Origin of the sequence: Treponema denticola, from assembly GCF_024181405.1 — a bacterium.
Lineage (GTDB): Bacteria > Spirochaetota > Spirochaetia > Treponematales > Treponemataceae > Treponema_B > Treponema_B denticola_D.
Genome location: NZ_CP051302.1, coordinates 2,016,849 through 2,074,519, shown reverse-complemented (window position 1 = coordinate 2,074,519; position 57,671 = coordinate 2,016,849). Strand labels below are relative to the sequence as shown.

Annotated in this window: 46 protein-coding genes (2 of these 46 cut by a window edge); 32 read left to right on the top strand and 14 right to left on the bottom strand. The window is 37.8% G+C overall.

Annotated elements, in window-relative coordinates:
* Positions 1–2,988, bottom strand: partial view of a pyruvate:ferredoxin (flavodoxin) oxidoreductase gene (gene nifJ, locus HGJ18_RS09655; protein ID WP_253696167.1) — the 5' portion only. It extends 573 nt beyond the left edge of the window; the window shows 2,988 of its 3,561 coding nt (coding positions 1–2,988); it begins with the start codon at positions 2,986–2,988; its stop codon lies beyond the left edge, outside the window.
* A gap of 226 nt (positions 2,989–3,214) precedes the next feature.
* Here nifJ and HGJ18_RS09650 point away from each other — a divergent pair, with 226 nt between their 5' ends.
* From HGJ18_RS09650 to HGJ18_RS09640, 3 genes are all read left to right on the top strand, one after another.
* Positions 3,215–4,153, top strand: coding sequence for a tetratricopeptide repeat protein (locus HGJ18_RS09650; protein ID WP_253696166.1), 939 nt, complete (start codon positions 3,215–3,217; stop codon positions 4,151–4,153).
* An 18-nt stretch (positions 4,154–4,171) separates the two neighbouring features.
* On the top strand, positions 4,172–6,877 hold the full coding sequence (gene greA, locus HGJ18_RS09645) for a transcription elongation factor GreA (RefSeq protein WP_253696165.1): 2,706 nt from the start codon (positions 4,172–4,174) through the stop codon (positions 6,875–6,877).
* 70 nt (positions 6,878–6,947) lie between these two features.
* On the top strand, positions 6,948–9,164 hold the full coding sequence (locus HGJ18_RS09640) for a vWA domain-containing protein (RefSeq protein WP_253696164.1): 2,217 nt from the start codon (positions 6,948–6,950) through the stop codon (positions 9,162–9,164).
* Positions 9,165–9,257: 93 nt separating this feature from the next.
* On the opposite strand, the gene HGJ18_RS09635 is transcribed toward HGJ18_RS09640, so the two are convergent.
* Both HGJ18_RS09635 and pyrG read right to left on the bottom strand, forming a co-directional pair.
* Complete coding sequence (locus HGJ18_RS09635) at positions 9,258–12,059, bottom strand: ankyrin repeat domain-containing protein (protein WP_253696163.1); 2,802 nt, start codon at positions 12,057–12,059, stop codon at positions 9,258–9,260.
* A gap of 101 nt (positions 12,060–12,160) precedes the next feature.
* A complete protein-coding gene (pyrG, locus tag HGJ18_RS09630; protein WP_253696162.1) occupies positions 12,161–13,771 on the bottom strand; it encodes a CTP synthase in 1,611 nt (536 codons plus the stop codon).
* A 188-nt stretch (positions 13,772–13,959) separates the two neighbouring features.
* Here pyrG and HGJ18_RS09625 point away from each other — a divergent pair, with 188 nt between their 5' ends.
* The 9 genes from HGJ18_RS09625 to HGJ18_RS09585 all read left to right on the top strand — a co-directional run bounded on the left by HGJ18_RS09625 (position 13,960) and on the right by HGJ18_RS09585 (position 22,645).
* Complete coding sequence (locus tag HGJ18_RS09625; protein WP_253696161.1) at positions 13,960–14,826, top strand: Rpn family recombination-promoting nuclease/putative transposase; 867 nt, start codon at positions 13,960–13,962, stop codon at positions 14,824–14,826.
* Between the two features lie 55 nt (positions 14,827–14,881).
* A complete protein-coding gene (locus HGJ18_RS09620) occupies positions 14,882–15,940 on the top strand; it encodes a pyridoxal phosphate-dependent aminotransferase (RefSeq protein WP_366793037.1) in 1,059 nt (352 codons plus the stop codon).
* Between the two features lie 70 nt (positions 15,941–16,010).
* Entirely contained in the window at positions 16,011–17,351 is a 1,341-nt protein-coding gene (gene flhF, locus HGJ18_RS09615) for a flagellar biosynthesis GTPase FlhF (RefSeq protein ID WP_253696159.1), read from the top strand.
* A 1-nt stretch (position 17,352) separates the two neighbouring features.
* On the top strand, positions 17,353–18,246 hold the full coding sequence (locus tag HGJ18_RS09610; protein WP_253690458.1) for a MinD/ParA family protein: 894 nt from the start codon (positions 17,353–17,355) through the stop codon (positions 18,244–18,246).
* A 41-nt stretch (positions 18,247–18,287) separates the two neighbouring features.
* The gene (locus HGJ18_RS09605; RefSeq protein ID WP_253696158.1) at positions 18,288–18,959 is read left to right on the top strand and encodes a YndM family protein; all 672 of its coding nucleotides are present in this window, start codon (positions 18,288–18,290) and stop codon (positions 18,957–18,959) included.
* Positions 18,960–18,983: 24 nt separating this feature from the next.
* A complete protein-coding gene (gene whiG, locus HGJ18_RS09600; protein WP_002667112.1) occupies positions 18,984–19,772 on the top strand; it encodes an RNA polymerase sigma factor WhiG in 789 nt (262 codons plus the stop codon).
* 8 nt (positions 19,773–19,780) lie between these two features.
* Positions 19,781–21,751 (top strand): FapA family protein, encoded by a 1,971-nt coding sequence (locus HGJ18_RS09595; RefSeq protein WP_010689387.1) that lies wholly within the window; start codon positions 19,781–19,783, stop codon positions 21,749–21,751.
* Positions 21,732–22,070 carry a hypothetical protein gene (locus HGJ18_RS09590; protein WP_253696157.1) on the top strand — a complete coding sequence of 113 codons (339 nt, stop codon included), beginning with the start codon at positions 21,732–21,734 and terminating at the stop codon, positions 22,068–22,070. Before HGJ18_RS09595 ends, HGJ18_RS09590 begins: the two co-directional genes overlap by 20 nt.
* Positions 22,067–22,645, top strand: a complete 579-nt coding sequence (locus tag HGJ18_RS09585) for a hypothetical protein (RefSeq protein WP_253696156.1) — start codon at positions 22,067–22,069, stop codon at positions 22,643–22,645. The genes HGJ18_RS09590 and HGJ18_RS09585 overlap by 4 nt, the downstream gene beginning before the upstream one ends.
* On the opposite strand, the gene HGJ18_RS09580 is transcribed toward HGJ18_RS09585, so the two are convergent.
* The gene (locus HGJ18_RS09580; protein WP_253696155.1) at positions 22,642–23,526 is read right to left on the bottom strand and encodes a DUF4349 domain-containing protein; all 885 of its coding nucleotides are present in this window, start codon (positions 23,524–23,526) and stop codon (positions 22,642–22,644) included. The two genes, HGJ18_RS09585 and HGJ18_RS09580, sit on opposite strands and share 4 nt — an antisense overlap.
* Positions 23,527–23,803: 277 nt before the next feature.
* On the opposite strand from HGJ18_RS09580, the gene HGJ18_RS09575 reads away from it, so the two are divergent.
* Both HGJ18_RS09575 and HGJ18_RS09570 read left to right on the top strand, forming a co-directional pair.
* On the top strand, positions 23,804–24,670 hold the full coding sequence (locus tag HGJ18_RS09575; RefSeq protein WP_253696154.1) for an Rpn family recombination-promoting nuclease/putative transposase: 867 nt from the start codon (positions 23,804–23,806) through the stop codon (positions 24,668–24,670).
* A 115-nt stretch (positions 24,671–24,785) separates the two neighbouring features.
* Complete coding sequence (locus tag HGJ18_RS09570; RefSeq protein ID WP_366793031.1) at positions 24,786–28,391, top strand: alpha-amylase family glycosyl hydrolase; 3,606 nt, start codon at positions 24,786–24,788, stop codon at positions 28,389–28,391.
* On the opposite strand, the gene HGJ18_RS12795 is transcribed toward HGJ18_RS09570, so the two are convergent.
* The 3 genes from HGJ18_RS12795 to HGJ18_RS09560 are packed head-to-tail and all read right to left on the bottom strand — an operon-like array spanning position 28,388 to position 30,752.
* Positions 28,388–28,522 carry a hypothetical protein gene (locus HGJ18_RS12795; RefSeq protein WP_002673521.1) on the bottom strand — a complete coding sequence of 45 codons (135 nt, stop codon included), beginning with the start codon at positions 28,520–28,522 and terminating at the stop codon, positions 28,388–28,390. The genes HGJ18_RS09570 and HGJ18_RS12795 overlap by 4 nt on opposite strands.
* Before the next feature lie 5 nt (positions 28,523–28,527).
* The gene (locus HGJ18_RS09565; protein WP_253696152.1) at positions 28,528–29,841 is read right to left on the bottom strand and encodes a PALP domain-containing protein; all 1,314 of its coding nucleotides are present in this window, start codon (positions 29,839–29,841) and stop codon (positions 28,528–28,530) included.
* A gap of 20 nt (positions 29,842–29,861) precedes the next feature.
* The gene (locus tag HGJ18_RS09560) at positions 29,862–30,752 is read right to left on the bottom strand and encodes a DUF2156 domain-containing protein (protein ID WP_253696151.1); all 891 of its coding nucleotides are present in this window, start codon (positions 30,750–30,752) and stop codon (positions 29,862–29,864) included.
* 144 nt (positions 30,753–30,896) lie between these two features.
* Between HGJ18_RS09560 and HGJ18_RS09555 the strand changes: the two genes are divergently transcribed.
* Both HGJ18_RS09555 and HGJ18_RS09550 read left to right on the top strand, forming a co-directional pair.
* Positions 30,897–31,709, top strand: a complete 813-nt coding sequence (locus tag HGJ18_RS09555; RefSeq protein WP_253696150.1) for a DUF2715 domain-containing protein — start codon at positions 30,897–30,899, stop codon at positions 31,707–31,709.
* An 88-nt stretch (positions 31,710–31,797) separates the two neighbouring features.
* Positions 31,798–32,505 (top strand): DUF2715 domain-containing protein, encoded by a 708-nt coding sequence (locus tag HGJ18_RS09550; RefSeq protein ID WP_253696149.1) that lies wholly within the window; start codon positions 31,798–31,800, stop codon positions 32,503–32,505.
* Between the two features lie 116 nt (positions 32,506–32,621).
* On the opposite strand, the gene HGJ18_RS09545 is transcribed toward HGJ18_RS09550, so the two are convergent.
* Positions 32,622–33,962 carry a tetratricopeptide repeat protein gene (locus tag HGJ18_RS09545; RefSeq protein ID WP_253696148.1) on the bottom strand — a complete coding sequence of 447 codons (1,341 nt, stop codon included), beginning with the start codon at positions 33,960–33,962 and terminating at the stop codon, positions 32,622–32,624.
* Between the two features lie 135 nt (positions 33,963–34,097).
* Between HGJ18_RS09545 and HGJ18_RS09540 the strand changes: the two genes are divergently transcribed.
* The 5 genes from HGJ18_RS09540 (at position 34,098) to HGJ18_RS09520 (ending at position 40,488) form a co-directional block, all read left to right on the top strand.
* Positions 34,098–36,080, top strand: coding sequence for a DUF4139 domain-containing protein (locus HGJ18_RS09540; RefSeq protein WP_253696147.1), 1,983 nt, complete (start codon positions 34,098–34,100; stop codon positions 36,078–36,080).
* A gap of 108 nt (positions 36,081–36,188) precedes the next feature.
* A complete protein-coding gene (locus HGJ18_RS09535) occupies positions 36,189–37,256 on the top strand; it encodes an MraY family glycosyltransferase (protein WP_253696146.1) in 1,068 nt (355 codons plus the stop codon).
* 23 nt (positions 37,257–37,279) lie between these two features.
* Positions 37,280–38,062, top strand: coding sequence for a CDP-alcohol phosphatidyltransferase family protein (locus HGJ18_RS09530; protein WP_253696145.1), 783 nt, complete (start codon positions 37,280–37,282; stop codon positions 38,060–38,062).
* Positions 38,063–38,156: 94 nt separating this feature from the next.
* Complete coding sequence (locus HGJ18_RS09525; RefSeq protein WP_253696144.1) at positions 38,157–39,677, top strand: glycine hydroxymethyltransferase; 1,521 nt, start codon at positions 38,157–38,159, stop codon at positions 39,675–39,677.
* 79 nt (positions 39,678–39,756) lie between these two features.
* Positions 39,757–40,488 carry a carbon-nitrogen hydrolase family protein gene (locus tag HGJ18_RS09520; RefSeq protein ID WP_253696143.1) on the top strand — a complete coding sequence of 244 codons (732 nt, stop codon included), beginning with the start codon at positions 39,757–39,759 and terminating at the stop codon, positions 40,486–40,488.
* Positions 40,489–40,545: 57 nt separating this feature from the next.
* Here the strand turns inward: HGJ18_RS09520 and HGJ18_RS09515 are convergent, their stop codons facing one another.
* Entirely contained in the window at positions 40,546–42,060 is a 1,515-nt protein-coding gene (locus tag HGJ18_RS09515; RefSeq protein ID WP_253696142.1) for an IMP dehydrogenase, read from the bottom strand.
* Positions 42,061–42,208: 148 nt separating this feature from the next.
* Here HGJ18_RS09515 and ileS point away from each other — a divergent pair, with 148 nt between their 5' ends.
* The 4 genes from ileS to HGJ18_RS09495 are packed head-to-tail and all read left to right on the top strand — an operon-like array spanning position 42,209 to position 46,972.
* Positions 42,209–45,511 carry an isoleucine--tRNA ligase gene (ileS, locus tag HGJ18_RS09510; protein ID WP_253696141.1) on the top strand — a complete coding sequence of 1,101 codons (3,303 nt, stop codon included), beginning with the start codon at positions 42,209–42,211 and terminating at the stop codon, positions 45,509–45,511.
* Positions 45,495–46,340, top strand: coding sequence for a TP0453 family lipoprotein (locus tag HGJ18_RS09505; RefSeq protein ID WP_253696140.1), 846 nt, complete (start codon positions 45,495–45,497; stop codon positions 46,338–46,340). The genes ileS and HGJ18_RS09505 overlap by 17 nt, the downstream gene beginning before the upstream one ends.
* Positions 46,341–46,357: 17 nt before the next feature.
* Complete coding sequence (locus tag HGJ18_RS09500; RefSeq protein WP_253696139.1) at positions 46,358–46,606, top strand: FmdB family zinc ribbon protein; 249 nt, start codon at positions 46,358–46,360, stop codon at positions 46,604–46,606.
* A gap of 6 nt (positions 46,607–46,612) precedes the next feature.
* Positions 46,613–46,972: a zinc ribbon domain-containing protein gene (locus HGJ18_RS09495; RefSeq protein WP_253696138.1), complete on the top strand. Its 360-nt coding sequence runs from the start codon at positions 46,613–46,615 to the stop codon at positions 46,970–46,972.
* Positions 46,973–46,975: 3 nt separating this feature from the next.
* On the opposite strand, the gene HGJ18_RS09490 is transcribed toward HGJ18_RS09495, so the two are convergent.
* The 5 genes from HGJ18_RS09490 to HGJ18_RS09470 all read right to left on the bottom strand — a co-directional run bounded on the left by HGJ18_RS09490 (position 46,976) and on the right by HGJ18_RS09470 (position 52,404).
* A complete protein-coding gene (locus tag HGJ18_RS09490) occupies positions 46,976–48,229 on the bottom strand; it encodes an HD domain-containing phosphohydrolase (RefSeq protein WP_253696137.1) in 1,254 nt (417 codons plus the stop codon).
* Between the two features lie 66 nt (positions 48,230–48,295).
* A complete protein-coding gene (locus tag HGJ18_RS09485) occupies positions 48,296–49,585 on the bottom strand; it encodes a cobyrinic acid a,c-diamide synthase CobB (protein ID WP_253696136.1) in 1,290 nt (429 codons plus the stop codon).
* A gap of 3 nt (positions 49,586–49,588) precedes the next feature.
* Positions 49,589–50,257 carry a precorrin-2 C(20)-methyltransferase gene (locus HGJ18_RS09480; RefSeq protein WP_253696135.1) on the bottom strand — a complete coding sequence of 223 codons (669 nt, stop codon included), beginning with the start codon at positions 50,255–50,257 and terminating at the stop codon, positions 49,589–49,591.
* Position 50,258: 1 nt separating this feature from the next.
* The gene (locus HGJ18_RS09475; RefSeq protein WP_366793604.1) at positions 50,259–51,014 is read right to left on the bottom strand and encodes a sirohydrochlorin cobaltochelatase; all 756 of its coding nucleotides are present in this window, start codon (positions 51,012–51,014) and stop codon (positions 50,259–50,261) included.
* Between the two features lie 145 nt (positions 51,015–51,159).
* A complete protein-coding gene (locus HGJ18_RS09470) occupies positions 51,160–52,404 on the bottom strand; it encodes an MFS transporter (RefSeq protein WP_253696133.1) in 1,245 nt (414 codons plus the stop codon).
* Positions 52,405–52,536: 132 nt separating this feature from the next.
* Here HGJ18_RS09470 and HGJ18_RS09465 point away from each other — a divergent pair, with 132 nt between their 5' ends.
* From HGJ18_RS09465 to HGJ18_RS09435, 7 genes are all read left to right on the top strand, one after another.
* The gene (locus HGJ18_RS09465) at positions 52,537–52,902 is read left to right on the top strand and encodes a GntR family transcriptional regulator (RefSeq protein WP_253696132.1); all 366 of its coding nucleotides are present in this window, start codon (positions 52,537–52,539) and stop codon (positions 52,900–52,902) included.
* A 19-nt stretch (positions 52,903–52,921) separates the two neighbouring features.
* The gene (locus HGJ18_RS09460; RefSeq protein ID WP_253696131.1) at positions 52,922–53,791 is read left to right on the top strand and encodes an ABC transporter ATP-binding protein; all 870 of its coding nucleotides are present in this window, start codon (positions 52,922–52,924) and stop codon (positions 53,789–53,791) included.
* Position 53,792: 1 nt separating this feature from the next.
* Positions 53,793–54,488 carry a hypothetical protein gene (locus tag HGJ18_RS09455; protein WP_253696130.1) on the top strand — a complete coding sequence of 232 codons (696 nt, stop codon included), beginning with the start codon at positions 53,793–53,795 and terminating at the stop codon, positions 54,486–54,488.
* Positions 54,489–54,659: 171 nt separating this feature from the next.
* The gene (locus HGJ18_RS09450) at positions 54,660–54,860 is read left to right on the top strand and encodes a hypothetical protein (protein WP_253696129.1); all 201 of its coding nucleotides are present in this window, start codon (positions 54,660–54,662) and stop codon (positions 54,858–54,860) included.
* Between the two features lie 55 nt (positions 54,861–54,915).
* Positions 54,916–55,653: a DUF6895 family protein gene (locus tag HGJ18_RS09445; protein ID WP_253696128.1), complete on the top strand. Its 738-nt coding sequence runs from the start codon at positions 54,916–54,918 to the stop codon at positions 55,651–55,653.
* A 6-nt stretch (positions 55,654–55,659) separates the two neighbouring features.
* Positions 55,660–56,373, top strand: a complete 714-nt coding sequence (locus HGJ18_RS09440; protein WP_253696127.1) for a hypothetical protein — start codon at positions 55,660–55,662, stop codon at positions 56,371–56,373.
* Between the two features lie 62 nt (positions 56,374–56,435).
* Positions 56,436–57,671: the 5' portion of an ABC transporter ATP-binding protein gene (locus HGJ18_RS09435; protein ID WP_253696126.1), read on the top strand. It continues 465 nt past the right edge of the window; 1,236 of the gene's 1,701 nt are visible here — the first part of the coding sequence; the start codon lies at positions 56,436–56,438; its stop codon lies beyond the right edge, outside the window.

Sequence of the window (57,671 nt, the reverse complement as noted above, 5' to 3'; positions counted from 1 at the left end):
AGCAAGGACGTGATCTAATCCGCCGTATCCGATATCGTATGCCCATCCGTCTCCTCCGAGGATCCAAACGGAGCGTTTGATAAAGTGGTCGGTTAAAGAATCCAATTCCTTAGCCAATTCGTCTCTTGAACCTGCTAACTCTTTTTTAAGCTCTGCTACAAAGGCTCTCTGGTCTTCAATAGCTGCATCATCTTCTTGAGCGTTATTGAGAATCTTGTCGATTACGCCGGCTGCAATACCTTTTGCTTTTGCCTTAGCGGCAACTTCGCGGGCATAAACGGCGAGCTTATCGCTTGTCAACCTCATACCGTAACCGAACTCTGCTGCATCCTCAAACAAGGAGTTAGACCAAGCCGGGCCTCTTCCGTCACATCGTTTTGCATAGGGTGTTGTGGGCAGGTTTCCTCCATAAATTGAAGAACAGCCTGTTGCGTTTGCAATAACGGCTCTGTCTCCGAAAAGCTGTGAAAGGAGCTTTACATAAGGCGTTTCACCGCAGCCTGCACATGCACCTGAGAACTCGAAAAGGGGTCTCTTCATACCGATGCCCTTGGGAACGCTCAAATTAAGCTTCTTTACATCAGGCTCAGGAATATCGTTAAAGAAGAAGTTCCAGTTTGCAACTTCCTGCTTTCTGTGTTCAACAAAGTTTTCCATATTGATGGCTTTAATTTCGGGATTTTCCTTGGACTTTGCAGGACACTGCTGAACGCAAAGACCGCAGCCTGTACAATCTTCCGATGAAACTTGAATTGTAAATTTAGCTCCTTCAAATTCCTTGCCCTTATAATCGCAGGATTTAAAGCCCTGGGGTGCCTTTGCCAAAAGTGAGCTGTCATAAGCCTTCATTCGGATACAGGCATGGGGACAAACCATGACACACTGACCGCACTGAATACAGATGTCGCTCTTCCAGATCGGAATATGTTCTGCGATAGCTCTCTTTTCGTATTGAGTGGTAGCGGTCGGGAAGGTGCCGTCTTCAGGCATTTCGCTGACCTTTATATCATCACCTTTTTGGATGGCAACCTTGCCCAAAACATTCTTTACGAATTCGGGAGCATCGCCTGCGATTGCAGGGTGCATCTTGAGCTTGCTTGTTGCTGTCTTGGGATAATCAACCTTTTCAACTCCCTCAAGAGCCATATCTATTGTCGTAATATTCTTTTGAACGATTTCCGGACCTTTTTTTCCGTAGGACTTTTCAATGAATTTTTTGATTAGATCTACGGCTTCGGCTTCAGGCAAGATTCCGAAGATTTTGAAAAAGGCGGTCTGCATAACAACGTTAATTCGGTTGCCCATTCCGGCTTTTTCTGCAATCTTGATAGCATCGATTACATAGAATTTAGCTTCTTTTTCGATAATCTGCTTTTGAACCTCGACGGGCATATTATCCCATATTTCGTTCTTTCCGTAAGGAGCGTTCAAAAGGAAGGTTCCGCCTTTTTTAAGGCTGTGGAGCATATCATAGGTTTCAAGATAGCTGAACTTATGGCATGCAACGAAGTCCGCATTTGTAATTAAGTAGGGCTTTCGGATTGCGTGTTTTCCGAATCTCAAGTGAGAAATCGTAAAACCGCCCGACTTTTTACTGTCATAGGAGAAGTAGGCTTGCGCCTTATTGTCTGTGGCTTCACCGATAATCTTAATAGAGTTTTTATTGGCACCTACGGTACCGTCTGAACCCAAACCGAAGAACATAGCCTGGTGCATGTCCTTATCTTCAAGTTTAAAGTTGGGGTCATATTTGATGCTGGTATGTGTAACATCATCTTCGATACCTACAGAGAAGTTGGTCTTCTTTTCGCCTTCAAGGTTGTCGAATACGCCCTTAACCATGGCCGGTGTAAATTCTTTTGAACCGAGACCGTAGCGTCCGCCGATGATAACGGGATAATGAGTAAAGGGGCATTTTTTTGCAGCCTGCATTTCGCCGATGGCTGTTCTTACATCTTCGTAGAGGGGTTCACCTAAAGAGCCTGCTTCCTTACATCTGTCGAGAACTGCAATTCCTTTTACTGTGGCAGGAATAGCCTTTACAAAGTGCTCGGCGCTGAAGGGCCTGTAAAGCCTTACTTTAATAACACCGTATTTTCCGCCCTTGGAATTAAGTTCGTCTACCGTTTCTTCAACAGTATCCGCACCTGAACCCATGAGGATTATGATTTGCTCGGCATCCTTTGCTCCGTAGTAGTCATAAAGATGATACTGTCTTCCTGTAAGTTTTGCATACTTATCCATTTGTTTTTGAACAATTTCGGGAGTAGCAAGATAGTATTTATTTACGGCTTCTCTGCCTTGGAAGTAAATATCGGGGTTTTGAGCTGTTCCGCGGAGTTCGGGCTTTTCAGGGGTTAAACCGCGTTTTCGGTGAGCTCGAACAAGCTCATCGCTTACCATTTGGCGCATAATGTCATAAGAAACTTCTTCAATTTTTTGAATTTCGTGAGAAGTTCTAAATCCGTCAAAGAAGTGGAGGAAGGGAACTCTTGCTTCCAATGTGGCTGCATGAGAAATAATGGCAAGGTCCATAACTTCCTGAACCGAGTTGGATGCCAACATAGCCCAACCTGTCTGGCGGCAGGCCATTACGTCCTGATGATCTCCGAAGATTGAAAGAGCACTGCAAGCTACGGCTCGGGCAGCAATGTGAAAAACAGTGCTGGTCAACTCGCCGGCTATTTTGTACATGTTCGGAATCATTAAGAGCAAGCCCTGAGATGCGGTAAAAGTTGAAGAGAGAGCTCCTGTGGTCAAGGCTCCGTGTACTGCGCCTGCAGCACCTCCTTCGGATTGAAGCTCAACAACATCGGGGACAGTACCCCAAATATTTTCTCTTCCGCGGGCTGAATATTCATCAGCGACCTCACCCATCGGACTTGACGGTGTGATCGGGTAAATGGCAATTACCTCGCTTAAGGCGTGGGCAACGTGACCGGCAGCAGTATTACCGTCGATCATTACAAGTTTTTTTTCTTGGCTCATAAAAACCGTCCTTATAAAAGTATTAGGGATTATTCAAGTCTATTACAAAAAGAGAATATGATTCTAAAAGCATACTGCGTATAACGGAAATGAACAGTCCCGATAAATAAACTTACCATAAATTTTATATTTTTTCAAGAGAGTAAGCCATATTATAGAAAAATGAGTTCTCACGCTCAATTGACTAAAATCGCTTTTTTATGTACAATAATAAATTGAGGATATTATGAGTGAAAGACCCGTACAGAGTAAATTGAATAATGCATTAAACATCCTCAAGCAGGGAGATCTAAGAGGTTCCTATGCCGAGCTTGAAAGGTTATTGAAGAATGACCTTGAAAATGCAGAAATCGACTATACTCTAAAGGGCGTGCGGTTTTGGGAGGATAAGCTTGAAAAAGCAAAAAAAGCTTCGACTCCATTAGAAAGGGCAGAGATGATGATTTCTCAGTGGAAGCCTTTTTTAGCTTATATTCACCGTCAGGGAGAAGAAAAAGAATCTATCATATACTCCTTAAAATGTGCCGTTTTTACGATTGCTTTGGAATTCTACGCAGATCTATTTAATGAAGAGTCGGAGCTGCCTGATGCAGAGCCTTACCGTAAAATAGGCCTTTGTTATAAGGTTCTCGGAAACTATGAAAGGGCTCTTGATTTTTTAAGGTATGCCGCCGAGATAGACAAGAATTCGGGATCGGTTTTAGCGGATTTGGCCGATTGTTATGCCCTATATGGGGAAATAAAATTTGCAAAAGCTTTTTTTCGGGAAGCCTTTTTTATAGACCCTGAAGGAATTGAGCTTCAATTTCTTGAGTCTGAAATTATTTGCAGGCTTATTAATAGAGTTTATAATCTTGGCTACAGGGTTGAAGATATTGCTGATTGGGTGCCTATTTACGGTGTTATTGACGGCGTTTTTAATGTAAAGCGTGAGCTCAGGGCCTTTGAAGTAGGGCAATTAAAGCAAAATATCTTTTTGATGGAAGGAGAGGTTCAAAATGCCTCTCAAGAACAAAAACATAAGCTTGTTCCGCGTTTAATAAACCATTATTTTTGGCTGATCGACCATTATGTGAGCGTAAATGAAAGCAAGTCAAAAATAGATGACCTGCTTTTGCGGATAAAAGTATTAGATCAAAATATATATAATTGCTATATGAGATAGCATATTTTCGGAGGATTTATGGCTGATATACAAAAACAACTGATAGAGATGCTCAATGAAGAAAAATGGACCAGAGCAGCTATAGGCAACTACACAACAAAGAATTTTGAAGATCTATATAAATTAGTATCTACAGCAAAAAAAGAAAATGTTGTGGACGAAATCAAACAAATATGTGATGAACATTTAACACATACAAAAAACAGTATAATAGCTCTTTATATTTCAAGTATAATTTCTCTTTCAAATCAGCTTTTGGATGATTCAAATGTTGTAAGCCTAATCGGAATATTTACCGACAACCACAGGACACAAATAGTTGAATATCTTTGTAAAAAGGTTCTCGAATACGGAGAATCCAAATTTGCCCTCCGTACATTGGCTGAATGCTATAAGGCTGCGGGAAGTGAAGACCTTTATGATATTTGGGAACGCTTGGTTAAGGTTGATTATGATGAAGCCGAGGTTGCCAAACTTTTAGCCGAAAAATATGAAAAAGACGGAAATAGGGAAAAATCTATAGAATATTATAAAAAAGCCTTGTACCGCTTTATAAACCGCAAGCAAATAAACGGTGTAAAAGAAATATGGTCAAAACTTGTCACCTTAATCCCCGATGAGATTGACTTCTTCTTCCGTATACAGGCTAAGATTACCGGTGTCATGGATAACAGCCGCAATTCCATATTGATGCAGGATGTTTACCAATATTACAGGGGAAATGAAAACTGGAATATTTGTATCGATATTTTAAAGCTTATTCTTTCTTATGATGAAAAAGATAACTGGGCAAGGGAAGAAATTATCGAATGCTTTAAAAATAAGTACAAAGATCACAGCCAGCTTGCAGAATGTATTAAGGTTTCGGACTTGAGCCAGCCTTGGCGCCCCGTATTTGATGCTATTGCCGACTTTGAAAAACATATTTCTTTTGATACGGGTTCCTTTGTCTTCCACCGCACATGGGGTGTAGGTCGCATTGCCTCAATTAAAGATGATGACCTGGTTATAGACTTTGCAAAAAAACGCGGACATAGCATGAGCCTCAAAATGGGTATTACCGCCCTCCAAACATTGGACAGGGAACATATCTGGGTATTAAAATCTACTGTCAGCAAGGAAATTCTTACAAAAAAAATAAAGAGTGATCCCGAATGGGCATTGAAGACTATAATAAAGAGTTTTGACAATAACTGCGACATGAAAAGGATTAAGCAGGAACTTGTTCCGTCACTTTTAACGGCAGGTGAGTGGACCAGCTGGAATACAAAGGCTAGAAAAGTCTTAAAAGAAAATCCAATGTTTGGTATCAATCCGGATAATATAGACTTTTACAGCGTAAGAGAGCGTCCAATTGCCGCCGAAGAAAAGCTTTCAAACGAATTTAAGGCTCAAAAGAACTTTTTTGCCAGAATTGAGCTTCTTAATGCCTATGATGCCTCGGAGGCTTGCGATGACGAATCCGATACCTTCCGCGAAATGCTTGATTATTTTGAAGGCTTCCTAAAAGCCTTCAGCCAGGTAAATGAGCTGGTTATTTGTGCCTATATTCTTGTTAAAGAATTTATTGCAGACAAGCAACAGATCTCGGCCGTAAAGCAATATAATTTTGCAGAGCTTTATAGCCGCATCGAAGATCCGATGGAGGTATATTCTCAAATAAAGGATAAGGTTTCGATAAAGGGTCAAACCCTTCGTCAGAAATTCTTAAAGTACATAAAAAATCTTATTCCCAATTGGGAAAAAGAATATACCAGACTATTCCCCACGGTTTTATCTTCCGAAATCTTGGATGCTCTGATAGAAGCCGGCTCTACCGATGATGTAAAGAATTTGGTAAAGGATTGTTTTGAAAACTACCGCATATACAGAAGTGCCGTTATTTGGTTCTTTAAAAATATTCAGGAAGAAGAATGGTTTAAGGAACTCGGTATCAGCGTAGAACAGCAGCTCATAGTGCTTATTCATATTCTTGATATTACATATCGTGAAATTGCATCGAGAAGAAATACAACCGAAAACCGAAAAATCAATCATCAAGTACATACAATCCTATTCGGTAAGGATGAGCTTTTGCAAAACTTTATAATGGAAAGCGATGTAGATACAATAACCAGGCTTTATACCCTTATCGATGATATAAAAGATCTTGATCCGGTAATTAAGATGAATATTAGAGCTAAAATTGTTGAAAAACATAAGGACTTTAAATTCTTTGATATTGAAGAAAAGAGTGTTACGGTTCACGGCTTGATCGTTACGGCAAAGATGCTCGATCTTAAAAACAAAGAACTTATCGAAATCAGGGATGTCAAAATTCCGCAAAATGCAAAAGACATCGGTTTTGCTCTTTCGCTCGGAGACTTGCGGGAAAATGCCGAATATAAGGCTGCAAAAGAAGAACAAACCCGCTTAGGAAATGCCTTGACCAGATTACAGGATGAACTTGACAGAGCTCAGATTTTTGATCCTACAACTGCCACAGCAAAAAAGGTTTACTTCGGCAGCAAGGTAAAAATTCTAAACAATTTGACAAATCAAGAAGAAGAGTATACAATTTTAGGACCGTGGGAATCGGATCCCGCAAACGGAATAATTTCTTATATGTCTCCCTTAGGAAACGGATTGTTTAACCATAAAAAAGGAGAAGAGGTTGAATTTGAAGTAAATGACGAAAAAAGGAGCTATAAGATTATAGATATTTCTATCGCGGATTTGAAATAATTTGATTGAGACTTGCAAATCTTTATTTGGAGATGCAAGTCTTCTAACTGCATCCCGAAGGAGGAAAAAAATGTTTAAAAGAGTTTCTCTGTGTTTGTTTTTGTTTGTTCTTTTTATACCTGTTTCTGCTCAAAATACTGCCAAGACAAATGCTGAAATTGTAATCTTAATGGATACGTCAGGAACTATCCTTCCATATTATGAAGACATTAATAATCGTGTTTTGTCTGAAATTAACGATAAATTTGTAAGGAAGGGCGATACGGTTCATGTTTTATCCTTTAGTGCAGATGCCCGTTACGAAATGTCGCAAAAAATTAACAGCGAAAAGGATATGTCCCGAGTTGTTTCAAGGTTTTTGCTTTTATACCAGTTGGGAAAAAGCTCGGACTTTTTAACCGGTCTTCAATATGCCCGCCAATACGGTTCGAATTTACCCGATACAAAAGAAAAAATATTGATTATAATTTCGGATGGAATTTTCAACCCGCCCGAATCAAGTCCTTATAAAAATTATACCGATGATCAGATAAAAAATGAAATAGGGCTTCTTGCGGGGAGTATAAGAAAAAAAGGCTGGAAGGTCTATTATGTTAAACTACCTTATCCTGCCGATGCCGTAATACGAGGATTGGACGGCAAAGAATTTTATAATCCCGGTGGCGGATATGCCGGAACAGGCAGCGGTAGTTCGGGCTCTCAAGGGGCCGGCGGCTCAACCGGAGGAAGTTCGACTTCAGGAACTTCCGGTTCTACTTCGAGCGGAGGCGGCTATGCCGGCGGAAGCACAACCTCAGGAACTTCCGGCTCTACTTCGAGCGGGGGCGGCTATGCCGGCGGAGGTTCAACTTCAGGAAATTCCGGCTCCACTTCAAGCGGAGGCGGCTATGCCGGCGGAAGCACAACCTCAGGAACTTCCGGCTCTACTTCGAGCGGGGGCAGCTCAACCTCAGGAAATTCCGGTACCGATCAGGGCGGCTCAGGTAATACCGGAACAGGACAGGGCAGTCTGACCGATGTTTCAAAGGATTTTAAAGAAGCCTCGGGAGCCGCAGGCAGTGAGCTTCCTAAGGATGAGAATGGAAAATTTACAATTACGGACAATACGGAAGACCTGCCTCTAATCAATTTCCCTGACGAGGGACTTGAAGCTCATGGCAATAAACTTTCTTTTTCTTTTGAGGTAACAAATAACTCCGATGAAGATGTAGAGCTTTATTTAACTCATATTGTTATTGATAACGGCGTTAATATCAGCAAAATACCTGTTGATTCACAAAATACAAAGATAAAGGCAAGCGAAAAGGATGTGCCGATCAGAGTTTCGGCCCTTCTTCCTGATGAATATAAAGAAGGTAATTATAATATTATTATGAGGCTTGAATTCGCAGAGGGAAAGAGGGTTTTGCCTCAGGTTATGGAGACTTCCTTAGCCGTTTTCCCGACAAGCTTCCAAAGACTTAAAAACTCTAATGCTCTTTGGTTTATCCTTCTTGGCCTTATCTTGCTTCTTCTCCTTATATTCTTGATTGTCTTCTTTACGAGGAGAAGAGGTTCAAGCTCTTCCTCCAATCAAGTCCGCTATGCGGCTGCAGGCAGTCAGATCAATTATCAGGAAGAGGATAAAAGGTATCCTCGTAAACTCTCGGAGGAAGATGATCATGCAAACCGTTTAAATGACTTTAATTCTGCTTCATCGAATACATCAATCTATTCCGACTATTCTGAAACCAAAAACTTTGCGGGTGACGGAGGTTCTATTTATTCTGCAGATAATTTAGATCGTATTGCCTCACAACGACAGGATGATGAAGTTTTACGCCGGCGTGTCTTAGCTGCTTCTTTTGCCGCAAAGGAGCCCAGAGGGACGTATATGTCTCCCGCCAACTTCTTTGAAACAATAGAAATAAAGCGTAATAAATCCGGCATGACGGAAATTTATGTTTTAAATCAAAATAGAAACATAGGAAGGCGTAATATCCATGTTATGAAACCCGGTACGAGCTTGACTTTGGGCGGAGGTAAAACCGATAACTTTTTAATATTCTTAGTTCCTTTCCCTGCACGTTTGGCTCAAGTCAGATATGACGGGCAAGATTATCATCTGGCTATTCTTAAGCCTAAGTACTTCCCATATGAGAAGTCGAATGTTGTAAATAACTGTATCGGTAAAACCGTTACCATTGTGTCGGATAAGGGATATCATGTTTACTTTACCTTTAGAGAGTATGAAAACCCGACTGAAAAATTGAACAGTATCTTGACGTCGATAAAATACGATAAGTAATGTTTTGATTATAAAAAAAGCCGCGATCTTAAATAAGATTGCGGCTTTTTGTTTAAGTACTTTCTATAATTTTGTTAAGTTTTAGAAAGGTTTTTATTCCGTTTTTAAAAGTTCTGCTATTTCGCTTCTATTCCATCTTAGGGCAACTTGATAAGGTGTTTCTCCTGCCGTATTTTTTACATCAAGCTTTATACCGGGCAGAGCCAAGAGGTCTTTTAAGGTTTGTACATCTGCAAATTTTGCGGCGTAATGCAGCATCCCTTCTCCAAGTGTATCTGTTTGCTTTAATGAGAACTCGGCTGCTATAGGAGTGAAGTCAGGATGATGCGTAAAAATCTCCGTTATAGCGGAAACTCCCTTATTGTTGACTATAAAAGGATCCGCTCCTCCTGCCAAGAGTGCCCGTGCTATTTCTTTTTGACTGTTTTGAATTGCAAGTAAAAGAGCTGTTTCTCCGTTTTTATTTCGTTTATTTACGGGATATTTCTTTTTCATAATTCTTTGGAAATAATCAAGGTTTACTCTTTCCTTTACTGCTATGTGGAGAGGTGTGTCTCCATCAGTGTCAGCTAAAAGACTGTCATTGCCGAGTACCAGATCTACAGTTCTTATATTTTTATTCAGAGCGAGGCTAAAAGGTGTTTTTCCGTAGGCGTCTTTGGCTAAAGGATTGCCTCCTGCATTACGCACAAGAATGATGCTTTCTTCCGAAATTTCTACAGCTTCATGCAGGGCTGTTCTTCCGTACATATCCTGCTGAACGGGAGAGGCTCCATTTTTTAATAAGAGGTCGATAGCTTGAGTTTGATTTGCAAGTACGGCTTCGGATAAGGGGGAGCGGCCTGTTTCATCGGCTGCATTTACGTCAACCTTGGCTTTTAAAAATATATTGATGAATTTTATTTCGCCCTGTTTAGCCGCTTCATGTAAAACCGTCTTTCCTGCAAGATTTTTTGCATTTATAAGCCTTACATATTCTTCCGTGTCCTTACTTAAAATAAAATCGGCGGCTTTATATGCAGACCATCTTACAGCTGCATGTAAAATCGTATTTCCTAAAAAGTCCCTTGCATCCAAATCGGCTTTTTTTGATACGCCTTCACCTAATAAGGCTTTTACGGCCTCAGGGCTGTCGGTTCTGACTGCGTTAAAAATAGGCGTTTCATTATTTGCATTTCTTGCATTTATATCCGCTCCCTTATCGATTAAATAAGGTATCATCGGTAAAATCTGCCATTCTGCAGCAAGATGAAGGGGAGTGTTCCCTGCTCCGTCTCCGGCACCTATTGTGTGGGAGTTTATCATCCAATCTTCTCTGCCTTCGCGTAAGGTAAGGGCAAATTTTAAGGGACTGTCGCCGTTTAGATTGGCATAGAATATATCTGCATTGTTTGCTATCAATATTTCTCCCGCTTCGCGGTAGTTTTTTTCGGCAGCTATATGGAGGGGCGTGTTTCCCAATTTATTACGCGTATTTATTAAACTCTTTTTTTCCACCAGATAATAAATAATATCGGAGCTTGCCCTGTGGCTGACTGCCAAATGAAGAGGGGTAGATCCGTTGGAATCCCTTTCTGTGCTGTTTTTTTCGGTAACAACATGCTCTACCATGGGCAGGCCTGCGTTTATGGAACGGACAAAGGCGGATTCGCCCGACTTGTCTTCAGCATGGATATCGGCTCCGTGATTTATCAAAAAATCCACTTGCTGTGTTTGATTTCTGTCGATAGCCAAAATAAGAGGAGTTTGTCCCTTTTTATTTCTTTCATTTATGTCGGCGCCGGCTTTTAACAGCTGGTCAAGGATATCGTCATTCATTCCGATTCGTGCAGCAACATGAAGAGGTGTTTCTCCGTAGTTATCTTTAAGGTTAGGATTGGCTCCTGCAGTAATAAGCTCGTTAAATAATTTTGAGCGTGAGGCCTCCGGCATAACCAAATGGAGGGCCGTGTTTCCGGATGAGTTACGGCTGTTTGGATCGGCTCCGGCCTGTAATAGCAATATAGCGGCTTCCGTATTTCCGTTATAAACGGCTTCCTGCATTGCCGTTGAGCTTGAGATATCCTTTACATCTATTGGAACCTTGTTTTTAATTAAGAATTTTAAAAATCCGGTATAGCCCTTTCTTGCAAAAATATGAAGCAGAGTTTCTCCGTCTGCAAAACGCATTGAGTAGTTGCGGGCAAGGCTTGCCGTTTCAAATTCAGCAAAATCCTTTCCCATTGGCTGTATGCCTGCAAGTAAAAGAATGGATGCAATTTCGGCTGAATCTTCAGCATTATTGTGTTTGTAGGCTATGGCAAGCGGGCTTAAGTTTTCTTTATTGTACACGGTTTCAGGGGGGGCAATAGCCAGAATTTGCTTGGTAAGCTGTTTATCCATCGCTTTTACTGCAAGATGCAGGACTGTGTCTTGATTTTCATCTTTTTGTTTTATGGTTTGAGCCGTCAAAATTAAATTGGGAACATTATTTTTACAGGCTGTATCGAAAGGCTTTTCGCCCTCATTATCTTTAGCAAATATATTTGCATTGTATTCAACCAGAACCTTAACGGCATCATAAGCCGAATTGTTTAGAGCTGCTGCAAGAGGTGTTGCTCCGGTGTTATTTTTTGCTTCTATATCGGCATCCATGTTTATCAAAAGGCGCACAATTATAGGATCGTTTTTAACGGCGGCAATATGTAAAAGACTGTTTCCCTCTTCATCCTTCATGTTTATGGCAGAGCTGTTAAGTCTTTCTTGTAATTCCTCCGATTTTCCTGCCTTTATAAGATCAATTAAAGTTTCTTCTTTCGCAGGAGCGGTTTTACATGACATAAAGTTTGCCGCGATTAAAATTAAAATAAATGCGAGTCTAAATATTTTTTTTGTTGTGAGAATAATATTCTGCATAAGCGTATAGCCTCCCAGCTTTAATATCGGCTTTAGTTAAAAGCCTCTTTAGAATAGAATCTTTTAGAAAGGCTCCTTTTAAAAGGGGCTTTTTTTTGAGGCTATCGGTTGATTTTGTTGTCGACTGCAGCCTTGATAAAATCCCTAAACAGGGGATGGGGCTTGTTGGGCCTTGAGGCAAATTCCGGATGGAATTGTACGGCGACAAACCAAGGATGGCTTTTTAGCTCAACGATTTCCACTAAGTTGCGTTCAGGGTTTAGCCCCGAAAAAATCATATCAGAATTATCGAATTTTTCTCTGTAAAGGTTGTTGAACTCGTATCTGTGGCGGTGCCTTTCTTGGATCTCGTGAGATTTATAGGCCTTTTCTGCGAGAGAGCCTTCTGCTATCATACATCTGTATAGGCCTAGGCGGAGGGTGCCGCCGATTTTTACATCTTTTTGATCGGGCATTAGGTCTATGACGGGATTTTTAGCATTTTTATCGAATTCGGAAGAATTTGCTTCTTCGATGTGCAGGGCGTTTAAGGCATATTCGATGGCGGAAATCTGCATACCTAAGCAGATGCCGAAATACGGAATTTTATTTTCGCGGGCAAATTGGGCCGTTAAAAGCATTCCGTTGATGCCCCTGTCGCCGAAACCTCCCGGCACTATAATTCCGTCTGCATCCTTTAAAAAGGCAGCCGCATCTTCCTTAGTTTCTATTTTTTTGGAGTCAATCCAAAGAAGTTTGATTGAGGTTTTATGGTAAATACCGGCTGCCGTTAAGGCCTCTGCAACGCTGAGATAGGCATCGGGAAGCTCTACATATTTTCCTACAAGGGCGATGGTTATTTCTTTTTCAGGTTTATAGTAGGTTTGAACCATTTTTTTCCATTCTTCAAGATTAGGCTCTTTATTTTCAATATTGAAAAGCTTACACAAAACCTTTCCAAGGCCTGCTTCTTCCAGCATCAGCGGAACTTCGTAAATAGATTTTGCAGTTAAGTTTTCGATTATTGCATCTTGAGGAATGTTCGAAAAAAGGCTTAGTTTTTCTCGTGCCGATTTTGAAAGGCGTTTTTCGCTTCGGCAAATTAGAATGTCCGGCTGTATACCGAAACTTAAAAGCTCTTTTACGCTGTGCTGCATCGGTTTTGTTTTGATTTCGCCGCATTCTTTTAGATAGGGTAAAAGGCCTAAGTGAACGAACATGCAGTTTTCTTTTCCGACAGTGTAGCGGATTTGGCGGATAGCTTCGATAAAGGGGAGGGCTTCTATATCTCCCACGGTGCCGCCTATTTCGGAAATAACAAAGTCGGCTCCTGTTTGTTCGGCCGTTCCTAGAATTCGGGACTGGATTTCGTCAGTAACATGAGGAACAACTTGTACGGTGCCGCCGTTATATCCTCCGGCTCTTTCTCTGTCTAAAATGGCTAGATAGACTTTTCCGGCTGAGGTACTGTTAAATTTATGCAGGGGAACATCGGTAAATCTTTCGTAGTGGCCCAGATCGAGGTCGGTTTCGCCTCCGTCTTCCGTAACAAAGACTTCACCGTGCTGATAGGGGTTCATAGTACCCGGATCTACGTTTAAATACGGATCGAATTTTTGATTGACTACGGAATATCCGCGGCTTTTTAAAAGCATTCCTATAGAAGCTGCCGTTAGGCCCTTGCCTAAAGATGAAACAACTCCGCCTGTTATAAAGATAAACTTAGATTTCATAATTTTCCCCCGACCAAAAAAAAACGGCTGAGCCGTTTTTAGGCTTCCAACCGTGCTTTAGTATAACTTATTTTTGACTTATCCGCAAGTGGGCGATTTGAATTTTGCTATCCATTGCAAATAATTTCTATAATAATTATGGAAGGGAAAAAATTTTTCTCTTTTAAATAATTTCTATGGAGTTTGATATGAATCAATCATTTACAATCACCCTACGCAACGACTATGCTTTTAAACGAGTCTTCGGAGTGGAAGAAAACAAAGACGTACTACAGGACTTACTGGAATGTATACTGGATATTCCGCCTGAAACAATCGCAGGTTTGGAACTCTTGGATAAAGAGTTTCAGAAAGAGCTTTTAAGTGAAAAATTAGGTATCTTGGATATCAAGTTAAGACTAAACGATGGGACCTTTGTCGACATAGAAATTCAAAACAGTTGGCATTTTGATTTTCCTGAAAGAACCTTGTATTATTGGTATAAAATGTACAATGAAGCCATAAAACAAGGTCAAGACTATACAAATCTCCCAAAATGTATTACAATAAATTTGATAGGAAAAGGCTTTGATAAAAATAAGCGTTTGCACAACAAGTATCTTGTTTTAGAACAAGATACAAAAGAGCCTTTAGCTTCAAAACTTGAGATTCATATATTAAACCTTGAAAAAGCGAGGTTCGTAAAAGAAGGGCAATGTAAAGATAATAAAGCTAAACGCTTATTAAACTGGCTTAAATTTATAGAAACTGATGACATGGAGGTAAGAAAAATGTTAGAACAAGAATCTCCGACGATGAGAAAGGCAAATGAGACTATTACAATAATGGAAATGAATCCTAGAGATAAATGGCTATATGATTCCCGTATGAAATATGAACATGATAGGGCTTCATGTATAAGCGAGGGTTATCGAAAAGGTATTGAACAAGGATTCGCCTACGGTTCTTACCAAACTAAACTTGAAACGGCAAAGAATTTACTCCAGTTGGGACTGTCGATTGAGAATATAGCAGAAGCTACCGGTCTCAGCGAAGAAGAAGTAAAAAGCATTTGAAACCGGCTCCATTTGTGGCGGTTTTGAATAGGCTTTTTTAAAAAGGCGGTAAGGTTTGGAACACGGCGGGGTTTTGTCCTATAAAAAAAAGGACGAAGTTTTAATTGATTTTAGCAGTAATATAAATCCTCTAATGGCACCTAAGGGCTTAAAAAAGGCCTTAAGTGCATCTTTTAATAATCTCTTGGTTTATCCCGATATCCGTTACCGCTCGCTAAAAAAGGTAACTGCCGAATATTTAAAATGCGGACCTGAAAATATTATTTTGGGGAACGGGGCTGTAGAAATAATCGATAATTTTTGTTCAATGTTTAAGAGGGTTGTTTTATGCACGCCTTGTTTTTCGGAATACGGATTTAGGGCTCTTGTTCATAATAAACCGGTTTTAGAGCTTCCTTATCTTCCGGATTTTTTGCCCGATATTGCCGGCCTTGAAAAAAAACTTAAGTCAGGCGACCTTCTCATCTTGGGGAATCCGAATAATCCCACAGGCTTAAGAATAGAAAAAACTGCTCTTTTACAAATTTATTCTCTTGTACAAAAAACAGGTGCTTTTTTGCTTTTAGATGAGGCTTTTTACGAGTTTTGCCCGCCTGACTATGACAGCATCAGCCTTTTTAAGAAAGACGGCTATAAAAATATCTGTATAATAAGGGCTGCAACCAAATTTTTTGCCCTTCCGGGGATACGTCTGGGTTATGCCTGCACTTCAACCGATACGGCCGCCGCTCTTTCTAAAATCGAGATAGCTTGGCACATAAACGCCTTTGCAGAAGCTGCTGCTCCTGCAATCTTTTTTGATGAGGATTTTATAGAAAAAAGCAAGGACTATATTCAAAAAGAAAGAGCTTTTTTACTTGAAAATATCGAAAAATACGGAACAAGAGGGGAGATAAAGTTCCAAGCCTATAAAAGCCAGTGCAATTTTATTCTTCTTAAAGTTTTAAATGCAAAAGATACGGATGCTTTAAAGTTTTTTGAAAAAAAGGGAATCTTAATCAGAACCTGCAGCAGTTTTAAAAGTCTCGGAGATAATCATATCAGAGTTGCCGTCCGTTCTCATAAAGATAATTGTAAATTTATTAATGCAATAAGCTCTAAAAGGTCAAAATAAACATCCCGTATCTGTATTGTAAAATTTATAAAAATGTTTTATAATGGCTTCGGGTGGTATAAAGTTTATTATGGAAACATTTGTCGAGGAAGCTTCAACATACGAAAAGTGTATTCAAAAAATTCAAGAAAAGTATGGGCCTAATATAATGATTACCCGCCGCGAGGTAAAAAGAAATGAAGGCTTCCTTAGTCTTTTTAATAAAGAAACGATAAGGTTGAGTTTCAATATTCAAAATGAAGCCTTCGTTCCCAAATTCTCAAATAATGAAGAAGAAGTTAAATCTAAGTCAGCTGTTGCTCCCATAAAACCATATTCTCCGGCAAATCTTGCAGAAGAGCGTTTAAAAATAATGAAACTGGCTGCGGCTCAATCGGAAGAAATGGCCGCGAAGATGATGCCCTATATCGAAAAGCTTGAAAATCAAAGTTCTTCTCCCATAAAAACCGATATTGAATCTAAGGAATTTAAAAACCTTGCAGAAACCGTTGAAAGGCTGGTAGAAGAAATAAGGCTAAAGAACTCTCCTTCCCAGGAGCATGAAAACATTTCGAAAATTGTAGCTCTTTTGGAAGAAAATGATTTTACCGCTAAATATATCCGCTCCATAAAAGAAAAAATATCTAAAAATTTGAGTTTAGCCGAATTAAACGATTTTGAGCTTGTCCAAAAAAAAGTTCTTGACTGGATAGCTTCTTCCATACAGATAAAACTTGAAGAAACAGAAAATGACGATTCATCTAAAAAGCAAAAACTTATTGCCTTGGTCGGGCCCACAGGTATAGGCAAGACGACAACCCTTGCAAAACTTGCCGCCTACTATATTCTGGCTGTTTCTAAGCTTGAAAAGCGCTCTCTTGATGTGAGGGTAATAACTATCGATCAATACAGAATAGGTGCGGCCTTTCAAATAAAAAAATACTGCGAGCACATGGGGATCCCCCTTATCATAGCAACCGACCCATTAGATTTACACAAATATCTCGATCTATATAAGGATTCTGCCGATATTATATGTATAGATACGACAGGGCGAAGTCCGACCGATCCCGAAAAGATACTTGAGATGCAAAAGTATTTCGATGAGATAGAGCCGGGCCGGATTGAAACCCATCTTGTAGTAAGTGCCGTAACTAAGGCTGCCGACATAATCGAAATAATAAAACAATATTCCGTTTTTAATTTTTCGAGCCTTATAATTACAAAACTTGATGAAACGGCTCATGTGGGCAGTATTATCAGTGTACTGGATGAATACGAGATTCCTGTCGCCTATATAACCGAAGGCCAAACAGTACCCAAGGACATAGCTCGGGCTTCCAAGCTTGTTTTGTTAAGAAAACTTGCAGGGTTCTCTTTGGATTATATCAATGAAAATTTCAATGACGAAATTTCTATAGTATGGAGCTAAGATGACGGATCAGGCAGAAGATTTAAAAACATTAATGAAAAATAAAAACAGCAGTGATAAGGCTGTACTTTCAGACCTTCCTCCTAAAAGGAAGACAAGGATTATTGCCGTAACCAGCGGAAAGGGCGGAGTCGGAAAAACAAATATTTCAACAAATATGGCTATTGCTTATGCCAAGATGGGAAAAAACGTTATTGTAATCGATGCGGATCTTGGCCTTGCAAACGTAAATGTTATGATGAACATAATTCCGAAATTCAATCTTTATCATGTAATGAAAAAACAAAAGAAAATGTCGGACATCATAATCGATACGGAGTACGGAATAAAATTTGTTGCCGGAGCTTCAGGTTTTTCAAAGATTGCAAATATGGAAGAAGCCGAAAGGTCCGATTTTATTAAAGAATTATACACCCTTGCAGAGGCGGATATAATAATAATCGACACCAGTGCAGGTGTTTCCAAAAACGTTCTCAGCTTTGTTGCCGCCGCCGACGAGGTTGTTATTGTTACCACTTCGGAACCTACGGCTATAACCGATGCTTACGGAATTATAAAAATAATCGCAACCGAAGTTGAGAACTATGATTTAAACCTAAAAATGGTTGTAAATCGTGTAAATTCCGCCCTTGAAGGGAAAAAAATAGCCGAACGCATGATACAGATAGTAGCCCAGTTTTTAAACCTAAAAGTCGAGTACTTAGGCTTTATTTACAATGATCCTGCGGTTGAACAGGCTGTTTTAAAGCAAAAGCCCTTCTTTATATCTGCTCCGAAAAGTAAAGCGGCGAGTTGTTTGCGCCACATAGTTGCAAAACTTGAAAAAACGGATTATAATGAATATTCAGGCCTTTCCGGCTTTTTACAAAAACTGTTTGGAAGAAAGTGGGAATAGATTTAAGTTTTTTAATTTAAAATTAGGAGGTTACCGGAGTCGTGGCAAAATTTAGAATTCCCCTTATATGTACAATAGCTGCTTTGGCTCTGTCTTTCCTATTAGGTCTGATAAGCGGGGTACGCTTTTCTACGATACTCTTGCGTTCGCTTATCATCGCTTTGATAAGCGGAAGCTTTGTTTTAGGGGCTCAGATTCTTTTAGAACGTTTTGTTCCTGACCTATTTCAGCCCGTTAATACTGAGGAATCGGCAAAAACAGAAACCGGTAAAAATTTGAATATAAGTATAGATGAACCCGTAGAAATGCCGTTTATAGATGATGAAGAAAGAGCTGCGCCGGAATCTGATATGATAGAGGCTGAACCGGTAGATGAGGATTCGATATCGGATGGTACCACAGAGCCGAGTGACGCTGACTTGATCGATGAAGATTTTGAGAATATAAAGGATGACTCACAAGCTTCTGCATCAAAAAACGGTGTTTCAAGTGGAACCGAAAAAAAACAAGAAAAAAATACTGTAAAAGAATTGGAAGAGCTTCCCGACTTGCAGGATTTTATACCTGAAGATGAACCTGAGCAAGATGATCAGATGGACTTTACTCAAAGAGGAACTTCCGCATTTGATGTATCAACGGATTTAGCGGGTTCAGGGATGGATACGAATACTATGGTAAATGCTATTCGTACTGTGCTTAAAAGGGATTCATAAATTAAAAAATAAAAGGTGTGGGTAATGGCAAATACGGATTATGAAAATATACCTGAAGAAGAACTTTGGGATAAATACAAAAAAACCTCAGATCCTAAAATCAGAGAATATTTTATTTTAAAGTATGCTCCATTGGTAAAATACGTCGCCGGAAAAGTCGGTATAGGAATGCCTACAAATGTAGAATTTGACGACTTAGTCGGTTACGGCGTTTTCGGCCTTTTGGATGCTATAGAAAAATATGATCTCGATAAAAACGTTAAATTTAATACCTACGCCGTTAATAGAATAAGGGGAGCTATCTTTGATGAGTTGAGGTCTATAGACTGGGTTCCCCGATCGGTACGCCAAAAAAGCCGAGAAATTGAAGAAACAATCGCCGACTTGGAAGCTCGTCTAGGCCGCTCCGCCTCAAACGAAGAGATAGCCTATGCAATGGGCTTGGATATTGAAGAGTATAATTCTCTACTGCTTAAAATATCTGCAACAAGCGTTATTTCTTTGACCGATTTAAGGTTTTCTAATGATGACTCGGAAGAGTTTTCGGTAGGAGACATAATTGAAGCTCCTTCCTCTTTGAATCCCGATGTGATTGTAGAGCGTGAAGACATAAAGAGGGTAATAGTTGAAGCTATTAAAGAATTACCTGATAGAGAGAAAAAAGTTTTAATTATGTACTATTATGAGGATATGACTCTCAGGGAAATAGGAGAAGTCCTTCATGTAACCGAGTCCAGAGTTTCTCAGATACACACAAGCGCAAATATAAAATTGAGAGCTAAGCTTTCTAATGTTACAAAGGGCATAAAATAGGGGGGATTATGGTTAGGCTTAATCAAATACAGGAAAAAATGTCTGAAATGCATGAACTGGATTCCGGGCGTTTTTTTGTTGATATAAGCGGAGAAACCCTTGATGAGGCCCTTGCAAACGCAGCTATACAATTAGGGATGCCCGTTTCATCGATAGACTATGAGATTCTGCAAAAAGGTGCTTCAGGTTTTTTTGCCATAGTTCCAAAAGAATGGAAGATAAGAGCCTACGAAACCGTAAAAGTAAAGAAGCCGCAAAATATCGAAGAAGAAAAGGTTGAGACCGAAGATATAATTGAAGATGGAACTGTTATTAATAAAGACGGAATGGGGTATGTTTTCTGTGCAGCCGACGGTATTTACTTTAAGGTAACGGCTCCCTCAGGTACGGGCCATGCTTTCGATATAAAGGCTGCCAGAAACAAGTTTAGGGACAGGGCTCTCCCCATTCCGGAGGACGATATTCTTAATCCCATATTGGAGGAGAAAACCGGAGAGTATGTCAGGGTTGCTCCTTATAAACGAATCCCGGGCAATGATGCTGCAATGGTTGTCAACATAAGCGATGACGAAATGAAGGCTTATCTTTATGTTACACCCCCTACAACCGGAGGCGTCGATCTTTCCGCAGATACCATTATCGCATTCTTAAAGAATAACAGAATAATAGTCGGAATAAATGAAGAGAGGGTCAAACAATTCCAAGATTCTCCCGTTTATCGTGAAGATTATCTGGTAGCGGAAGGCATAGCTCCTCAAAACGGAGCCGATGCAAAGATTATTTATAATTTTGAGGTAGATAATACACGGGTCCGCTTGCAGGAAACCCGTTCCGGGCAAATCAATTTTAAGGAATTAAATCTTATTCAAAATGTTGTTGAAGGACAGCCTGTAGCTCAAAAGGTTCCTGCTCAAAGAGGAAAGGCGGGGAAAACCGTTACAGGAAAATATCTTGAGGCCCTTAACGGAAAAGATGTTGCAATGCCCGTGGGCAAAAATACAAAGATTGCTGCGGATGGTTTAACTATAGTCGCAGAAGTAAACGGACAGGTTCTTTTAGTCAAAAATAAGATTACCGTACAAGAAATCTATGTAGTTGAAGGGGATGTTTCAATCAGAACCGGAAATATTACATTCTTGGGTTCGGTCTTTGTAAACGGAAACGTAGATGACGGCTTTGTTATAAAGGCTTCCGGTAATATAGAAGTTAAGGGCTCGGTCGGCAGGGCAGAGCTTGATACCGAGGGAGACATAGTTGTAAGTCAGGGTATCATGGGCAAAGAAGGCGGCGTAATAAGAGCAGGCAAATCTATCTGGTCTAAATTTATTCAAAACACCGATGTTGTTGAAGCCGGAGACATGGTAATTGTTTCGGACGGTATTATAAAATCGAACGTAATGGCTAACCGTAAAATTATATGCCGCGGAAAGAAGGCTGACATAATAAGCGGCAATTTAAGCGCCTCCGAATCTATTTCGGCAAGGAATTTGGGAAGTGTTTCAGGCGGAAACGATCTTATGTTAAGTGTAGGATTTGACCCGAAAAGCAAGGAGCGCTTAAACTTCTTGCTCCAAAAACAGGAAATGGATCAAAAAAGCTTGGAAGATTTAAAGCTTAATCTAATGAGTCTTGAAGAGCTTAAATCCAAGCGGGGAGAGCTTCCAAAAGATAAAGAAGAAAACTATAACAAGATGAACGAGTATAAATATACTCTTCAAACCGATATTCATGAAGTACAAAAAGAAATTACCCAAATAAAAGAGTATTTAAATACGTTGAAAAATCAAGGCAGGGTTTCCGCTTCCGGACATGTATATCCGGGAGTACGCATAGTTATACGGGATACCACCGAGGATGTAAGAATGGATTGTAAGGCTACTACATTCTATCTTGACAAGGGAATTGTGCGTTACGGAAAGTATCAAGAAGAGAACGAAGAGGATTTTAAGAAGGTTCCAAGTGGCTATTCAACCAATTGATCTGCAAACTCTATATGCTCAAATGGCTAAGGTCGGCAAACAGCAAGGGGCCGAACAGCAGCTTGCTTCTATGGTAAAGGATGCCCAGCAGCAGCAAAATAAAATCGATGCAGAAAAAAGATTGAGTACCGTTCAGCTTGTAGATTCCGACAGTAATAATAATCTTAGAATCAATAAGGACGGCAGGTCTCCCGATGAGGACGATAGGGGAGGAGAACATCCTAAAAAGCAGAACACGGCTCAAACCGAGCAGGAACTAGATAATGAAGAATATATAAAAGACCCTTCTTTGGGACAAAGAGTGGATATTTCGGGATGATGACTGTTATTGCAATTATTTTATTGGTATTAAATATTTTTTTAATCTTCTTTTTTTATTTTAAGTTTAAAAATCAATTTTCGGATAGGGCTTCAATCAATAATATAAAAAATGAAACTCAAAAACTTGTTGCTCAAATTGCTTTTCAAACCGATCAGTCCGTTACAATAATGGAAGACAAGATTAAGGAAGTGAACAGCCTTATCCTTGAGCTGGATAAGCGTATATTGCTTGCGGGAAAAGAAGAAGAAAAACGGAGCGCTGCCGAGAGGGTTTACGAAAGCCTTGCCGAGGCGGCGAAAGCTAATGCCTTTTCAGGACTTGATCCGGATGCTTTTGCAAAAACTAAAAAGCCCGTAATTTCAAAAGAAAATCCTCCTATCGATAACGAACCTATTAAGATATATACAAAACAAATTCTGGCCCCTAAATCGGGAATTGTCCCCGACCAAACTTCTTCAATGAAGGAACAGATAATTGAAATGGCTAAAAAAGGCCTTTCAATAGAGCTGATAGCCGAAAAAGTCCCTCTTCCTACCGGCGAAATAGAGCTGATTATTTCGATGAATACTTAATTATCTAAAGATTTTTCCTTTATTTTATTGCGTCTTTTTTTGATGATAATTACCGCAACAGCTATAATTATAAGTATAAATATCCAAAGATAAAGGATGCCGATAATTATATCGCTAAAAAGACCTATTCCTTCCTTTACGGCATTAAGGGCCTTGGTAAAGAAGGAAGGTCTTGCTATACTGCTATTGATAATTTGGTACATTGAAATATTTAAGGTGCTGTAATTTACGGATTTTTGTAAATAACGTAAACGGCCTTCAATAGCTTCAATATCGGAGCGTAAATCTTGAATTTGGTTTTGCACTTCTAAAATGTCTTTTACCGTTTTTGCTTGGCTTAGAATTTTTAAATAAGTTTGTTCGGTTTCTTTTTTTACCTTTAACCGGGCAAGTCCGTCTACAAATTCTTCCGTAACATCTTCAACCGTAATGTTTTTATTATCAAGTTTTTTAATACCTATAGTAAGCTCATTTAAAAGATTATCAAAATTTTCTTTTGGTATTCTAATACTGATTGTCTGCCTAATATTAGACTGAAAATGTTGTTCATCTTCTTGACTTATATAGGCTTGATATTTTGTTACAAGGTTTTCGATTGTTTCCCTTGTTTTTTTTATATCCTCGGTTTCAAATTCTATAAAACCTGTTTTTATAAGTTTTCTTTCGATATTGCCGTTATCTAAACTTGCAGTAGTTACTGTATCGGATTCTTTTTTATCTTCCTTAAAGGCAGAATCGGATGATGAACTTTTGGATTCGGCTATGTAACTTTCAGCTCGGGCGCTTTTGCCTGTTTCATAAGCTGCTTTTTTTCCTCCACAAGAAAGAAAAAGATTCAGTACCAGACTTAAACATAAAAAAATAAAGGCCTTTTTTTTCATCTTATTTATCCCCCATCGGCAAAAGTTTAACATAATTTATTTTATTTTACAATGGGAGCCGTTCAGGCTTTACGTCAAATGTTGAGCTTCGCAAAGGATAATTAAGGAGTGTCTTAATGATTGGGACTCATCAGAGGTTATAGGGAATGGTAACAACCAACGGTTTTGTATTCGAATTTTTTTTCAAATTTTACTATTTATTACAAACAATTTCTATAATAATTATGAAAGGGGAAAAATGTTTCTTCCTTAAAAAAATTATTAACGAGGCTTAATTATGAACAAACTATTTAAAATCACCCTCCGCAACGACTATGCCTTTAAGCGAGTCTTCGGAGTTGAAGAAAACAAAGATGTCTTACAGGACTTGCTCGAGTGTATCTTAGACATTCCATCTGAGAACATCGCAGGTTTAGAGCTCTTGGATAAGGAGTTTCAAAAAGAGCTTTTAAGTGAAAAGCTAGGTATTTTGGATATTAAATTAAGACTAAAAGACGGAACCTTTGTCGACATTGAAATTCAAAACAGTTGGCATTTTGATTTTCCTGAAAGAACCCTGTATTATTGGTCTAAGATGTACAACGAAAACATAAAACAAGGTCAAGACTATACAAAACTGCCAAAGTGTATTACAATAAACTTGATAGGAAAAGGCTTTAATAAAAATAAGCGTTTGCACAATAAGTATCTTGTTCTTGAACAAGATACAAAAGAGCCTTTAGCTTCAAAACTTGAGATTCATATACTAGACCTTGCAAAAGCAAGACTGTTAGAGGGTTCCCAATTTAGAGATAAGAAAATAAAACGCTTATTAAACTGGCTGAAATTTATCGAAACTGATGACAGGGAGGTACGTAATATGCTGGCACAAGAATCGACGATGATGAAAAAGGCAAATGATACTATTACAATAATGGAAATGAGTCCTAGAGATAAATGGCTTTATGATTCCCGTATGAAATATGAACATGATAGAGCTTCATGTATAAATGAGGGGTATAGACAGGGTATTGAACAAGGCTTTGCCGATGGCTCTTACAAAAAAGCCCTTGAAACGGCAAAACTTATGCGTACTCATAATTACCCTATAACCGAAATTTGTACAATGACCGGTCTCACCAAAGAAGAAGTGGAAAACATTTGAAACCACCGCCTTTCTGATTCAGCACTGAAATGACTTTTGCAAATAGGCGGAGCAGATATCCGCATATTTGCAAAAGAACCTTGCGTTTTAAGCTTGTTAATGCTATACTTAATCTATGAGTATGGACTTTTTTTTTCAAGAAATGGAATTTCATATTAACGGAGATGTCCGCAAAAAGTGTAATTTAAAGTCGGTTCTTTTTTCTTCATGCGGAAATGTCATATTTGAAAATATTTCCGAAGTTCATAATTTTGTTTTTAATTTTAATTCCCTTGTAAAGGAAGGCCTTTTTGGAGAAGGTCAAGCTCATTTAAAAGCAGGCGAATTAAATGCGATGGGAATTTTAGATGAAGTTCTTCATTATGTCTTAAGGCTTTACCGTCAAAATATTGATGCCGATTTTTTTGTTAGAGGATATGAATTTATCGAAGAAGAATTTAAAAATAAAAGTCTTCATAGCCTTGATTTTTTATTAAAAGAGTTTTGTAAAGATTTTCCCCCAAAGGATGTTTACACGGATAAGCTCTCCTTAGATGAGTGGTTTGAATCAAATGACGATTCATCAAATGCACCCAATAAATTGCTTGCCTTTGAAGAGTTTATTTTACTCTGTCTTGCAAATAGAAATCCTGCAAATGCACAGTTTGAAGTTTTATTTAATAATTCAAATTTGAAAACAATAGATTCCTACGGCATTTTTTGGGACACGGTAAAAAGATGGTCAAAAAAAAATAAGCCCATAGGACGCCAATTAGGAAAAGAACAAAGCGGCCTTGATATTCTTTCTTTTTTGGAAGAACCTATGAACCGCTGCCCCGACAGTATTTTAGGCCAGCTTAATTATGTAAAAGAAAACTGGAGCCGCTTTACTCAAAATCTTTTGCTTAAACTTTTGGGTGCCGAGGACTTAATAAGGGAAGAAGAAAAGGCAGGCTGGGCGCCGCCTCAAGGGGGAAGCTTTGATGTTCCGGTCTACACATTTGAAAATCTGTTAAAAGAATACGAGGCTTTTACTCCCGATAAAAATTGGATGCCCAATTTGGTTTTAATAGCAAAAAGCACCTTGGTTTGGCTGGATCAGTTAAGTAAAAAATATTCCGCACCGATTACCCGCCTGGACCAAATCCCCGATGAAGAGCTCAAATTTTTTGCAGATTCGGGAATTACGGGGCTTTGGTTAATCGGCGTTTGGCAGCGTTCCGAGGCCAGCCGCCGTATTAAAGAAATTTGCGGAAATCCTGAAGCTGCTGCAAGTGCATACAGTATCTATGACTATGACATTGCAGAAGAACTAGGCGGCTGGCCGGCTCTGGCTAATTTACGGGAAAGAGCTTGGAAATTCGGAATCAGAATGGCGGCCGACATGGTTCCCAATCATACGGGCCTTGATTCCAAATGGATTATGGAAGAGCCGAATCTATTTTTGCAGACAGGGGAGTCTCCTTTTCCTGCCTATAATTACGATACTGAAAATCTTTCCCGGGACGGAAGAACAAGCGTTTATCTTGAAAACGGTTACTATTCAAAGACGGACTGTGCCGTAGTTTTTAAGCGTGTCGATAAGTCTTCCGGGGATGTACGTTATATTTATCATGGAAATGACGGCACGGGCCTCCCGTGGAACGATACGGCTCAAATAGATTTTTTAAACGGTGAAGCCCGCGAAAAGGTTATTCAAAAAATTCTCCATGTTGCAAGGAATTTCCCCATAATACGCTTTGATGCCGCCATGGTTCTCGCTAAAAAACATATTCGCCGTCTATGGTATCCGGCTCCCGGTTCTGGCGGAGACATTGCAAGCCGTTCCCGCTATGCCCTCTCTATTGAAGAATTTGAAAGGAGAATCCCCGAAGAATTTTGGAGAGAGGTTGTAGACCGCTGTGCAAAAGAAGCACCCGACACCCTCTTGCTTGCCGAAGCCTTTTGGATGATGGAAGGCTATTTTGTCCGCACCCTCGGAATGCACCGCGTATATAATTCCGCCTTTATGAATATGCTCAAAAAAGAAGAAAACGCAAAATACAGGGAAACCATAAAAAATACCCTCGAATTCGATCCTGAGGTATTAAGGCGTTATGTCAATTTTATGAATAACCCCGATGAAGAAACTGCCGTAGCCCAATTCGGGGATGGAGATAAATACTTCGGTGTCTGCACGATGATGTCGGCTATGCCCGGGCTTCCCATGTTCGGGCACGGTCAGCTAGAAGGCTTTACCGAAAAGTACGGCATGGAATATAGAAGGGCTTATAAGGATGAGGCTGTAAACTCCGGTCTGCTTGAAAGACATAAAAAGGAAATTTTCCCTCTTTTAAAAAGACGCTATATTTTTTCCGGTGTTGAAAAATTTAGGCTCTTTGATTTTTGGAATGAAGGAAGCGTAAACGAAAATGTTTTTGTTTGGTCGAATTTTTTTAACGGAGAGCGCTCGTTGATTTTTTACAATAACGCCTATGAAAGAGCTTCGGGCTGGATTAAGCTTTCGGCGGCCTTTGCCTTAAAAAAATCGCAAAATGAAAAAGAATTAAGGCAAGAAAATCTTATGGACTCTCTTAATTTAAATTCGGGAGAGGACTATTTTACGGTGTTTTATGAGCAGCGTTCTTCCTTATTCTTTTTAAGAAAAAATTCCGAGCTTGCCGAAAAAGTTTTTTTTGCAGCTTTGGACGGTTATCAATGCCAAGTATTTTTAAACATCCGTGAGATTAAGGATGATGACGGCTATTATAAGGAGCTATATCAAAAAGCAGAGGGACGGGGTTTTAAAGATATTGAATTTGAAATAAATAAATGTAAGTATGGCGGTCTTTATAATACTATTCAAGATTTATGCGCTAAGGACTTGTTCCATCAAATTTCGGATTATTGTGGTACCTATAAAAAAGAAACAATTGATAATGTATCGGAAGCAATTGAAGATATATCGAAAAAACTTTACCCGAGGTTATTGGATTTTCTTGATGCTTTTGACGAAGTATTTTTTAAGACCTTTTATTCCGATGAAGAAAAAGAAAGCTTAAAAACCATTAAAGAAAAAAACAAGGCCCGTGCTTTGTGCTTTAAAAATTCTATAGATTGTTTTTTATATCTTTGTTCGAATGAGCCTTCTTTGATCGATGAAAATGTTAAGGACGAAAGGCTTAAAACCCAAGACATTCTCTTTATAAATGCTCTCAAGTCTTTGGTTTTTGACACAAAAGAGAATGTGCTTTTGTATACGGCCGGCCTTTTATTATCGGCTCTGTTTAAATTTTTTCCTAAAGAAAAGATTAAACTGTGCCGCCTTGATTCTGCTCTTACCGAGCTGCTTTGCTCTTTCGGCCTTCCGGAATTAAATGCAAAAAGCTCCTTATTTTTGTTGAGCCGTTTATTTTGCTTGCCGGAAACTGAGAAGAATTTTTTTGAAAATTCGGGTTCAAGCAAGGATTGCGTTAAGGACTTTATGGATTTTTGTGTACATGATGAAGTAATAAAAAACTATTTAGGTTTAAACGAGTGGGATGGGGAGCTTTGGTTTAATAAAGAATCTACTGAAAGGCTGATTTTGGTAAATATTTTGTTTAAACTTGTATGGGAAGAAAGGCCTGAAGATAGTCTATTCAAATGCAATATTTTATCTTTAAATTTTTATGCAGGTATCTATTCGGATATGACCAAGATGTTTTCGGCTGCCGAATATAAATTAAAAAATATTATTGATTTTTCAAGGGAAAAGGCCTAGTCTTTTTCGGCGTTTTCTTCTGCATATTTTTTAAATTCTTCCTCACTCATTTTATCCGAATAAATAGGGTAGAGGGCTTCTACCAGTTCTTCAAGTGTGGGAAATTTAGCTCCATCAAGTTTATATGACATAAAAACTACCTCTCCATATATTCTAGCATATTTTCAATTTCTTTTTTAGATGCCTGTATCTTTTTTATATTTTTTATAGGTTTGTCTAAACCATTCATGTATTCCGGTTGATTAGGTTTTTCGCCGCAGGCTTCCTCGATTATATCGGCTTCAAAGGCCGGATGATCTTTTGAAATAAGAACAAGGGTTTCCGGGCCCTTATTTTTTAAAATTTTACTTTTGATGGCGGCTCCATAGGCTGCAGCCGTCGAAGTATCTATCATAATTCCATATCGTTGATAGGCCTTTCTTATGAGCTCCTTATAATCCTTCGGATCTACCTGCTTAGGAAAAATTAAGGCCTTCATAATTGCCGGGCTTATTTCAAAAATCTGTTCCAAGCGTTCAATATTTGAGGGACTTACAGGATCTGCTGCACTTCTTTGGCTCAAAGGAATTTCCATTGTTTTGCAAAAGCAGTCTCCGTCCTTGTTTACCGATAGTTCAGGCGTAGAATCGGTAATAAACCCGTTTAAGGAAAGACCGCTCTTCCATGCAAAAAGCCCCGCTGCAAGGTTTCCGTAATTACCGGAGTGGAGGGCGTAATAGATTTCGCCGAAAATGTGTTTTTTAAAGCGGGTAAAAGCATAAAAATAGAAAAATATTTGGGGTAAAAGTCTGCCTATGTTTACAGTATTTGCTAAAGTCAGACTGTATTTTTCTACAAGATTTCTGTCAAGATATACGGACCTTTTTAAATTTTCGACATCCTTTACATCTCCCTCACATTCGACAGAGTAAATAGAGCCTCCGTTTTCTGCTAAATATTCTTCCGGTATACCGGAGGCATAACCTTTGGGGTGAATTAAAAGAGTTTTTACCCTTTTTTTGTTCCAAAAGGCGGCAGCCATACTTTGACCGTTTTTTTTGGTTCCTGTTCCTAAAACTATGGCTTTTTTATCGGTTATGGTTAAAATATGTTCAAGAACTGAAGCAAACCATAAAAAGCCGAAATCCCTGTGGCAGCCGGTCGGCCCATGAAAAAGGTCCAGCAAAAAGAGTCTTTCATCCAATTGGCGTACTCTTGGACTGTAATTTCCAAAAGCTGAAACGGCAATACGTTCCGAAACGGCAGGGCTGAATTCCTCTCGCAGGATTGCAGAGGTTAAGGCTCCCGTAATAGATGTAAAACTTGAAGTTTCGTTAAGATGATAGGTCCAATCACTTAAGTCCAAGGCTTCTTTGGGTATATAAAGCCCCCCGTCTGCCGGCATACAGTTTGTTACTGCCTCATAAAAGGATACAATCTTATTATTGTTTCGTGTGCTTACTAAATCCATGTTTTCCTATTGTATCATATTTAAGATAAAATTCTATACTTTTTTATAAATTTTATCGGTTTATATGTCATTTTTGCTTGTCTTAAGCCCTCATCGCCTAAATCCTGCTCTCTGTTGATAAATTCTATGTATTCGGGCAGATAACCTGCAAAGGCATAATTAATGTACTGAAAACTTCCCTTATAAGATGCCAAGGCTTTTTCAAATAAAATAACGGCAGTTTTATTGTTTTGTGTTATTTCTGCAAGAGTCCATGCCACAGGTTCATCCCAAACATAGAGAATTATACCCATCATTGAGGTCCTGCTTAAAATTGAAAGGGCTTCTAAGGCTGCTTCATAGTCGGAATTTTCGGGATTTGAGTCCGATTTTGTACTATTCCATTCTTCAAGAACCTTTTTGGCGTCTTCTACATTTTCAAGGGTGAGAGGTTCGATTTTTATTTTGTCATAGGATTTTTCGAATTTGTTTATATGGGTCTTTTTTTTATGAAAATCCTTACCCTTTAATTCGGCCAAATCCTTTCTTAAATAAACATAATCGAAATTATCCCTGTCCTCTTCAATTTTTAGTTCTTTTAAAAAAGGCAGATTGAATACATTTATGTTATTATCCAAAAAAGATTTTGAAAGAATCATCCATTTTTTATATTTTGCCAATAATTCCTTTGTTATTTCGACATCTACGGTACAGCATGGGGTTATAAAAAAGCTTTCGCCCTTATATTCCCCTATTATTATCAATAATTTTTCGGTTTTTGTTACCTGATATTTATAATTATGTCTAAAAAGGTATAAATTCAAAAAAGTAAGCTCCGAGATTCCGTCAGGAAGCCTTTTTAAGTAAAATTCCATTTCGGACTGCATGTCCAACGAAATGGGTGCAAATTCGGGATACTGTGGTATACTCATGCATATATCCTACTATTTTTAAGCAAAAACGGCAATAGATATAAAAAAATTCTTACATATGCTTGAAAATATGTTGATAGTGGGCTATACTTGTATAAAATATACAATCATGCTTTTAAATAAAATTTTATTGTGGAGGAAATTATGAAAAAAAATATTTTGGGTATTGCAATTTTTAGCTGTATGCTTTCCTTGTCAGCCTTTGATTTTACGAATATTTCCGGTGATGTCGGTATAGGTTATATGAATTATACCATAGTGAACAACTATGATACAAGTAAGCTTGCTGATAGTTTAAGTGCTGAACTGAAGGCGCTGATAGGACCTGGTAAATTAAAATTAGGTAGTATAAACTCAAAAGATTCTTATAACACGCTTATGGTCGGTCTTTCTTTGAAGATGAGTTATATTTATGCAAATATAAATGTCGGTTTTCCTTTTAAAGAAATATCTTCCGGTTTTGATCCCCTTGCTCACAAGCTAAAGGATAAGGGAATTAGTGATAAAATAACCGGTTCTGTTATTTTTGACAGCCAAATAGGTGTAGGTATTACTCTAATGAAAAGTTCTCCCCTAAATATCTTTGTCGGGGGCGGATTAGGTATAAACTACATCCGAACTACACGTGATTTACCCGGTAATTTTATTAGCAGTCTTTCTGATGTTACTTCATTAAAAGAAATACGAAGTGTTGGCATAGTCGGTCTAGGTGCAGACATAGGCATAAAGTACTTTTTTATGCCTAATATCGGGATCTGTTTGGACCTAAAGGATACGGTATATTTTTTACCTCTTGCAAATCAGCGTTATTATAGCGGCAAGCTTAAGAATGGAATACCCTTTACATATTCTATAGATTCAGAAACAAGCACGGATTCAGGCGATATTACAAAATTAATAAAATCGACGTGGGCAAATAATTTCGCTGTAAGGCTTGGGGTCGCCTTTAAGCTTTAATAAAATTGTAACAAATTCCGGTTATCCGGAGTTTTGAATATGGTTCTGTTTTATAAACAGAAAAAATGTGTTTTATAGGAGGTTTATTATGAAGCACAAGAAGATAGGTTTAGTTTTGATTATTTTGGCTGCATCTGCTGTTTTTGCATTTGCAGATTTTGCGATTTCGTTCGGCCCTGCCTTTACGAATTATCTTGTTCACACTAAAAATGAGGGCAATTGGGGTACAGTCCATGCTGATATACAAACGGCAGTAAAAAATCTTAAAGATGAACAGAATAATGCTGCAGGAGTTGCTGTGGATCTGAGAGCCGGAATTCTTTATTTTATGGCTCAAATTGCCTTCCCCGGAAAAAACCATACCGATCTCATAAAGGGTACAACTGCTGATAAGGATAAGTTTGTAGCAAAGAATGCTTTTATTCTTGACTCTCAGCTTGGAGTCGGCATAACCTTGTTTAAAAAAACGTCTTTTAACCTCTTTTTGGGAGGCGGTCTAGGGTTAAATGCTATGAAGTCAACTCAGTCTGTTTCTATAGCTAGTCAGGAGGTTACTTACGACAAATTGGATGTCATGTTAGGTGTAGGTGCAAATATTTTAGCAAGTTTTTATTTTACCGATATGATAGGCGTTTATGGAGGTATTGCCGATACTGTTTATTTTGCTCCTTTAAAAGTTGAAAAAACATTTAAAGTTGGAAATCAAGAATATAAGGTTTCCAACACTGACGGCAATATAAAGGATGTTATTGCTAACAGTGTAAACTTAAAGTTAGGTCTTTCTATCAGGCTATAGATTTTAATTTTTTTACACAAAAAGGCAGCCCTTTAAATGGGCTGCCTTTTTTTATTCGTGCGGAGGGTTAATACCCCGACGCTTGCGTCCGGGTTGTTGATTGAGCAAATAAAGTTTTATTTTAAGGAGTTTAAAACGCTTGACAGCCTTGCTTTGTCGTATAAGTCCAAAGGTCTTCCTTCAGAAAACCTGACAGCCTCTTCGGTAAAGGTTCCGGCACTCATACATATTCCTGTTCCGCCCTTGACTTCTTTTAGCCGTGCATGCAGCTCTCTAAGAAGCAGCTCCCCTACCGTTCCCTGCGACCTAAAAAATCTAAAAATAACCGTATCGGAAAAACGGGATGTATCTATTTCGGCTACTATATCGGTATAGGCAGCCAATACGGAAATATCCACTATTTTTACCTTAGCTCTCGGATAGAAACGGGCTACTATTTTACGGCAGAGAGCTACGAATTCGCTTTGTCCCGACATTAGGTATATCTGTAAGTTTTTGTTTTTGTTTAATTCCTGATATCTCATTATTAAGGTTGCAGCATCCTTGTATCCGGGGCTTATGGATTGGATTTCTTTTAAAAGATGAAGGGCTTGACCTATTTCTTGAGTCTTTATATAGGCTTGAGCTAATCTGTATTTTAGCTCATTAGAAATATCCAACGGTATTCCCGTATGTTTTAAGCCTATTTGAAAGTCTTCGATAGCTCTTTCCAACTGATCGGCCTTAGCTCTTATCATACCTGTGTATAATGAAGCTTGAGGCCCGAAAACAGGATCTACTCTGAGATGGTTTAATATCTTTAAGCATCGGTCGGTCGCTTCCGTTTCATAAAAACATTCGCCCATTGCAAACAAAACTTCCTTATCATCGGGTTTAAAATCCAGGGCTTTTTTTAGAGCCGGGAGGGCCTCGGTGTATTTATGCAAATGCTTTAAAGTATATCCAAGATACTTTGTTGCCAAAAAGCTGTTTGGTTCAAGTATCAAGGTTCGTTTGAAAAACTTAACGGCTTTTTCATAGTCTTTTTCGAGATAATAGATATAGCCTAAGTTATAGCTTACATCAAGGTTTTTAGGATTGATTGTTTCTGCAAGAAGAAAGCCTTTTTTTGCCTCAGGGAGCCTGTTTGTTTTTAGGGCACAGATACCGTACCTGATAGCAACATCCAGCTGCTTATTCATTTCGAGCGGCTTCATTCTATCCAGTAAGGCCGAGTATGCCGTATAGGCCTTTTCCCAGTCTTGGTCTTGATAATAAATATCTCCCATTATAAATAAACCTTCAACATCATGAGGGTTTTGAGCTAAGCGGCGAGAGGCTTCTTTCATTAAACCGGCTCTGCCTTTCACTTTCTTTCTTCCTCCTGAAGATGAGGATTTGCTTCGTGTAGCTACAAGGACAAGGATAACAACAGCAATAATAATAATAAAAAAGGAAATAATAATAGTTGATACCATTCTCCTATTATGCGTTTTATTTTAAGATATGTCAATGGAAGGTGAATTGAATTTTTAATAATACTGTAAAATCTACCCTAGTCAGCAGCTCTTGTATGTGATATAATAGGAGAATATTATTTCCTTGGAGGAGGTATGAAAAAATTATTTTTTATGTTAATTTCGTTAATGTGTATGACTACTGTCTTTTCTGATCAGGTAAAAGATTTTAGTGAGGATGACCTTCCATTAAAAAGGGTAACTCTATATTCTTCAGGTGTTGCGCATTATGAGCATGAGGGCAGGGTAAGGGGCAACGGAAAAATAGAGATGTTGTTTTTACCTTCCCAGATAAGTGATGTTTTAAAATCTATTTTTGTAAAAGACCCTGCTGCAAAGAATTTATCGATAAATTATCAATCGGAAGATACCCTTAAAAAAACTATGCAAAGTTTAAAGATAGATTTATCTGAAAATAACTCTATTTTTAAGATACTTAACTCGCAGAAGGGTGCCGAGATCGAAGTTTACACGCCAAGTAAGATTACGGGTAAAATTTTAAGTGTGGATAAAATTGAAGACTCTAAACCTGATATGATTTTGTCGATTGCTGCGGCAGACGGCGTTAAGATAATATCCTTAATAGATGTGCAATCTTTTAAATTTACGGAGCCCCAAAGGAATGAGGACTTACAAAAGGCTTTAAGTCTTATTTTAGAAGCCTCTGCAAAAGAAAGAAAGCTTATTTCGATTGATATAGAAGCTGCCGGAGAACGTAATATAGGGCTGTCTTATGTTATGGAAGCTCCTATTTGGAAGCCTTCGTATAGGCTTGACATGGGCAATACGAGTGCAGCTTTTCAGGCTTGGGCTATAATCGATAACTCTACCGATCTCGATTGGAAGGATGTAAAACTTACCCTGACAAGCGGCCGGCCCATAGGCTTTAGACAAAATCTATATGAACCCTACTACACTGACCGAGAAACTATTCCGATTCTTGCAGGTCAGACGGCTGCCATTGAAACCTTTGATTCCGCTTATGATGATGTGGCTTATGAAGAAGCTATGGCTGCACCGATGATGGAAAGAAGGGCCTATGCAAAGGCAGCTGCGCCCTCCATGGCCGAAGCCAAGAAATCTTCTTATTTTGAAAATCAGACCATTGCAAAGAGTAGTGCGGGGGAAATGTTTGCCTTCAGCCCTGTAAAGCCTGTTAATTTACCGAGACAAAAGAGTACAATGATTCCGCTTAGCCTTGCATCGCTTCCTGCACAAAAATACTCGGTTTTTTCGAGTATACCCTATGGTTCCGATGTACATCCTAAGTTATGTATCAGTATTGAAAATAATTCCGGCCTAAAGTTTCCTGCGGGACCCATTACGGTTTTTGAAAATGGAGAGTATTCAGGTGACGCTATTTTGGAGTTTTTACCGGAAAATGAAAAACGGCTCATAGCCTTCGGAGATGATATAGATGTGAGAGGAACTAAAACCGAGGACTTTGACGAGCATATTCATAGCCTTAAAATCGTAAAAGGAGTTTTAACAAAAAGATATAAGTCATCTAAAAACTCTGTCTATACCATAAAGAATTCTGCATCAAAAGAACGCTCGATTATAGTTGAACATTTTATAAGCTCAGGCTTTAATCTTACTGATGAAAAAAAATTGTTGGAAAAGACGTCAAATAAGTACAGGTTTAATATCAAGGTTAAGGCTAATTCCCAAGAAAAGCTTGATGTAGTTGAAGAAAGATTTTTTGAAGAAATTGTACAAGTTAATATGATGGATAATAATTCCATGATAGCTATTTATTCCAACGCTAAGATGCCTGAAAAGATAAAAAAAGCCTTCAAAGACGTTTTAAATGAAAAGGTAAAAGTTGATAAGGCCCAAATTGCCTTGACTAATTTACAAAATGAGCAAAAAAATCTTAATGCAGAACAGGATAGGATCCGCAAAAATATTCAAGCTGTAGGTTCTGAGACCCAACAGGGAAAAATGTTTTTAGATAAGCTTCTGGAGATAGAAAATTCTTTGGAGAACTTAAAGAAAAAAATCGGCCAAAGTGAAAAGGAGTATTCTGATCTGAGGTCTGCTTTTTTAGATTATGTTGAAAAAATTAATATAGAATAATTATTTTTTTCTAACCAAATAAGATTCTCAGCTGTTTGTGTAAAGGCTTGATAATTTAGCTTTATTGATGTATAATGTCGCCGTGTGATTTTAAGGAGTGTATGAAATTTGACAGCAATTCAGTTTATTTTGTATATAATAGCTATACCTTGTGCGCTATCTGCTTTTTTTGTATATCTGGCCATTCTATTTTCAAAGAAACATAATCTATATGACAAAACAGGCGGGCGAAAGATACATTCCGGTAATATTCCGAGGATAGGAGGAGTAGGGTTCGGCTTTGCTTATATAATTTCAAGCCTCATCTTACATTTCCGCTTTCCTGAGTTTAGACTATTGCACTTAAATTTCTTTTATATCGCCTTGGGCGGCTTCCTTATTTTTATAATGGGATTATGGGATGATATAAAAAATTGGAGAGCTATTTTTAAGCTATTGGTTCAATCTTGTGCCGCTATAATAGTCTTATATGGAGGATATACATTTAAAAAAATAAGTTTTGGACCCATAGGCTTTTTTTGGTATATGGGGCCAGAAACATATGTAATAACTTTCTTGTGGATAATAGGAATAACCAATGCAATAAATCTTGTTGACGGAATTGACGGACAAGCAGGATGCTTAGGCGTTTCCGTTCTCTTAACCTATGCTGCAATTTATTATTCGATTGGGATAAGTCCTATAATCATATTCCGTGTGCTTATACTTGCATTCTCAGTCGTAGGCTTTTTATTTTTTAATTTATCACGGCCCAGTGCAAAGATTTTTATGGGAGACTGCGGCTCACAAATTTTGGGCTTTGTGTTGGCAATTTTACCTCTTATTCCGTCGCCCGAAGGATATGAGGCTGCAGGTATACAATTTGCATCCGTGATATTAATGCTGCCCATATTTGATACGGTTGCGGCGATATGGCGAAGATTAAGGGAAAAACGTCCTATAGGTGAGGGAGATAGATTTCATCTTCATCATAAACTTATGCTTATAGGTTTTAGCCCTAGAGGGGCATTGGGTGTTTTTATGATATTACAGATTATAATAAACCTTTTTGCCGGAATGGCTATAATCTTGCAAGGGGTTCATGCTCTGGTTGTTTTGATAGGGCTCATACTTGTAGGATTATTATTTTTTACGTTGATTCATTATGAAAAAGAAAAAATAATAAATAAAAGATAGAATGCGGAGTTGTTTCTTTAATTATGGAAAAAAAAATCGGCAGATTGGTTTTATTTTTTTGGCTGTTCCAGTGCTCGGCTGTTTTTGCAATTTATAAGATATTTAATACGGATACCGAGATTTTTAGTGCATTTTTAATACATATAACTCTCTGGCATTCGTTACTTTTGTTTTTTTTGATTCTATACAAAGGAGACTTTATAAATGTTGGGACTAATCTTATGCTTGAGAAAGTTAATCTTGCAAATGGGATTACCCTGCTGCGAATAAGCTCTGTCCCTTTAATAGCCTTTCTTTTAAAGCAGAATTCGATAGAACATATAAAAATAATCTTGGCTGTTGTTTTAATCTTGGTTTTTTTGACGGACTTTTTTGACGGCTTTATAGCCCGTAAATTTAATCAAGAAACAAGGATCGGGCGTATGCTGGATTCCATGAGTGATTATTCCCTGCTTGCTCTTGTTTCAATTGTATACTATCAACTGGGGCTATTGCCTAATTGGTTTTTCTATTTGATTTTTGTAAGATTAATGTTTCAAGCTTTGGGAATGCTTTTTTTTATGTTATTAAAATTTCCGGTTGAAATAAAATCTACAAGGGGCGGCAAAATAACAATAGCGGCAACTATGATTCTTTACAGCCTCAAGATGCTTCAATTTTTTGTTCCTTTCTTTTATAACTTTAAACAATTATTTTTAATAGGAGAATATTCCTGCGGCTTTATTATTTTTGTATTTTTGTTTGAAAAGATATTTATTTTCTATGAGCATTATAAAAAATACCGCAAAAGAGACATAGAAACTTAGATATCAATACTAAAAAAGACTAGAATATAATTTTATAAATTGTTATAATATCGAAGTTATAGTATACAAACACAGTTTTGATAGGAGTTATAAAATGAAAGAAGGTTTAAAGAAATACCTTGAGAAAGAAGGCTCAAATGCAAAGTTAGCTATGGTTGCATATTTGGCCAATTTGGATCAGGTTGCCTCCGTGTACCCTGAAGTTGCATCAAGCATTGTAAAAGAAATAGAAAATCAGCGAAGTCACTTAAAACTTATCGCCAGCGAAAACTATTCTTCATTGGCAGTTCAAGCTGCTATGGGGAACCTGCTTACCGATAAGTATGCAGAAGGTTTTCCTGAGCATAGATATTACGGCGGCTGCGAAAACGTCGATGCCGTTGAAATGGCTGCTTGCGAAGAAGCATGTAAAATATTTGGAGCCGAACATGCCTATGTTCAGCCTCACTCCGGAGCAGATGCAAATATCGTAGCTTATTGGGCTATCTTAAATGCCAAGGTTGAAGAGCCCTTCTTAAAGAAATTTGAGACGGTTGTAGACGGAAAGGTTAAAAAGATGAACCTTGAAGGTTTGAGCCATGAGGAGTGGGAAGAATTACGCCATGCTCTTGGAAATCAAAAACTTATGGGCTTGGATTACTATTCGGGCGGACACCTTACCCACGGCTATGTTCAAAACGTTTCTTCAAAAATGTTTAGAACATGCTCATATACGGTAAACAAAGAGACAGGTGAGCTTGATTATGCCGAAATCGAAAAAAGAGCAATGGAAGAAAAGCCCTTGATTCTTTTGGCCGGATACAGTGCCTATCCCCGAAAGATTAACTTTAAGAAATTTAGAGAGATTGCGGATAAATGCGGAGCCGTCTTAATGGTTGATATGGCACACTTTGCAGGCTTAGTTGCAGGAAAGGTTTTTGAAGGCGAATACAACCCCGTTCTTTGGGCTGATGTGGTAACAACTACAACCCACAAAACTCTCCGAGGCCCCCGCGGTGCTATGATTCTTTGTAAAAAAGAATTTGCAGAATTCGTTGATAAGGGCTGCCCCCTTGTAATCGGCGGACCTCTTCCTCATGTTATGGCTGCAAAGGCTGTTGCCTTCCGCGAGGCAAGCAGCAAGGAATATCAAGACTATGCTCACAATGTAAGAGACAATGCTGTCGCCCTCGCTGAAGAATGTATGAAGCTCGGTATGAAGCTCCAGACAAACGGAACAGACAATCACTTAATGCTGATTAATGTAACAAAATACGGCTTAAACGGCCGCCAAGCGGAAACTGCAATGTCCGAGTGCGGTGTAACCCTTAACAGAAACAGCTTGCCCTTTGATCCGAACGGCCCCTGGTGGACAAGCGGTCTACGCGTAGGAACTCCTGCCGTAACAAGTCTCGGAATGGGTAAACCCGAAATGAAGCAGATTGCTTCAATTATAGACAGGGTATTAAAAGCTTCAAAACCCGGTGTAACAAAAAGCGGAGCTCCCAGCAAGGCTAATGTAGTTGTAGACCCTGCCGTAAAAGCAGAGATACAAAAAGAAGTAGATGCTCTTTTACATAAATTTGTTCTTTATCCCGAATTGGATTTGGACTATTTAAAGAGCGTTTATTGCTAAAAATATCTTTTAATTGAGATAAGGGGCTCCGAAAGGCTTTTGCTTTATATCGGATGCCCCTTTTTTTATGGAGGAAAGTATGAAAATCGGACTTTGTGCATCTGAAAATAAAAATAATGATATTGATTTTAATATATCGCAGATTGAAGGCTTTATAGAAAAGACAAGGTCTGAAAAGCCCGACCTTCTTCTATTTGGAGAAAGTTTTTTACAGGGCTTTGATTCTCTTTGTTTTGAATATAAAAAAGATATTTTGACGGTTCTTCAAATAAACTCGAAACCCATTGCAAAGATTCGTTCAATTGCCCAAAAAGAAAAAACAGCCATAGGTTTCGGCTTTATCGAAAACGACCATGGTGCTATTTTCAGCTCCTACATGATAGTAGGAAAAAACGGAGAAATGCTTTGCCTTTATAAAAGAGTTTCCCAAGGCTGGAGAATTGAAGGTACCTGTGCCGACTATCGGGAAGGAAAAGAGTTTTTTGAGTTTGATTTTGGGGGTAAGCGCCTTGCCGTTTTTATCTGCGGGGACTTATGGGAAGATAATCTTTTAGAGCCTATTATAAGCCTTAATCCCGATGCCTTTTTATGGCCGGTATTTTGCGGTTATACAAAGGAAGAATGGAAAAATGGTGAAGCCGCTGCCTACGCCGAAAGAACCGCAATCCTCGATAAACCGGTTTTATTTATAAACTCCCTTGTAAATGAAAATGCTAAGGCTATAGGAGGAGGCGCCTTTGTTTGGCACCAGGGTAAACTTATAAAAGAAATACCTATGGGCAAAACAGGCTTTTTGTTATACGAAATTTAACATGACATTGGAAAAATATGAGCCGCTCTTTAATTAGTAATTTGAGCGGCTCTTTACTTAATAATTGGAGCCTGAGGAGTGGCTCATGTCTTTTAAGACGACATCGTGAGGGCCGCCTTCAATGATACTTGCCGAAGAGACTAAAGTTATTTTTGCGTCACGCTGGAATTCCGGAATACTTAAAACCCCGCAATTACACATTGTTGAGCGTATCTTATTTAAGGTTACCGCAACATTGTCGTGGAGTTTTCCTGCATAGGGAACGTAGGAGTCTACACCCTCTTCAAATGAAAGTTTTTTCTCTCCGCCGGAATCGTATCGCTGCCAATTCCTTGCCCTCGCTGAACCTTCGCCCCAGTATTCTTTCATATAGTTTCCGTTAATCAATACCTTGTTGGTAGGGCTTTCGTCAAAGCGGGCAAAGTAGCGGCCGAGCATACAGAAATCGCTTCCCATAGCTAGGGCTAGGGTTATGTGGTAATCAAAAACGATTCCGCCGTCGGAGCAGATAGGAATATAAACGCCCTTCTTTTTAAAATATTCATCCCGGGCTTTGGCAACCTCTATTACGGCGGTGGCCTGACCTCTTCCTATTCCCTTTGTCTCACGGGTAATGCAGATTGAACCGCCCCCTATTCCTACCTTTATAAAGTCGGCTCCGGCATCAGCTAAAAAGTTAAAGCCGTCTGCGTCGACAACATTTCCTGCTCCTACAGGAATAGACTCTCCGTATTTTTCTTTTACAAATTGAATTGTTTGTTTTTGCCAATCGCTAAATCCGTCCGAAGAATCGATACATAAAACATCGGCTCCGGCTTCTACAAGGGCAGGAACTCGCTCTTCATAGTCCCTTGTATTTATACCTGCTCCTACCATGTAGCGTTTTTTTTCATCAAGAAGTTCGAGCGGGTTTTCCGTATTGCTTTCATAATCCTTTCTAAAAACAAAGGCAACAAGACAGCCTTTTTTATCAAGAATCGGAAGCGAATTAAGCTTAAATTCCCAGATAATGTCTTGGGCCTTTTTTAAGCTGATTCCTTCTTCGGCAACATGGAGGCGTTCGATAGGCGTCATAAATTCTTTTACCTTTGTATTTAAATCGGTATGGCCTATGTGGTAATCCCTGCCTGTAACTACACCTAAGAGTTTTCCGTGTCCTGTCCCGTCATGGGTTACCGCAACGGTAGTGTGGTCTGTCCTGTCCTTTAAGTCTAAAACATCGCTTAAATGATGCTCAGGCGTGAGGTTTGAATCGCTTTCGACAAAACCTGCCCTATAGTTTTTTACTTTTGCGGCCATCTTAGCTTCACTTTCAATTGATTGCGAGCCGAAGATAAAGGAAAGGCCTCCTTCCCGTGCAAGCGCAACAGCCATATTATGATCTGAAACAGACTGCATAATTGAAGAAACAAGAGGAATATTTAAACTGATTTTAGGCTCTTCACCTTTTTTATATTTTGTTAAAGGCGTTTTAAGAGAAACCGCCTGAGGAATGTGCTCGACTCCCGAAAGACGCGGGACCAATAAATATTCGCTGAATGTATGCGAAGGTTCATCATAAAAAAAAGCCATAGATCACCTCAAAAATAAATTTCTTAATACTATAATTTTTTTGAAAAAAAATCAAGGACTTTGAATTTTTTAGGTTGTCGGAGGCGTTGTACAATTTAAAAAAAAATAGTATAATTCTTAACTATAATTTTTTATTTTGGAGTTTTTAATGTATAAACCTGTAGATCCTAAGGTTGATTTTGCAAAACAAGAAGAAGATGTCTTAAAATTTTGGGAAAAAAACGATGTATTTAAAAAGTCCGTTTCATCGCGTGACGGTCGGGATAATTATATTTTCTTTGACGGCCCGCCCTTTGCCACAGGGCTGCCTCACTTCGGCCACTTTGTTCCCGGAACAATTAAGGATATTATTCCGCGATATAAGACAATGAAGGGCTTTAGGGTAGAGCGCCGCTTCGGGTGGGACTGCCACGGCCTTCCCGTTGAAAATTTAATCGAAAAAGAACTTGGGCTTAATTCAAAGACCGATATAGAAAAATACGGTATAGATAAATTTAACGAAGCCTGCCGTGCAAGCGTTTTGCGTTATGTAAAAGAATGGAAACAGACGATTACCCGCTTAGGCCGCTGGGTTGACTTTGAAAACGATTATAAGACCATGGAACCCGGCTTTATGGAATCCATTTGGTGGGTAATGAAAAGTCTTTGGGAAAAAGGTCTATTGTATGAGGGCTACTATATTCTCCCTTATTGTCCGAGGTGTTCTACGGTGCTTTCAAACCATGAGCTTAACTTAGGCGGATACAAGGATGTTCACGACCCTGCAATAACCGTACGCTTTAAGACTCTTTCGCCTGTAAAGACTTCTCCTGCAGCCAAGGCCTTTGAAGGAAAAAACGCTCTTCCTCCCGATACCTATCTTTTGGCATGGACAACAACTCCTTGGACCCTGCCGAGTAACCTCGGTCTTGCTGTGGGCGTGGACATCGACTATGCCTTAATAGAATATGACGGAGCTCACTATATAATGGCCGTGCCTCGGCTTGAAGCCTATTTTGCAAAGAGCGGAAAAGAAGAAGCAAAAGAGTATAAGCTGATTTGGACAAAGAAGGGCGCAGAACTTGAAGGTTTAAGGTATGAGCCCCTCTTTCCTTATTTTAAAAACCTCGCTGCCGATGAAAACGGAAAAAATGCTGAAGCTGGGCAGGGTGCCTTTAGGGTTTTGATAGGCGACTTTGTTACAACCGAGGACGGAACGGGAATTGTTCACACGGCTCCCGGCTTCGGTGAAGACGATAACAGGATATTTAAAGATACGGGAGTTCCGACCGTTTGTCCTGTCGATGCCGAATGTAAATTTACTAACGAAGTTTCCGACTACCAAGGCCTTTTTGTAAAGGATGCAGACAAGCAAATTATGGAAAGGTTAAAAGCCGAAGACAAGCTCTTTAAGAAGGCTCAGATTTTACACTCCTATCCGCATTGCTGGAGATGCTCAAGCCCCTTGATATACAGGGCCGTTGCAAGCTGGTTTGTTTCGGTTACAAAGATAAAAGATAATCTCCTTAATGCTAACTCAAAAATAAATTGGCAGCCCGACCATATAAAAACAGGCCGCTTCGGAAAGTGGCTTGAAGGAGCCCGAGACTGGGCTATCAGCCGAAACCGATATTGGGGAAATCCAATTCCTATTTGGAAGTGCCCCGATTGCGGCGAAACAATCTGTGTAGGAAGCAGGGAGGAATTAAAAGAGCTTTCAGGCATATTCCCTGAAGATATGCACAAGCACTTTGTCGATAAGATAAATATTCCCTGTAAAAAATGCGGCGGAACGATGAAGCGTGTTCCGGAAGTTTTGGACTGCTGGTTTGAGTCTGGTTCGATGCCCTATGCTCAACAGCACTATCCTTTTGAAAACAAAGAACACTTTGAAAAAAACTTTCCGGCCGATTTTATTTCAGAAGGCTTGGATCAGACCCGCGGATGGTTTTATACTTTAACGATTTTGGCGGCAGCTCTTTTTGATGAGCCGGCTTTTAAAAACTGTATAGTAAACGGCCTTGTGCTTGCCGAGGACGGTAAGAAGATGTCAAAATCCTTACGCAACTATACAGACCCCAACGAGGTTATAAAACAATTCGGAGCCGATGCCCTCCGCCTCTTTTTGATGAACTCGAATGTTGTAAAGGCTGACGACTTAAAATATTCGGATGAAGGAGTGCGGGATGTTCTTAAAGGAATCTTAATTCCTTTTTGGAACAGCTACAGTTTCTATATAACCTATGCCAATATAGACGGAGTAAAGCCTCCTCATAATGCAAAGGTTGACGGAAAGGATGAGGGTGTAGAAGAATTTTTAGCTAAATTAAATAATCCCTTAGACCTGTGGATCTTATCGGTAACCGAAAAACTTGTTGCCGATGTAACGGCAGCTCTCGACAAATATGATCTATCACAAGCTATTCCTCCGATGGTCGAATATATTGATCTTTTAAATAACTGGTATATCCGCCGTTCCCGCCGCCGCTTTTGGAAAAGCGAAAATGACGGGGACAAGGCTCAAGCCTACGAGACCCTCTACCGTGCCTTAAAGAAATTTTCTCTTGTTGCAGCTCCGGTAGTGCCGTTTATTACGGAAAGCATTTGGCAGAATTTGCGGACCGAAAAAGATGCTCTTTCTATCCATCTTGCAGACTACCCTGAGTATAACGAAAAGATAAGAAACAGTGAGCTTGAATTTAAGATGAAGACGGTTCAAAAGGCTGTTTCAATGGGAAGGTCCTTACGTTATCAGTTTAACTTAAAGATAAGGCAGCCCTTAAAGGCTGTAGAAATAGTAACCCTCAATCCCGAAGAAAAAAGAGTTCTTTTGGAAATGGAAGAAAGCATAATCGAGGAGCTCAATGTTAAAGAGGTTATCTTCCACGAAAAAGAGGATGAGCTTGTAGAATATTCGGCCAAGGCTAATTTTAAGGCTCTCGGAAAAGAATTAGGCCCCCTTATGAAAAAGGCTGCTGCCATAATTGAACAGATGAATTCAAGTGAAATCCAAAACATAATGGAGGGTGCTACTTTAAGTATCGACATCGAAGGAAAATCGGTAGAAATAACCGCCGATAAGATTGTGATAAATAGAATCGAAAAGGCTTCTTTAAAAATAGTAAATGAGGGAACCCTAACCGTAGGCCTTAATACCGAGCTGACTGAAGAACTTTTAATGGAAGGTTATATCAGGGACTTGGTAAGGGGTATTCAAACCCTGCGTAAGGAATGCGGGCTTGATGTTACCGATAGAATTAAACTTTATCTTTCAGCCTCTCAAAAAAATGCCGATAATAAAGAGCTGGAAAAAGCTTTTGAGCTTTTTAAGGACTATGTTTGTGATGAAACCTTGACTGTGCAATCTTCTTGGTTTAAAACAGGAGAATTGGCAAAGCTCGGTTCCATTAAAACAAGCCTTGTTGAAGCCGGCGATTATGAATGGGAGATTGGAATTGAAAAGAATAATTAGAAATACCCTTGCTGTACTCGTTGTTATTTTGGTTTTTGCTTCATGTAAAACCGCACCGCCTCTTCCGGGGATTGTAAGGCCCTTCGGCATGATAGGCGATGATGCCGATATGTATATTTATATGCCTATCGAGAAAAATAAAAAAATAGCGGAGCCTATTTTGACTTCCGTCGGCGGAGACTCTATGAAGCAGGCCTTGAGCCGGACTACAGCCGTATATTCAGGGGTTTTTGTAAAAAACAGGCTTACGGAAATTAGGATTTGCGCTACAGGAAAATATCCTTACGGAATGACGGACAGTATTTTTAAGAAGAAGAACGGATGGGAGCCTAAAAAAACAAAGGAGAAGTATAAGTATTATAAGTCGTCTTATGTTGATGTTTCAATTCCGTCTCCTCAAATAGCCTGTCTGGTTATGGGGCCTAATGACAGACAAAATATGGAAGTTTTTTTAGGTAAATTGAGTAAGCCTGAAGAAGCCGTGTTTTCTCAACGCTTTGATACTCTTGTTAATTCAGGTTCGCAGGATATAGGGATATTTGTAAAAAATGGAGACTTTTTTTTAGGACAGATAATAGGAGTTCAGCTTGGGCTTCCTGTCGGTGTAATAGAAATGTACTTAAAGAAGAATCCGGAAGTTGAAAATGAATATCTATACGATTTGAGTATCGAAACAAAAAATGTAATGACTGCTTCTTTATTGAAATTATTTTTTAAAAAGCAGTTTAAGGCTGATGTAAGACTTGAAGAAAATAAGCTGATTATAGAAAACAGATCCGTTACCGAATCTAAAATTATCGAAATAATAAAGTCTTTATATAATTATTAACCTATGGGAGTTTAACGATGCCAACGTATGAGTATGTCTGCGATTCTTGCGGTCATGATTTTGAGGTTTTTCAGAGAATGAGCGATGAACCCGTATCCATTTGCCCTGAGTGCGGTAAGCCTGTAAGAAGAGTTATTTCCGGCGGCTTGGGAATTAATTTTAGAGGATCGGGTTTTTATGTAAACGATTCTTCTTCCGCTCCAAAGGCTGCATCAGGCGGCTGTTCAGGTTGTTCTTCATCTTCATGCTCAACATGTAAGCACTAGGATTTTATGGACAAGGTACAAAAAGGGCATTCGCCTAAGTTTTTTTGTGAAAACTGCGGGCAAGAGGTAAAGCGGAACACAAAGGTATGTCCCCATTGCGGGCGTTTTTTTGCTTCGGTAAGATGCCCTTCTTGTAATTATATGGGGCATACGGATGAATTTATAAACGGATGCCCCTCTTGCGGCTTTGCCGTAAGCTCCGACTCTAATAAGAACACAAAAAAATATCATAGGAATAAACTAAAAGAATACCGTGCAAAATATAAATCCAATAGGTACGACGACCCGCTTCCTTGGTGGGTTTACAGCCTTGTCATAGGCTCTTTGGGTTTATTGATTATCTATATATTTTATTTTAAGACGTAAAAACTACTCATCTGCAAGATGGGCTTTAATTGCTTGGATTCTGTCAAGCACTTCAAAAAAGGCTTTTGCTATTTCCGGATCGAATTTCTTTCCGCTCATTTTTTTTAATTCTTCCAGAATGTCTTCTTCGGTCCATGAGTCTTTATAGGAACGCTTTGAAGAAAGGGCATCGTAGACGTCGGCCATTGAGACAATTCTTGCGCCGAGAGGTATTTCTTCTCCTCTAAGTCCTTGTGCAAACCCTGTTTTTTTATCCGTTTTTAGCGGAGCTCCCGTTTCTACATCAATATGTCCCGGGTAGCCTGTCCCGTCCCAGTTTTCGTGATGACGCAGAGCTATTTCCATTGAGAGTTTATCAAGAGGGGAATCATTCCCGCTGAACAAACGGGCTCCCAGCCATGTATGGGTTTTCATAACCGAGAATTCTTCGTCGGTTAACTTTCCGGCCTTTTTTAAAATCAGATCCGAAATTGCAACTTTTCCAATGTCATGAAGCATAGAGGCAATTTTTAGCGAGTCACGATATTTTGTTTGCTCGGACATAGGAATGCCGTTATTAAACGCCCACCTATCATAAATTTCAACGGAATAATTTGCAACCCTGTTTACATGCATTCCCGTTTCTCTCGGATCGCGTAGTTCAGCCGTTTTGATCATACGCATAACCATCGCCCTTGTTACAAAAGCATGTTCAAGAGCTATTCCCGCATTTGAAGCAAAATGACTGAGATAAATTTCATCATCATGGGAAAAGGTTTTCGGTTTGCCGTATTTATCAAGAGCATTTAAGACTTGAAGAACCCCTAATAGCATTCCCGACATAGAAAGAATAGGAATGGTTAAATTGGAAACGGTCTTATAGCCTGTTTTTTCATCCGTAGCTTTGCCGAACTTAAAAGGCTTATCGGCCTCAATATTGTAAACATCGGGAATATTTATAAGTTTTTTTGTATTTGCAGCATATCCGGCTATTGTATAATTGTCTATAGGAAAATCAAAAAATATATAAGGAAGCTTTGTTCCCGCCGGAAGTTTTTTTTGCAGGGTGTTATTCTGTGCATATCTTATGGCAAGCCTATCCCCTTCAGCTATATATATTGAACCGGCGTCGGCATTTACAACACTCCGGGCTTCGGTAAGTATTTGCTCTAAAAGAACATCAACGTCTTGAACACTGTGTATCAAAGATTCCGTTTCAAGTATTTTGATTAGGATCTGTTCCTTTGACAGCTCTTTATATTTATTTTCTTCTGTCATACCCTATATTATATTGTATTATAAAGAAAAAGTCTATATTTTTTCTAGAAAAATAAAATTTACTGTTTAAATTTGTATTAAGTTATAAAGATTTTCAATATTATATATAAAATGGATATTTTGAAAAAGGCCTAAGCAGTTTTTATATACATAAGCATCTTTAAAATTTAGATTTGAGCAGGGTTTTTTAACTGTGAAAATAGGAGAAACTTCAGTTGACGCTTTTGATTTATGGTATTCGGCTGCATTTAAGATTGTCCCTTTTTTTCCTAAGATACAGTCCTGCATAAATTCAAGCTGCTTATATCCGAAATTTTGCAGGGTACTTGTGCTCTCAACGGAACCTTGAAAAATCCCGCACATTTTAAAACCGTCAAGGTTTTCAAAAAGGTATGAAAGCCCTTCACCTTCAGCTAAAATTTTTCCGCCGGCTTCGGCGAATTTTTTTATTGCTGTTTTTATTTTAATATTTTGAGAAAGAGCATCCTTGTATTTATTTATTTGGCCGCTTCCGAAATATAGAAAGTCGCAGTCAGGCAGCTCCGTATCTTTAAGGGGAGAAAAATAATTTACCTCTGTGCTGTTTTCAAGTAAAAAGATATTTTCGGAATAATATAAATTAAAGGCCTCATCCATTGCGATTGCAGTGCGTGTATTCGTTTTTTTTATTTCTATCTTGGTGCCTGTTTTAAGAGGTTGAAATAAATTTAAAAATTTTTGAATGTCTATATTTTCTTTTACGATTTTATATAGAACATCTAAAAATTTTTCATTCTTTAGCCTTTCGTCGATGTCGAGGCCGAGGCCTGATTCTTCAATTTCGAATTCGGAAACTTTAGGAAAAAAGCCTAATACTTGTAACTCAAGATTATCCTCAATCATCTTTTTATAAAGAGGAAAAAGTTTAGGGTTGAGTTTATTAAGTATAATTCCTCTTATTCTGTTTTTTGAAAATTCGATCATTCCTTTAAGTTTTGGAATAAGCGTAAACATCTCGCCCTGAGGTGCGTAAACCAAAACAATATCGCTCCCGATTTTTTCTGCCGTATCAAATGAAGAATTTTCCGAGGTAGTTCCCATTCCGTCGAAGCAGCCCATCACTCCCTCAATAAGGGCGTATTCTGAGTTTGAAATATTGAGAGAAAACTCCATTCCTTTTTGACCCATCATAAAAGGATCGAGGTTTCCGGCTCTTTTGCCTGAAATGATTTCCAGTATTTTGCGGTCAACCTGATCGGGGCCCGTTTTAAAAGCGGAAATATCAAAGCCTGCTTTTTTTAAAGAATAAAGGAGAGCTGCTGTAATTACAGTTTTCCCCGAATTGCTGTTCGGGGCGGAAATCATTATGCCTTTCATCTTCTAATTTCCTTTTTGTTTTCGGGCGATGATTAAGGATATATAATCTTCGTCTTCTAAAATTTTTTCTTTTTTATTTTTGGGAAGAATTGATTCATGTTCCATCGTTGCTCTTTTTATATAAACATAGTCAAAACCGTTTTTTTCAAATTCTTTTAGTATAAGATTTTTTTGTTTAGATGTTTTTAAAAGAGCTATAGATGAAGATGAATTTAAACTTTTTTCATTTAAATGATCTGTGATTGTAAGCACTTCACCTTTTTCGGCAAGAGGAATTTGTGCTCTTCCTGCAGCAGCCACTGCAGAAGGAATTCCTGAAATAATTTGCAAATTGATTTCCGGTATTTTAAAATAGGGCATCATATAAATAAATGTGCTGTATATCATAGGATCGCCTATAGTTAAAATAAGGGTATTCGAATTTTCTTTTGTTTTTTTAAGTATTTTTTCGGCTTGAATTTTATAATCTTCTTCAGATACAAAGCCCATAGGGAAATCAAGAAACAATACTTCTTTGTTCTTTATAAAATCTTTTACCGTATCTAAGGCCATATTTTTTCCCTTATTGTTGGGAGCAAAAATAAGGTCTGCATTTTGAAGAGCTTTTACTGCCTGTAATGTAAGATACTCCTGAGAGCCCGGGCCTGTTCCTACTGCAACAATATTTTTCATTTTAACCTCTATAGCAATTGATTGTATTTTCTAAAGATTTATAAAGTATTTCGCGGATCATAGGATATTCGCCCAAGCCTTTTAGATTGGCATTAACCTCGTAACCCTTATTTTTTAAAATGGTGTACCAGCTGTCTTCTTCATCTCCTGCCATATCGTTGTGGGCATGGTCGCCTGCAACCATCATGAACGGATAAAGCTCAATTTTTTTTATTTTGCGTTCGGCAAGAATAGGTAAGATATCCTTTAGCTCTACGGAGCCTTCAACTGTTCCTATCAAGACATTTTCAAGGCCTTGCGAATTGAGTTTGTTTTGCATGATCTCATAAAATTTATCTGCCTCATGTGAAGAACCGTGTCCCATAAAAACTATTGCCGTATCATCTTCGGGCTTTTTTAATTCGAGAGCTTTTATAATTTCATCCAAGTCTGCATTTTCATGTAAGAGGGGTTGACCCAAAATCGTATTTTCAAATTGCAGCTTTTCATATTCTTCTCCCGGAATTATGTGGGTCGGTTGTATGTAAATTTCGGAGAAGCCTTTTTCTTGTAGTTCTTGGATAATCTCCTTGGGAGATGCAACATTGATGGAGTCTCTTTTTTTAAGAATGGCTCTAACCATGTTTGAAGTATAGGCTTTAAAAATTTCATAATCTTTAAACCTGCCGATTGCTTCTTTTTCGATAGTATCAATAGTTTTTTTTCTTGTTTCGGCATAGCTTGTACCAAAACTTGCAATAACGATGGCCTTTTTCATTTTGTTTCCTTTAAGTGTTTTCAATCAACTATCCAACAAGTATAATGAGAATGGACTCAAAAATCAAGACCGATGAAAATTTTAACTCTTTAACCGGTTTCGATTTTTAATATAAGTTTTTACGATTGAGGGAGTGTTCGAATGTTTATTTATTGTCTACATAATCGGGCAGCCTTTTTTCGATACTTGTTACGGTTTTGTTTAAACGCATGAGAATACAGCTTATGATCAGCAAGATTCCAGATGTAATAAAGATGAGGCCTATACCTCTGCCCTTTTCATTCATAAGAGGTTCAAAAACATAATCGGCAAGAGGGCCTGCACATAGATATGCAATCGGTGTAATTGCCGCTAAAATGGCAGTCATAAGGGCTCCGACTCGTCCTAAAACATTTCTTTCTATCTTAATTTGAAAAATAGACATGAGGAGGGTGTTTACGTATGGAACGGGAAACATAAAGATAAAAAAGCCGGCCGTAATGATAATCCAATTAAGCATTGCTCCTGAAATTATAGGCCCTATGCTGCACAAGGCTAGTATTAAAAGAATTCGTTTTATTTTATTTTTAGTATCGGGAATGAGGCTTGAACAAAGTCCTCCTAAAAGCATAGCAAGGCCTATGCCGGCTTGTACATTACCGTAAACTTGAGAGTTATAGACACTCATCATAAGCGGGCCTAACAAAATCATTGAAAGGCTTGCAATAAAATTTAAAAAAGCAAAAAAAACTATCAGCTGCATTAAGCCTTCTTTTTGTATAAGATATTTCCATGCGTATTTCAGATCTTTAAGAGCTGCTAAAACTAAAGAGTCCTTTGTTTTTTCAATTAATGGCTGAGGAATTTTTATAAAAGCAATGGAAGCTAAAGCAAAAAAGAATGAAACAAAGTCGATGATAAATAATCCTTTTAATTCTATCAGCGGATATAAAAAACCGGCTATAACCGGAGCTAATAAATTTTGTATTGCAGATGAAAATTGTAAAAGTCCGTTAGCTCGTGTAAGCTTATCGGTAGGTACAAGCATGGGGATAGATGCACCGAAGGCCGGATTTTGAAATGTACCCAATGTTCCTGAAATAAATACCAACGGGTAGACCATCCAGAGTTCAAGTTTGTTAAAGATGAGAAGAGTGACTATTAAAATTTTTAAAAAGGCATCGATACTGTCGGTAAGAAGAATAATAGCCTTACGTTTTTTTCTATCAGCAATTGAGCCTGCAAAAGGGGCAAACAGTAAAGCCGGTAAGACCGTGCATGCTGCACTCATTGCAAAAGATGCTGCGTTTCCCGTTTTTTGAAAAATCCATATTCCGAGTCCGAAAGCGGAAAGAGCCGAACCTAACATCGAAATAAATTGTCCGAACCAAATAACCATAAATGTTTTCATTGTGTTTCTCCTTAGACTAATTTATTCTATGTTTTTTATATAAATTGTCAAGAAGTTTTAATTTCCCTCTTGACAAAGATTGTTATTCTGTATATATTTAATATATACAGAATAACAGGAGGCGGAGTAAGAGTGAATATTTTTTTGAATAATTCTTCAGGGATTCCTCTTTATGAGCAGCTTTCAGGACAGATAAAAAATCAAATTTTATCAGGCTCTTTAAAAAAAGAGGAGCCGATGCCTTCGATGAGGGCTTTGGCAGCCTCTTTGCGTGTGAGCGTCATCACTACAAAGCGGTCTTATGAAGACTTGGCCCGTGAGGGTTTTTTATATTCGGTTCCTGCAAAGGGCTATTTTGTTGCCGATGTAAATTTTAAAAAGATTGAAAAATCAATAAAAAAAAGTATTGAAGAAAAATTAAAAGAAGTTTGCGTTCAAGCAAAAAAAATTAATCTAAATGCTGAGGAACTATATGAAATCCTTAAGCGTATTTATTAGAGTTATAGGAGGAGTGCTTATGATATCTGATGATGTTCTAAAAATCGAAAAACTTAAATTTTCGATAGGACGAGGTAAAAAAGCTTTTTCGTTAAACGATATTTCTTTTTCGGTTCCGAGGGGTTGCGTTACGGGTTTGATAGGAGAAAACGGTGCAGGGAAAACTACTCTTATCCGCTTACTTCTTGATATGTACTTGCCTGAAAGCGGAAAAATCTTTCTCTTTGGTGAAGAGCTTAAAAGAGAGAATATAGAAATAAAAGAAAAGATAGGCTTTGTTATAAACGATAATTTCTTTTCTTCATTATATACGGCTAAAAAGGCAGGAAAATTTTTAGCGGGAATTTATAAAAATTGGAATCAGAAGCTTTATGAAAAATATCTAAACGATTTTAAAATTCCTCCTTCAAGATTTTTGACTGCCTTGTCTTCGGGAACTATGCAAAAACTTCAAATTGCTATAGCCCTCTCCCACGGGGCAGAGCTTTTGATTTTAGATGAGCCTCTTAATTTTTTAGATCCTGTTTCCAAAAAAGAATTTTTAGATCTTTTAAGAAACTTTATGCTAGATGAAAATCATTCGATTTTAATTTCGAGCCATCAAACAAATGAACTTGAAAAAATTTGCGATGAGATTGTTTTTATAAGCGAGGGTAAAAAAGTTTTTGATTCTTCTTTAGAAAATATAAATAAAAATTACGGGCTTTTAAAAATAGATGAAAAAACTTTTAAGTCATTGTATAGTAATGATTATATCGGTTATAGAAAAACCGATTATGCTTATGAAGTTTTGGTTTCGGATAAGGAAAATCAAAAATTTACCGGAATGGTTTGCGAAGATGCAAATCTTGAAGATATTATGTATTTTTATACGAGGAGAAAAATTTAAAATGAAAAAAATAAGGGCTATAATATTTAATTCTATGCATAGTGTAAATTTTGTGTTGGGCGGAATTTTTTGTTTAATAGGTTTTATCGAAATGATTATCGGTATGCTGATTCCAATACCATTGGCAATGAAGATATTGTTTTTTCAAGGTTTAATATTTTTTTGTTATGGCCTTATTACAAATCAGTTTAGTCTATATGATCAAACTTTGGTTTTTATCTTAACGCCGGTAAGGGGAAAAGAATTTTTTAAAGCTAAACTTATTTATTCGATTTTTACTTCCTTTTTTGCGCTTATGTTTTTAGGTCTTATTTTATTTTTAATAAATATTTTTATTCCGATATGGGATCTTAAATTTATGATTTTTATAGGGCCCATTTTATTTCCGTTTATAATTGCTTTTAGTATGATCTTATCTGCTTTGTCCATTAAAGGCGGCCTTCTTAGATTTATTATTATTATGACTGTAGGATACGGCTTATTTCCTGCAGTATCTATGATTATGATTTCAGATTTGCCTAATTTGGAATTGATAAAATCTTTTTTTGAAAGAGTATCGTATCCCTTGTTTATTCTTGCAGTTTATATTATTTCTTTAGTTATTATTTTAATTTCTTATTTTATAGGTAAAAGGAATTTTAACAAATTCAGGTTTAAAAGTTTTATGATTATGAATCAACGGAACAGGCAGGGATAGGGAGAAATAGGGAAATTTGAAACTTTATAAAAACTGATTTTGTTCATTATTATTATAAATTTTAATATTTTATTAAAAAAATATAATATTTTTGTAAAAAGGACTTGATTTTTTTTTTTTTTTGGAGTTATACTCTTTTCCAAAGATGAATTTTAAAGATAAGGATAGGAAATGCTTAAATTTTTTAAAAAGGTATTTAGACCCTATGCGAAAAAAAGATTTTCAACTGATGATCTATTGACCGAAGCAATTTTTTCCGGTGGTATTTTTATTGCTAATAAAGATAATCATTATATCCTTGTACAGTGGGCTGATGACCTTGTTGAAAATATAGATAATTCCGTTTTGAACACTGTCATTCCTTTGGTGTAAAATTATGTATCAGAATTTAAGTAAAAAATCGTTAAGTTGGATAAAATCTAATTTAATGACTTTTCTAAAATTGGCAAAAATCTCATATAAATTAGGTTTTGTGTATAAAGTCTCAGCCGAATTGCTTTTTACTTTTATTTTTAAAAATCATAATGATGAATTAGACAGCGAAATATCTTTTAAATTAAAAAACATCCAAAAAAAGAAATCGATTTTTAACAGCATTTCACAAAAAGATTTCGGCAAGATCATTTTAATGATTTTTTTTAATAAAGAGCAAAATTTTACAAAAACGGCATTGGATAGTGTAAATTTATTATCGTATAGAGAACAGCTGGAATTTTCTATGTATCTATCTTTATTAAATAATTCCTCTTCAATTAAATTGCCGGATGACAAGATACTGGAAAATACTCTTATACATCAAAAACTTTCAGTCTGCAATTTTGAAATAATGGATATATATGAACTCACGCATGAAATTATGTATCTCACTATGTTGGGAAGGAGTAAACATCAAATTTTATCGGATAATTTAGAATACCTGCGAGCTGTTATTCACAGTCTTTTAGATAGAATGATAACGGAAAAAAATATAGATTTAATTGCAGAATTAATATTGGTAAGTCAATTATTGAATATTGAGCTTGACGGAAAAATAAAAGACAACTCTTATGTATTGTTGGATGCTTTTTTGGAACAAAATATAAATAAGTGCGGTATAAGTATAATACTGAATAAGCAATTTAATAAGATATATCATCAAATGCTTGTTATTTCTTTATTGAGGTAAAACATTATGGACTTACATTTATACGAAAAGTATTCAAAAAAGTATCACAAAAAAGCAAGATTAGGTATAACATTAAAAACATATTTGCTATCTATTAAAACTTTTTCAATTTATACTAAGCTTATGGGTAAAGATGCTTTTTTTTGCCCTGAAGTAAATAGTTTTTTTTCAAAAAAACAGGTTAGTGATTGGCTAATATTTAAAGACATCCCTCGCTCATATATCTTTAATTATATAACTGCCGACCGTCTATTAAGCGATACACAGTTTAAAGAATCTTTTTTAGATACTCCTATTCCTGAGTATATAGATAAAAAAGAATTTCTAACTTTTACCGAAGATCCCTCCGCCCGATTATTAAAGGACCTTATTCAAAATAAACATCTTGAAAATTTAGATTATTATAAAAATTTGGTAAAAATAATAAACGGCAAAAAAACTCCTTTTTCTTTGTCTGACATTTATTTTTTGTTGTGTTTTTCTGCCGCGTTTTCAAAAGAAGAATTATCGTCTTTAATATCAGACATAGAATTTTCATATCATTATAATAATTTAAAAGAAAATGCGGAATATGAGCTTCTTCTTTTAATGTTTCTTATAGGAAATTCTGATATTAAAGATAAAGAAAAAGATTTAAAACTCATTTTAAGAAGATTCGATAAACTATCTTTTGACAGTAAATTTATACTTATAGCTTTATTGCATATATACCGCTATTGAATATTTATACTGAAATTGATAAGATGGCTTTGTATAAAAGTTTGTTGAGGAGAACTTAATTTATGGATAAATCGGCGTTTAAGAAGTTAAAAAAAAGGGTTCCTATAAATATGGGATCTATTGTTTTTGCCTGTATCTTGGTCGGGCTTGGAACGGTTGTAAGTTTTGCAATCCCTTGGTTTGCTAAACTTATTTTAGATGGAAACGAAAGCAAACAATATCTTATAACATTAACCTGTGCGGTTTTGATTTCGGCAGCGGTAAGCGTTATAGGCAGATATATATTTAATAAGAGTGCTATTGTGTGGACTTGTAAACTTCGCTCCGATATTGCAGACCATATTTTCGGTGTTAAAATGAAATTTTTTAACAAAAAAAATTCCAGTGAATTAAGCAGCGAGATATTAAACTTTACCGAAAAAATAAAAGACCTGTTTACTTCAACTACAATGCATCTGATATCGATAGCTATAAGTTCCATAAGTGTTGCAGTTCTTTTTGTTTTAAGCTGGAAACTCACCTTAGTGATGATGGGTTCTTTGCTTGCCCTTGTTATAGTTATTTCGCCTATCAGCTCTATGAACTCTAAGGTGTACAAAAAAAATCAAGAAGCTCTCAATAAACTTATCGGTGCTTTAAGCAGTATTTTTTTAGAAATAAAACTTGTTAAAAGTTATACAGCCGAAAAAACCGAAGCAACGCGGATAGGTAATCTAAATACGGAAGTAAAAAACTTATCGGTTAAATCCGTTAAAATCGAAGCCGGTATAGAACCTGTCATTATGACAATTTTTATACTAAATCTGTTTTTTATCTTTGTATACGGCGGTTCGTTGGTTGCTAAAAATGAAATGACCATAGGTGCTTTGATCGCATTTTGTTTATATCTTTTTCAAATAATTACACCCATGGTTAATATAGGAAACTTTTTTAAGGATATAAAAAGCTTAAATGAAATATCGGATAATATCGTAAAAATATTTGAACTTGAAACCGAAGAAACTGGAACAAGACCGGTGGGCGATGTTTTAAAAACCGAAAGCATTAAATTCGATAATGTTTCATTTAAATATGACGATGATGCGGTAATTTTAAAGGACTTGTCTTTAGAGATAGAGCCTAAAAAAACTATAGCCATTGTAGGCCCGAGCGGAAGCGGTAAGTCTACTCTTTTTAGTTTGTTGGAACGCTTTTATAATGAATATGAAGGAAGAATCAGTATTGGAAACACCGATATAAACGAATTTGACTTAAAGGACTGGCGTAAAAAAATAAGCTATGTTCAGCAAATAAGCTCA

Bases quoted from the DNA above. Each gene is read 5' to 3' on its own strand.
- HGJ18_RS09650 (WP_253696166.1), top strand. From the start codon at position 3,215: ATGAGTGAAAGACCCGTACAGAGTAAATTGAATAATGCATTAAACATC.
- greA (WP_253696165.1), top strand. From the start codon at position 4,172: ATGGCTGATATACAAAAACAACTGATAGAGATGCTCAATGAAGAAAAA.
- HGJ18_RS09640 (WP_253696164.1), top strand. From the start codon at position 6,948: ATGTTTAAAAGAGTTTCTCTGTGTTTGTTTTTGTTTGTTCTTTTTATA.
- HGJ18_RS09635 (WP_253696163.1), bottom strand. From the start codon at position 12,059: ATGCAGAATATTATTCTCACAACAAAAAAAATATTTAGACTCGCATTT.
- pyrG (WP_253696162.1), bottom strand. From the start codon at position 13,771: ATGAAATCTAAGTTTATCTTTATAACAGGCGGAGTTGTTTCATCTTTA.
- HGJ18_RS09625 (WP_253696161.1), top strand. From the start codon at position 13,960: ATGAATCAATCATTTACAATCACCCTACGCAACGACTATGCTTTTAAA.
- flhF (WP_253696159.1), top strand. From the start codon at position 16,011: ATGGAAACATTTGTCGAGGAAGCTTCAACATACGAAAAGTGTATTCAA.
- HGJ18_RS09610 (WP_253690458.1), top strand. From the start codon at position 17,353: ATGACGGATCAGGCAGAAGATTTAAAAACATTAATGAAAAATAAAAAC.
- whiG (WP_002667112.1), top strand. From the start codon at position 18,984: ATGGCAAATACGGATTATGAAAATATACCTGAAGAAGAACTTTGGGAT.
- HGJ18_RS09595 (WP_010689387.1), top strand. From the start codon at position 19,781: ATGGTTAGGCTTAATCAAATACAGGAAAAAATGTCTGAAATGCATGAA.
- HGJ18_RS09585 (WP_253696156.1), top strand. From the start codon at position 22,067: ATGATGACTGTTATTGCAATTATTTTATTGGTATTAAATATTTTTTTA.
- HGJ18_RS09580 (WP_253696155.1), bottom strand. From the start codon at position 23,526: ATGAAAAAAAAGGCCTTTATTTTTTTATGTTTAAGTCTGGTACTGAAT.
- HGJ18_RS09575 (WP_253696154.1), top strand. From the start codon at position 23,804: ATGAACAAACTATTTAAAATCACCCTCCGCAACGACTATGCCTTTAAG.
- HGJ18_RS09570 (WP_366793031.1), top strand. From the start codon at position 24,786: ATGAGTATGGACTTTTTTTTTCAAGAAATGGAATTTCATATTAACGGA.
- HGJ18_RS12795 (WP_002673521.1), bottom strand. From the start codon at position 28,522: ATGTCATATAAACTTGATGGAGCTAAATTTCCCACACTTGAAGAACTG.
- HGJ18_RS09565 (WP_253696152.1), bottom strand. From the start codon at position 29,841: ATGGATTTAGTAAGCACACGAAACAATAATAAGATTGTATCCTTTTAT.
- HGJ18_RS09560 (WP_253696151.1), bottom strand. From the start codon at position 30,752: ATGAGTATACCACAGTATCCCGAATTTGCACCCATTTCGTTGGACATG.
- HGJ18_RS09555 (WP_253696150.1), top strand. From the start codon at position 30,897: ATGAAAAAAAATATTTTGGGTATTGCAATTTTTAGCTGTATGCTTTCC.
- HGJ18_RS09550 (WP_253696149.1), top strand. From the start codon at position 31,798: ATGAAGCACAAGAAGATAGGTTTAGTTTTGATTATTTTGGCTGCATCT.
- HGJ18_RS09545 (WP_253696148.1), bottom strand. From the start codon at position 33,962: ATGGTATCAACTATTATTATTTCCTTTTTTATTATTATTATTGCTGTT.
- HGJ18_RS09540 (WP_253696147.1), top strand. From the start codon at position 34,098: ATGAAAAAATTATTTTTTATGTTAATTTCGTTAATGTGTATGACTACT.
- HGJ18_RS09530 (WP_253696145.1), top strand. From the start codon at position 37,280: ATGGAAAAAAAAATCGGCAGATTGGTTTTATTTTTTTGGCTGTTCCAG.
- HGJ18_RS09525 (WP_253696144.1), top strand. From the start codon at position 38,157: ATGAAAGAAGGTTTAAAGAAATACCTTGAGAAAGAAGGCTCAAATGCA.
- HGJ18_RS09520 (WP_253696143.1), top strand. From the start codon at position 39,757: ATGAAAATCGGACTTTGTGCATCTGAAAATAAAAATAATGATATTGAT.
- HGJ18_RS09515 (WP_253696142.1), bottom strand. From the start codon at position 42,060: ATGGCTTTTTTTTATGATGAACCTTCGCATACATTCAGCGAATATTTA.
- ileS (WP_253696141.1), top strand. From the start codon at position 42,209: ATGTATAAACCTGTAGATCCTAAGGTTGATTTTGCAAAACAAGAAGAA.
- HGJ18_RS09500 (WP_253696139.1), top strand. From the start codon at position 46,358: ATGCCAACGTATGAGTATGTCTGCGATTCTTGCGGTCATGATTTTGAG.
- HGJ18_RS09495 (WP_253696138.1), top strand. From the start codon at position 46,613: ATGGACAAGGTACAAAAAGGGCATTCGCCTAAGTTTTTTTGTGAAAAC.
- HGJ18_RS09490 (WP_253696137.1), bottom strand. From the start codon at position 48,229: ATGACAGAAGAAAATAAATATAAAGAGCTGTCAAAGGAACAGATCCTA.
- HGJ18_RS09485 (WP_253696136.1), bottom strand. From the start codon at position 49,585: ATGAAAGGCATAATGATTTCCGCCCCGAACAGCAATTCGGGGAAAACT.
- HGJ18_RS09480 (WP_253696135.1), bottom strand. From the start codon at position 50,257: ATGAAAAATATTGTTGCAGTAGGAACAGGCCCGGGCTCTCAGGAGTAT.
- HGJ18_RS09475 (WP_366793604.1), bottom strand. From the start codon at position 51,014: ATGAAAAAGGCCATCGTTATTGCAAGTTTTGGTACAAGCTATGCCGAA.
- HGJ18_RS09470 (WP_253696133.1), bottom strand. From the start codon at position 52,404: ATGAAAACATTTATGGTTATTTGGTTCGGACAATTTATTTCGATGTTA.
- HGJ18_RS09460 (WP_253696131.1), top strand. From the start codon at position 52,922: ATGATATCTGATGATGTTCTAAAAATCGAAAAACTTAAATTTTCGATA.
- HGJ18_RS09455 (WP_253696130.1), top strand. From the start codon at position 53,793: ATGAAAAAAATAAGGGCTATAATATTTAATTCTATGCATAGTGTAAAT.
- HGJ18_RS09450 (WP_253696129.1), top strand. From the start codon at position 54,660: ATGCTTAAATTTTTTAAAAAGGTATTTAGACCCTATGCGAAAAAAAGA.
- HGJ18_RS09445 (WP_253696128.1), top strand. From the start codon at position 54,916: ATGACTTTTCTAAAATTGGCAAAAATCTCATATAAATTAGGTTTTGTG.
- HGJ18_RS09440 (WP_253696127.1), top strand. From the start codon at position 55,660: ATGGACTTACATTTATACGAAAAGTATTCAAAAAAGTATCACAAAAAA.